The organism is Actinomadura sp. 6N118 (genome assembly GCF_044326415.1).
Taxonomy (GTDB): domain Bacteria; phylum Actinomycetota; class Actinomycetes; order Streptosporangiales; family Streptosporangiaceae; genus Spirillospora.
In genome coordinates, this window is the sequence record NZ_JBIRAZ010000001.1 from 1 (window position 1) to 57,222 (window position 57,222).

49 protein-coding genes (1 of these 49 only partly in view) are annotated in these 57,222 nt (G+C 69.5%); 27 read left to right on the top strand and 22 right to left on the bottom strand.

Features of this window, described 5'->3' with window-relative positions:
• The coding region (locus ACH34W_RS00005) for an RNA-guided endonuclease InsQ/TnpB family protein (RefSeq protein WP_395958522.1) at window positions 1-1,193 on the top strand (1,193 nt) is incomplete at its 5' end.
• 188 nt (window positions 1,194-1,381) lie between these two features.
• Here ACH34W_RS00005 and ACH34W_RS00010 read toward each other — a convergent pair.
• From ACH34W_RS00010 to ACH34W_RS00035, 6 genes are all read right to left on the bottom strand, one after another.
• Window positions 1,382-2,341 (bottom strand): polysaccharide lyase family protein, encoded by a 960-nt coding sequence (locus ACH34W_RS00010; protein ID WP_395958523.1) that lies wholly within the window; start codon window positions 2,339-2,341, stop codon window positions 1,382-1,384.
• A gap of 1 nt (window position 2,342) precedes the next feature.
• Window positions 2,343-3,932, bottom strand: a complete 1,590-nt coding sequence (locus tag ACH34W_RS00015; protein ID WP_395958524.1) for an alkaline phosphatase D family protein — start codon at window positions 3,930-3,932, stop codon at window positions 2,343-2,345.
• 91 nt (window positions 3,933-4,023) lie between these two features.
• Window positions 4,024-4,881, bottom strand: a complete 858-nt coding sequence (locus ACH34W_RS00020) for a carbohydrate ABC transporter permease (RefSeq protein ID WP_395958525.1) — start codon at window positions 4,879-4,881, stop codon at window positions 4,024-4,026.
• Window positions 4,878-5,906 carry a carbohydrate ABC transporter permease gene (locus tag ACH34W_RS00025; RefSeq protein WP_395958526.1) on the bottom strand — a complete coding sequence of 343 codons (1,029 nt, stop codon included), beginning with the start codon at window positions 5,904-5,906 and terminating at the stop codon, window positions 4,878-4,880. Before ACH34W_RS00025 ends, ACH34W_RS00020 begins: the two co-directional genes overlap by 4 nt.
• A gap of 40 nt (window positions 5,907-5,946) precedes the next feature.
• A complete protein-coding gene (locus ACH34W_RS00030; RefSeq protein ID WP_395958527.1) occupies window positions 5,947-7,242 on the bottom strand; it encodes an ABC transporter substrate-binding protein in 1,296 nt (431 codons plus the stop codon).
• Window positions 7,239-8,621, bottom strand: a complete 1,383-nt coding sequence (locus ACH34W_RS00035) for a Gfo/Idh/MocA family protein (RefSeq protein WP_395958528.1) — start codon at window positions 8,619-8,621, stop codon at window positions 7,239-7,241. Before ACH34W_RS00035 ends, ACH34W_RS00030 begins: the two co-directional genes overlap by 4 nt.
• Window positions 8,622-8,723: 102 nt before the next feature.
• On the opposite strand from ACH34W_RS00035, the gene ACH34W_RS00040 reads away from it, so the two are divergent.
• The 4 genes from ACH34W_RS00040 (at window position 8,724) to ACH34W_RS00055 (ending at window position 16,599) form a co-directional block, all read left to right on the top strand.
• On the top strand, window positions 8,724-9,893 hold the full coding sequence (locus ACH34W_RS00040) for an ROK family protein (protein ID WP_395958529.1): 1,170 nt from the start codon (window positions 8,724-8,726) through the stop codon (window positions 9,891-9,893).
• A 164-nt stretch (window positions 9,894-10,057) separates the two neighbouring features.
• The gene (locus tag ACH34W_RS00045; RefSeq protein ID WP_395958530.1) at window positions 10,058-13,810 is read left to right on the top strand and encodes a glycoside hydrolase family 2 TIM barrel-domain containing protein; all 3,753 of its coding nucleotides are present in this window, start codon (window positions 10,058-10,060) and stop codon (window positions 13,808-13,810) included.
• A 16-nt stretch (window positions 13,811-13,826) separates the two neighbouring features.
• Window positions 13,827-14,900, top strand: coding sequence for a PQQ-dependent sugar dehydrogenase (locus ACH34W_RS00050; protein WP_395958531.1), 1,074 nt, complete (start codon window positions 13,827-13,829; stop codon window positions 14,898-14,900).
• Between the two features lie 250 nt (window positions 14,901-15,150).
• The gene (locus ACH34W_RS00055; protein ID WP_395958532.1) at window positions 15,151-16,599 is read left to right on the top strand and encodes a sialidase family protein; all 1,449 of its coding nucleotides are present in this window, start codon (window positions 15,151-15,153) and stop codon (window positions 16,597-16,599) included.
• 106 nt (window positions 16,600-16,705) lie between these two features.
• Here the strand turns inward: ACH34W_RS00055 and ACH34W_RS00060 are convergent, their stop codons facing one another.
• From ACH34W_RS00060 to pdhA, 4 genes are all read right to left on the bottom strand, one after another.
• Entirely contained in the window at window positions 16,706-17,437 is a 732-nt protein-coding gene (locus ACH34W_RS00060; RefSeq protein ID WP_395958533.1) for a maleylpyruvate isomerase family mycothiol-dependent enzyme, read from the bottom strand.
• A 96-nt stretch (window positions 17,438-17,533) separates the two neighbouring features.
• Window positions 17,534-18,886: a dihydrolipoamide acetyltransferase family protein gene (locus tag ACH34W_RS00065; protein ID WP_395958534.1), complete on the bottom strand. Its 1,353-nt coding sequence runs from the start codon at window positions 18,884-18,886 to the stop codon at window positions 17,534-17,536.
• Window positions 18,883-19,899 carry an alpha-ketoacid dehydrogenase subunit beta gene (locus tag ACH34W_RS00070; protein ID WP_395958535.1) on the bottom strand — a complete coding sequence of 339 codons (1,017 nt, stop codon included), beginning with the start codon at window positions 19,897-19,899 and terminating at the stop codon, window positions 18,883-18,885. Before ACH34W_RS00070 ends, ACH34W_RS00065 begins: the two co-directional genes overlap by 4 nt.
• Window positions 19,900-19,911: 12 nt before the next feature.
• Window positions 19,912-20,997: a pyruvate dehydrogenase (acetyl-transferring) E1 component subunit alpha gene (gene pdhA / locus ACH34W_RS00075; protein ID WP_395958536.1), complete on the bottom strand. Its 1,086-nt coding sequence runs from the start codon at window positions 20,995-20,997 to the stop codon at window positions 19,912-19,914.
• Between the two features lie 144 nt (window positions 20,998-21,141).
• Here pdhA and ACH34W_RS00080 point away from each other — a divergent pair, with 144 nt between their 5' ends.
• Both ACH34W_RS00080 and ACH34W_RS00085 read left to right on the top strand, forming a co-directional pair.
• A complete protein-coding gene (locus tag ACH34W_RS00080; RefSeq protein ID WP_395958537.1) occupies window positions 21,142-21,786 on the top strand; it encodes a GntR family transcriptional regulator in 645 nt (214 codons plus the stop codon).
• A gap of 249 nt (window positions 21,787-22,035) precedes the next feature.
• Window positions 22,036-23,403 carry an immunoglobulin-like domain-containing protein gene (locus ACH34W_RS00085; RefSeq protein WP_395958538.1) on the top strand — a complete coding sequence of 456 codons (1,368 nt, stop codon included), beginning with the start codon at window positions 22,036-22,038 and terminating at the stop codon, window positions 23,401-23,403.
• Window positions 23,404-23,426: 23 nt separating this feature from the next.
• Here the strand turns inward: ACH34W_RS00085 and ACH34W_RS00090 are convergent, their stop codons facing one another.
• The 3 genes from ACH34W_RS00090 to ACH34W_RS00100 form a co-directional block, all read right to left on the bottom strand.
• A complete protein-coding gene (locus tag ACH34W_RS00090) occupies window positions 23,427-23,810 on the bottom strand; it encodes a PPOX class F420-dependent oxidoreductase (RefSeq protein WP_395958539.1) in 384 nt (127 codons plus the stop codon).
• Between the two features lie 275 nt (window positions 23,811-24,085).
• Entirely contained in the window at window positions 24,086-25,900 is a 1,815-nt protein-coding gene (locus ACH34W_RS00095) for a bifunctional metallophosphatase/5'-nucleotidase (RefSeq protein WP_395958540.1), read from the bottom strand.
• 166 nt (window positions 25,901-26,066) lie between these two features.
• Window positions 26,067-26,480, bottom strand: coding sequence for an ATP-binding protein (locus ACH34W_RS00100; RefSeq protein WP_395958541.1), 414 nt, complete (start codon window positions 26,478-26,480; stop codon window positions 26,067-26,069).
• Window positions 26,481-26,579: 99 nt separating this feature from the next.
• Between ACH34W_RS00100 and ACH34W_RS00105 the strand changes: the two genes are divergently transcribed.
• From ACH34W_RS00105 to ACH34W_RS00120, 4 genes are read left to right on the top strand one after another with little or no spacing between them, the layout of a single operon-like run.
• Window positions 26,580-27,389: a helix-turn-helix domain-containing protein gene (locus ACH34W_RS00105; RefSeq protein ID WP_395958542.1), complete on the top strand. Its 810-nt coding sequence runs from the start codon at window positions 26,580-26,582 to the stop codon at window positions 27,387-27,389.
• Window positions 27,386-27,586, top strand: a complete 201-nt coding sequence (locus tag ACH34W_RS00110) for a DUF397 domain-containing protein (protein WP_395958543.1) — start codon at window positions 27,386-27,388, stop codon at window positions 27,584-27,586. Before ACH34W_RS00105 ends, ACH34W_RS00110 begins: the two co-directional genes overlap by 4 nt.
• 59 nt (window positions 27,587-27,645) lie before the next feature.
• A complete protein-coding gene (locus ACH34W_RS00115; protein WP_395958544.1) occupies window positions 27,646-27,846 on the top strand; it encodes a DUF397 domain-containing protein in 201 nt (66 codons plus the stop codon).
• 59 nt (window positions 27,847-27,905) lie between these two features.
• Window positions 27,906-28,094 carry a DUF397 domain-containing protein gene (locus ACH34W_RS00120; RefSeq protein ID WP_395958545.1) on the top strand — a complete coding sequence of 63 codons (189 nt, stop codon included), beginning with the start codon at window positions 27,906-27,908 and terminating at the stop codon, window positions 28,092-28,094.
• Between the two features lie 65 nt (window positions 28,095-28,159).
• Here ACH34W_RS00120 and ACH34W_RS00125 read toward each other — a convergent pair whose 3' ends face one another.
• Both ACH34W_RS00125 and ACH34W_RS00130 read right to left on the bottom strand, forming a co-directional pair.
• Window positions 28,160-30,277, bottom strand: coding sequence for a HEAT repeat domain-containing protein (locus tag ACH34W_RS00125; RefSeq protein ID WP_395958546.1), 2,118 nt, complete (start codon window positions 30,275-30,277; stop codon window positions 28,160-28,162).
• Window positions 30,278-30,359: 82 nt separating this feature from the next.
• The gene (locus ACH34W_RS00130; RefSeq protein WP_395958547.1) at window positions 30,360-31,058 is read right to left on the bottom strand and encodes a GntR family transcriptional regulator; all 699 of its coding nucleotides are present in this window, start codon (window positions 31,056-31,058) and stop codon (window positions 30,360-30,362) included.
• A gap of 144 nt (window positions 31,059-31,202) precedes the next feature.
• Between ACH34W_RS00130 and ACH34W_RS00135 the strand changes: the two genes are divergently transcribed.
• From ACH34W_RS00135 to ACH34W_RS00150, 4 genes are read left to right on the top strand one after another with little or no spacing between them, the layout of a single operon-like run.
• Window positions 31,203-32,429 (top strand): NRAMP family divalent metal transporter, encoded by a 1,227-nt coding sequence (locus ACH34W_RS00135; protein ID WP_395958548.1) that lies wholly within the window; start codon window positions 31,203-31,205, stop codon window positions 32,427-32,429.
• A gap of 2 nt (window positions 32,430-32,431) precedes the next feature.
• On the top strand, window positions 32,432-33,199 hold the full coding sequence (locus ACH34W_RS00140; RefSeq protein ID WP_395958549.1) for a LamB/YcsF family protein: 768 nt from the start codon (window positions 32,432-32,434) through the stop codon (window positions 33,197-33,199).
• Between the two features lie 2 nt (window positions 33,200-33,201).
• Window positions 33,202-33,801 carry an allophanate hydrolase subunit 1 gene (locus ACH34W_RS00145; protein WP_395958550.1) on the top strand — a complete coding sequence of 200 codons (600 nt, stop codon included), beginning with the start codon at window positions 33,202-33,204 and terminating at the stop codon, window positions 33,799-33,801.
• Window positions 33,798-34,646 carry a biotin-dependent carboxyltransferase family protein gene (locus ACH34W_RS00150; RefSeq protein WP_395958551.1) on the top strand — a complete coding sequence of 283 codons (849 nt, stop codon included), beginning with the start codon at window positions 33,798-33,800 and terminating at the stop codon, window positions 34,644-34,646. The genes ACH34W_RS00145 and ACH34W_RS00150 overlap by 4 nt, the downstream gene beginning before the upstream one ends.
• Here the strand turns inward: ACH34W_RS00150 and ACH34W_RS00155 are convergent.
• Window positions 34,643-35,119 (bottom strand): nucleoside deaminase, encoded by a 477-nt coding sequence (locus ACH34W_RS00155; protein ID WP_395958552.1) that lies wholly within the window; start codon window positions 35,117-35,119, stop codon window positions 34,643-34,645. The genes ACH34W_RS00150 and ACH34W_RS00155 overlap by 4 nt on opposite strands.
• A gap of 133 nt (window positions 35,120-35,252) precedes the next feature.
• Entirely contained in the window at window positions 35,253-36,005 is a 753-nt protein-coding gene (locus ACH34W_RS00160) for a phosphatase PAP2 family protein (RefSeq protein ID WP_395958553.1), read from the bottom strand.
• A 188-nt stretch (window positions 36,006-36,193) separates the two neighbouring features.
• Here ACH34W_RS00160 and xylB point away from each other — a divergent pair, with 188 nt between their 5' ends.
• The 5 genes from xylB (at window position 36,194) to ACH34W_RS00185 (ending at window position 42,031) form a co-directional block, all read left to right on the top strand.
• Window positions 36,194-37,558: a xylulokinase gene (xylB, locus tag ACH34W_RS00165; protein ID WP_395958554.1), complete on the top strand. Its 1,365-nt coding sequence runs from the start codon at window positions 36,194-36,196 to the stop codon at window positions 37,556-37,558.
• A 10-nt stretch (window positions 37,559-37,568) separates the two neighbouring features.
• The gene (xylA, locus tag ACH34W_RS00170; protein WP_395958555.1) at window positions 37,569-38,726 is read left to right on the top strand and encodes a xylose isomerase; all 1,158 of its coding nucleotides are present in this window, start codon (window positions 37,569-37,571) and stop codon (window positions 38,724-38,726) included.
• A 94-nt stretch (window positions 38,727-38,820) separates the two neighbouring features.
• On the top strand, window positions 38,821-39,984 hold the full coding sequence (locus ACH34W_RS00175; RefSeq protein ID WP_395958556.1) for a Gfo/Idh/MocA family protein: 1,164 nt from the start codon (window positions 38,821-38,823) through the stop codon (window positions 39,982-39,984).
• Between the two features lie 38 nt (window positions 39,985-40,022).
• A complete protein-coding gene (locus tag ACH34W_RS00180) occupies window positions 40,023-41,198 on the top strand; it encodes a dihydrodipicolinate synthase family protein (protein ID WP_395958557.1) in 1,176 nt (391 codons plus the stop codon).
• Window positions 41,195-42,031: a sugar phosphate isomerase/epimerase family protein gene (locus tag ACH34W_RS00185; protein WP_395958558.1), complete on the top strand. Its 837-nt coding sequence runs from the start codon at window positions 41,195-41,197 to the stop codon at window positions 42,029-42,031. The genes ACH34W_RS00180 and ACH34W_RS00185 overlap by 4 nt, the downstream gene beginning before the upstream one ends.
• A gap of 9 nt (window positions 42,032-42,040) precedes the next feature.
• Here the strand turns inward: ACH34W_RS00185 and ACH34W_RS00190 are convergent, their stop codons facing one another.
• A complete protein-coding gene (locus ACH34W_RS00190) occupies window positions 42,041-43,045 on the bottom strand; it encodes a LacI family DNA-binding transcriptional regulator (RefSeq protein ID WP_395958559.1) in 1,005 nt (334 codons plus the stop codon).
• Between the two features lie 175 nt (window positions 43,046-43,220).
• On the opposite strand from ACH34W_RS00190, the gene ACH34W_RS00195 reads away from it, so the two are divergent.
• Both ACH34W_RS00195 and ACH34W_RS00200 read left to right on the top strand, forming a co-directional pair.
• Window positions 43,221-44,273, top strand: a complete 1,053-nt coding sequence (locus tag ACH34W_RS00195; RefSeq protein WP_395958560.1) for a lytic polysaccharide monooxygenase — start codon at window positions 43,221-43,223, stop codon at window positions 44,271-44,273.
• A 166-nt stretch (window positions 44,274-44,439) separates the two neighbouring features.
• Window positions 44,440-45,825 (top strand): cellulose binding domain-containing protein, encoded by a 1,386-nt coding sequence (locus ACH34W_RS00200; protein WP_395958561.1) that lies wholly within the window; start codon window positions 44,440-44,442, stop codon window positions 45,823-45,825.
• A 37-nt stretch (window positions 45,826-45,862) separates the two neighbouring features.
• Here ACH34W_RS00200 and ACH34W_RS00205 read toward each other — a convergent pair whose 3' ends face one another.
• Together ACH34W_RS00205 and ACH34W_RS00210 are read right to left on the bottom strand one after the other, a co-directional pair.
• Window positions 45,863-48,886, bottom strand: coding sequence for a glycosyl hydrolase (locus ACH34W_RS00205; protein ID WP_395958562.1), 3,024 nt, complete (start codon window positions 48,884-48,886; stop codon window positions 45,863-45,865).
• Between the two features lie 154 nt (window positions 48,887-49,040).
• On the bottom strand, window positions 49,041-49,943 hold the full coding sequence (locus ACH34W_RS00210; RefSeq protein WP_395958563.1) for a pectate lyase: 903 nt from the start codon (window positions 49,941-49,943) through the stop codon (window positions 49,041-49,043).
• A 149-nt stretch (window positions 49,944-50,092) separates the two neighbouring features.
• On the opposite strand from ACH34W_RS00210, the gene ACH34W_RS00215 reads away from it, so the two are divergent.
• Window positions 50,093-51,154 (top strand): SGNH/GDSL hydrolase family protein, encoded by a 1,062-nt coding sequence (locus ACH34W_RS00215; RefSeq protein WP_395958564.1) that lies wholly within the window; start codon window positions 50,093-50,095, stop codon window positions 51,152-51,154.
• A 7-nt stretch (window positions 51,155-51,161) separates the two neighbouring features.
• Here ACH34W_RS00215 and ACH34W_RS00220 read toward each other — a convergent pair whose 3' ends face one another.
• Window positions 51,162-52,016 carry a hypothetical protein gene (locus tag ACH34W_RS00220; protein ID WP_395958565.1) on the bottom strand — a complete coding sequence of 285 codons (855 nt, stop codon included), beginning with the start codon at window positions 52,014-52,016 and terminating at the stop codon, window positions 51,162-51,164.
• Window positions 52,016-52,582, bottom strand: coding sequence for a SigE family RNA polymerase sigma factor (locus ACH34W_RS00225; protein WP_395958566.1), 567 nt, complete (start codon window positions 52,580-52,582; stop codon window positions 52,016-52,018). The genes ACH34W_RS00220 and ACH34W_RS00225 overlap by 1 nt, the downstream gene beginning before the upstream one ends.
• A 453-nt stretch (window positions 52,583-53,035) precedes the next feature.
• Here ACH34W_RS00225 and ACH34W_RS00230 point away from each other — a divergent pair, with 453 nt between their 5' ends.
• The 4 genes in view from ACH34W_RS00230 to yicI are tightly spaced (at most 5 nt apart) and all read left to right on the top strand, a layout consistent with a single transcriptional unit that may run on beyond the window.
• Complete coding sequence (locus ACH34W_RS00230; protein WP_395958567.1) at window positions 53,036-54,325, top strand: extracellular solute-binding protein; 1,290 nt, start codon at window positions 53,036-53,038, stop codon at window positions 54,323-54,325.
• A gap of 5 nt (window positions 54,326-54,330) precedes the next feature.
• Window positions 54,331-55,257, top strand: a complete 927-nt coding sequence (locus ACH34W_RS00235; RefSeq protein WP_395958568.1) for a carbohydrate ABC transporter permease — start codon at window positions 54,331-54,333, stop codon at window positions 55,255-55,257.
• On the top strand, window positions 55,254-56,135 hold the full coding sequence (locus ACH34W_RS00240) for a carbohydrate ABC transporter permease (RefSeq protein ID WP_395958569.1): 882 nt from the start codon (window positions 55,254-55,256) through the stop codon (window positions 56,133-56,135). Before ACH34W_RS00235 ends, ACH34W_RS00240 begins: the two co-directional genes overlap by 4 nt.
• Window positions 56,136-57,222: the start of an alpha-xylosidase gene (yicI, locus tag ACH34W_RS00245; RefSeq protein ID WP_395958570.1), read on the top strand. Its footprint extends 1,283 nt past the window's final position; 1,087 of the gene's 2,370 nt are visible here — the first part of the coding sequence; the start codon lies at window positions 56,136-56,138; the stop codon falls past the right edge of the window. It abuts the gene before it with no gap.

Here is a 57,222-nt window from a genome sequence, read left to right on the forward strand (position 1 = left end):
ACGCCGGACGTGCCTGGTTCCGCCCCGAATACACCACCGGCCGCACCACCGGCCGCTCCGCCGATCAGGACGCCGATCCAGATGGTGGCGGTGTGTTCACCGCCACGCCTGAGGACCTGGCGCTGGCCCGCCGGCTGGCCGAGCAGGCGCTGCGGACCGATCACCCGTTCCCGAACCTGTCACGGGTCCGCACGATGCTGTTCGACGGCCCGATCGCCCAGCGTGAGACCCCCGCCGACGCGACCGGCGTTGATGGTTGTTTCGCGTGGTGGCTGCGTGTCTCGCGTCTGCCAGGTGCTGGTGGCCCGGTTCGCATCCCTTTGCAGTCCAGCGAGTATTTCGACGCGCAGCCTGGGGAGTTGTCGAGCGTGGTGCAGGTGACCGTCGCTGACGGTGGTGAGGTCACGATCCGGTTGATCAAGACTTCCGGTAAGTCCGAGCCTCGCGCCGAAGGGAGCGTGGTGGGCCTGGACTGGGGATTGTGCAGTCTGCTCACCACCAGCGACGGCCAACGGCTCGGGCAGGCCCTGTACGCGTGGCTGCGGGCCCGCGACGCCGAACTGGCCACCTTGCAGGCGCGCCTGTCGCAGCAAGGTATCCGGTTCCGCGACAGCAAACGCTGGCGCAACCTCACCAAGCGAATCCGCCGCTACGTGGACAACGAGGTCGGCCGGATCATCAACCGGCTCACCGAACGCGACATCGCCGAGCTGGTCGTGGAGGACCTGGACTTCCGCGGCAAGGGCCTGTCGGCGACGCTGCGGCGGATCGTGTCGCGGGCCGGGCGGGCCGTGCTCAAACGACGGCTGGCCGCCCTGGCCGAGGACCACGGCATCGCCGTCACCGTCGTCAACCCGGCCCACACCTCCCGCCAATGCTCGGGCTGCGGATACACCGACGCCCGCAACCGCCGCTCGCAGAACCTGTTCCGATGCGGGTTCTGCGGCAAGACCCTGCATGCCGACATCAACGCCGCCCGAGCGATCGCAGCACGACGTTCGTGCCCGAGCGGGCTGACGAAGATGACCAGGGATGCGGTTCTGGCGTACCTCGACCACCGATTCACCCAACACTGGGGAACCGGCCCGGCCGAACACCGCCAGCGACACCAACGCGCGCCCACAGTCGCGCTGCCCCGGACAACACAACCTGGCCGGGGTCCGAGTGGAATCCCATCAGACACCACGAAATGAAGAACTGTGCGGACCTGGTGACCAGGTGCTCGACCTGGCCCGCCGGCGCACGACCCGGACGTTCACTCCTCAGGAACGCCGCCTCTACCTCGGGCGCTCCTGAGAACCGTTCAGGTGCGCTTTAACTGGATGATGGCCGCGGTCGTTGACCGCGGCCATCACAAGGAACGGTCGACAGGGACGGCCGATCAGCGGGTGAAGATTCCTAGGGCGTCGTAGACGTGCCAGGAGCCGATCTTCTTGTCGATGGTCAGCACGTTCTCACCGGTCTTGAAGGCGGAGGCCGGGAGGGCGAGCTCCACATAGGACGGCTTGAGGGTGGTGCCGGGGACGGTGGCGTCGCCCTCCAGAGAGCCCCGGCTGGCGCCCCGTTCCAGCTGCACTTCGCTGATCTGCGTGCCGTTGACCGCGAGAGTGACCGCGCCGGCGAGGGAGGCGTGCGTGTCCAGCAGCCAGATCGCCAGCCAGGTTTCGGCGGCCGGGACGGCGTCCAGGGCGAAGCGGAAGGTGGCCCGGCTGGGCTTGTTGCCGGCCCAGGCGTCGGACGGGCCGGGCTGGATGTAGGACCAGTCGTTCTCGGGCTTGCTCGTGCCGAACGTGTAGTCCACACCGTTCGGGAACTTGGTGCTGTACTGCGCCGACAGGTTGGGGGCGAGCGCCATTTCCAGGCTCTTGTGGTCGAAGGACCCCACGGTCGCGATCGGCTTGCCGGAGACGATGACCGATTCGGTGCTGTGGCCGGAGACCTCGGCCGAGGGGCGGCTGCGGTTGCCCGCGGCGTCCACCACCACGATCCGGTAGCGCCAGTCCTGGCGGTTGCCGCCCATGCGGTCGTGGGGGAACGAGGAGTAGACGGTCTTGGCGATGAGCGTGTCAGGGCCGATCTTGAACCCCGCCGTCTTCGAGCCGTAGACGGCGTAGTGGTCGACGAACGGCCTGTACGGGTCGCTCTCCCAGCTCAGCCGGATCCGGCCGATCTCGCTCTTGGCCCGGAGCCTGCGGACGGGCGGGGGACCGCCGGACGCGGCGGAGGCCTCGGCGGGGAGGACGGCGAGAGGTGCTGCGGCGACGGCGGTGGCGGCGAGACCGAGGGCGGTACGGCGTGCAAGGGGCCGGTTCTTTTCAGCGTTCCCTGTCATCTCAGTCATCTCACACCTCTCGCGTCAGGCCGGGCTTGCCGGCCTCGGTGACGAAGCGGGCCGCGGTCGTGACCGGGCCACCGGGACGGGTGACGAATTCGACGCGGCGGAAATCCGAGGTGAGCGTCGTCGGCGTCATGTGGCCGGTCACGTAGCCGCGGCGCGCGTTGTAGTACTTGACGTGCGGGTTGGCCAGCCACAGCTTGGCGAAGCTGTCGGTCTCGGCGCCGTCGCCGTCGGAGCCGACCGAGCTGCAGACCAGTTCGGTGCCGATGGCGGGGGAGTCGGGGTTCTTCCAGTCGGCCTTGAGCTCGGCGGCGACGGCGCGGTGGATGTCGCCCGACAGCACCACCGGGTTGGCGATCTTGTGCTTGCGGAAGGCGTTCCACAGGCGGTCGCGGTTGGCCGGGAAGCCGTCCCATATGTCGTTGCTGTAGAGCTGTCCCGGGCCGGTGTCGCGGTCGATCTCGGCCATGACGACGCCGGTGGCGAGGATGTTCCAGGTGGCGTTCGACCTGCCCAGGCCGTCGTACAGCCACTTCTCCTGCCTCGCGCCCAGCATCGTGCGCTTGGGGTCGTGCCGCTCGGGCGAGTTGTCGATCACGGCGCCCGCCGGATAGATGTCGCGGTACTGCCGGTTGTCGAGCATGTCGATCTGGGCGAGGCGGCCCCACCTGAAGCGCTGGTAGAGCGCGAGGTCGGGGCCGTGCGGCTTGACCGTGCTGCGCAGCGGGAGGTTCTCGTAGAACGCGCGGTACGCGACGGCGCGGCGGCGCAGGAAGTCGGCGGGCGGGATCCCGGTCTCCGACCACTCGTCGGCGTAGTTGTTCTGGACCTCGTGGTCGTCAGTGGTGAACACCCACGGCGCGGCGGCGTGGGCGGCCTGCAGGTGCGCGTCGGTCTTGAAGAGGGAGTAGCGCAGCCGGTACTGCTCCAGCGTCACGATCTCGGTGCCGTGTTCGGGGCCCAGCGGCAGCGGCTCCTGGCGCCACCAGTTGGTCTTGGTGATGCCGTACTCGTAGATGTAGTCGCCCAGGAAGAAGATCAGGTCGAGATCCTGCTTGGCCATGTCCTCGTACGCGGTGAAGTGCCCGTGGTACCAGGCGGCGCACGACGCCGAGCCGAAGCGCAGCTCGGCGGGCATGGAGCGGGGGTCCGGCGCGGTCCGGGTGCGGCCGGTCGGGCTGACCTCGTTGCCGGCGCGGAAGCGGTAGAAGTACTCGCGGCCGGGCCGCAGCCCGTGCACTTCGGCGTGCACCGAGTGGGCGAGCTCCGGGGTGGCGAGGGCCTGGCCCCGCTTGACGACCTTCGTGAACGCCTCGTCCTCGGCGACCTCGTACCGCACGGTGTAGGAGCGGAGCGGCATCCCGCCGTGGCCGTCGGCCTCGATCGGCTTGGGTGCGAGACGGGTCCACAGGACGAAGCCGTCGGGCCACGGGTCGCCGGAGGCGACGCCGAGGCCGAACGGATCGGCCGGAATCTTGCCGCCGACGTTCTCGTCGGCGGCGGCATGACCGGTGCCGAGCGCGAACGCCGCGGTGCTGACGCCGGTGATCGCCAGGAACGAGCGGCGCCCAGGGGCGGGCAGGGGTGATCTCATGCGCGGTACTCCAGAGGGGATTGGGCCCGATGGTGAGCAGACTGGAGGGAACGACGGAACGGGAGGTGAAACCGGACTCAACGAAAGATGATCACTTGAGGCCGCCGGAGGTGAGCCCGGCGACGATGCGGCGCTGGAAGACGAGGACGACGGCCACCAGCGGCACGGTCACGATGACCCCGGCCGCCATCTGGGTGCCGAACGGCTGGTCGAAGCCGTGCTGGCCGGTGAACTGGGCCACGATCACGTTGGCGGTCTTGGTGGACTGCTCGTTGACCATGCTCACCGCGATCATGTACTCGTTCCACGCCACCACGAACGTGATGATCGCGGTGGTGAAGACGCCCGGCGCGGCCAGCGGCAGGATGACGCGCCGGAACGCCTGGCCCGCCGTGCACCCGTCCACCATCGCCGCCTGCTCCAGTTCGAACGGAAGCTGACGGAAGAAGACGGTCAGGTTCCACACCGCCAGCGGCAGCGCGAACGACAGGTTGGGCACGACCATCGCCTGGTAGGTGTTGATCCAGCCGATGTCGGTGAACAACCTCAGCAGCGGGACGATGAGCAGGCTGACCGGGAACATCGAGGTCGACACGATCAGCGCCAGCACCAGCCGCTTGAAGCGGAACTCCAGCCGAGCCAGCGCGTACGCGGCCGACACGCCCACGATCAGCGTCAGCACGGTGGTCAGCCCCGCCACGATGAGGCTGTTGCCGAGCGCTCGGACGAAGCCGTTGCCGCTGTCGAACACCGCCCGGTAGTTCTCCAGCGACCACGGTTGCGGCAGCGGGGACATGTCGAGGATGTCGTTGGTGCGGCGGAGGCTGGAGACGATCATCCAGTAGAAGGGCGCCAGGCAGAACACCACCACGGCGATCATCGTCAGCGGGTCGGTGAGCCGCTTCAGCCCGCCCTGCCCTTGCCTGCTGCTCATTTCGCGGCTGCTCATTTTCCGGTGCCCCTTCCGATCATGTCGGCGCCCAGCAGCCGGACGAAGACGTACGCGGCGAGGATGATGTAGAGGAACAGGGCGATCGCGGAGGCCGCCGCGGGGCCGAAGCGCAGGTTCATCGCCTCGTCCCAGGCCAGCTGGGACAGCGTCTCCACCGACGGTTTGCGGGTGCCGATGAGGACCTGCGGCACGTCGAACATGCGGAGCGAGTCCAACATCCGGAACATCACCGCGACCAGGAGTGCCGGCTTGACCATCGGCAGCGTGATGTTCCAGAGCCGCTGCCACGCGTTCGCCCCGTCCACCCGCGCCGCCTCGTACACCTCCTGCGGGATGATCTGCAGCCCCGCCAGGACGAGCAGCGCGACGAACGGCGAGGTCTTCCACGTGTCGGCCAGGATCACCGCGTACTTGGCCGGTGCGCCGTCGGCCGTCCAGAGCACCTCACGGCCGAGCACCGCGTTGGCCACGCCGTCCGCCGAGAAGATCCACCGCCACAGCAGCGCGGAGATGGCCGTGGGGATCGCCCATGGCACCAGCACGCTCGCCCGGAACAGCGCCCTGCCTCGGAACGCCCGGTGCATCAGCAGCGCCATGCCGAGCCCGAGGAGGGTTTCGAGCACGACGGTGGTGACGGTGAAGAACGAGGTGTTCCACAGCGCGTTCAGGAACCGGTCGCCGGTCTCACCCCGGAACAGGTCGGCGTAGTTCCTCAACCCGCTGAACCGGGTGCCTTCGACCACCAGGCCGTCCGCGTCGAGTTCCTCGCTGGTGGTGTGCAGCGAGTCCCAGACGGCCACCGCGATCGGGAACGCGATCACGACGCCGAGCACCGCGAGGGTCGGCGACAGCAGAGCGGCGGCCAGCCGCCCTTGGCTGTCCGCTCGGCGGGACCGTCCCCTGCCGGACCGTCCCCTGCCGGGCCGCCCGCGGCCGGTGGGAGCCGGTCCGGCAGGGGACGCCGCTGGTGGCGACCCGGCGGGTGTGGGGCCGGGTCCGGCACCGGTGCTCGTGTGGGTCAACGTGACTCCTGTGATCCGCGCGGGGTCAGTCGATGCGGGGTCAGTCGGTCAGCCCGGACAGCGCCGTCTGCAGGTCGGCCGAGGCCTGGTCGACGGTCTTCTTGCCGGTGATGGCGGCGGTGACGTTGTCCTGGATCGCCGCGCTGACCTCGCTGTACTTCACCGCGACCGGGCGCGGCTTGGCGGCTTCGAGGCTCTTCTTCAGGACGGGGAGGTACGGGTAGAGCTTGATCATCGCGGGGTCGTCGTACAGCGCCGTGCGCGACAGCGGGAAGGACTGCTCCTTGCCGTACTCGCGCTGGGTCTCCAGGCTCACGATGAAGGTGATGAAGTCACGCGCGGTGGCCTGGTTCTTGGAGAAGGCCGACACCGACAGGTTGTTGCCGCCGAGCGTCCCCGACCCCGGGCCGTCCTTGCCCGGCAGCGGAACGACGTCGAACTTGCCGTTCACCTTGGACGAGCCGTCCTTGGCCGAGGCCATCGCGTACACGTACGCCCAGTTGCGGTGGAAGACGAGCTTGCCGTCCTGGAACGCGCGGCGGCCCTCCTCCTCCTTGAGCGTCACGCCCTTGGACGGGATGGTGCCCTGCTTGAAGCCGTCCACCAGGAACTGCAGCCCCGCCTTGGCCAGCAGGCTCGTCACCTGCGGCTTGCCGGAGGCGTCGAAGACCTGGCCGCCCGCGGACTGGACCGCCTCGGAGAAGTTGACGGTGAGGCCCTCGTACTTGTCGTACTGGCCCGCGAGGCAATCGACTCCCTTGCCCTCGGAGGTCTTCTTCACCTTGGCGCAGGCGTCGGTCAGCTCGGCCCAGTTCTTGGGCGGGCTCTTCACCCCGGCGGCCTTCAGCAGATCGGTCCGGTAGTAGAGGATGCCGGTGCCGGTGAGCCACGGCGCCGCGTACAGCTTGCCGCGGTACTTGCCCGTCTCCAGCGCGGCCGGCACGAACGTGGACGGGTCGAGCTTGGACTCGTCCAGCGGCAGGACCCAGCGGCGCGCCGCGAACTCGGCCGTCCAGACCGCGTCCAGCCGGATCACGTCGTACGCGGCGGACTTGATCTGCGCGTTCTGGACCAGCTGCTGCCGGGTCTGGTCGCCGTCCTCCGGCAGTTCGATGATCCGGACCTTCTCGTTCGGGTGGGCGGTGTTCCACTTGGTGACGAGCTTCTGGATCGTGCCGGTCAGGTCCTTGCCGGTGGCGAACGTGATCGGGCCGCGCCCCTCGTTCGTCGCGGTGGACGACGAGCCCTTGTCGTCGCTCCCGGATCCACACGCGCTGAGGGCCAGCGCCAGGGCGATCGCAGCAGCCGCGGTCCCGGTGAGGGTCTTGGTGTTCATTGGGCCGTGCCTTTCGCTATGTCAACTACCGTGCCGGAATGACGTGCGCGTTCGGCCGCCCAGACCACCCGGTGGGCGGCCAGGCTCTCCTGCGCGTCGGAGGGCAGAAGGGAGGGGTCCCCGGTGGCGATCGCCGCGATGAACGCGTCCGCCAGGGCGTCGTCGGCGTCGTCGTGGCGGCCGTCCGGTGAGCGGTGGTGGTCCGCCGTCTCGAAGATCTCCTCCTCGCCGGTGACGAAGTCGCGCAAGGTCAGCCGCGCGCCGTCGCCCTCGATGAAGCCCGCCGTGCCGAAGATCCGGGTCTGGCGCTGCACGTACGGGGAGAACGCCGTCATGGTGAACGCGCCCGTCGCCCCGGAGGGGAACTCCATGTTGACGACCTGGTGATCGACCACGTCGTTGTCACCGGCGTACACGCACCGCCCGTACGGCCCTTCGCGCAGCGCGGTGCGCACCCCGGCCTCGGTGTGGTCGGTGGTCACCACGCTCAGCGGCCACGCCCGCAGGTCGGGGTCGTCCAGGCAGGACAGGTAGAGCCGTTTGGCCGAGTAGGGGCAGGCCGGCTCGACCTTGCAGTCCAGGCACCGGTCGGCGGCGCCGGCCGGCCGGTTCTCCGGCCGGAAGTGCGAGAGCCTGCCGAACGAGGAGACCCGGGCCGGGACCTCGCCCATCACATGGATGATCCAGTCGATGTCGTGGCATGACTTGGTCATCAGCATCGGGCCGGATTCGTCCTCGCGCCGCCAGTTGCCGCGCACGTACGAGTGGGCGTGGTGCCACCAGCCGACCGGCTCCAGATGCTGGATGCTGATCGGGGTGCCGATCCGCCCCGCCGCGATCAATTCCCTGATCACGGCCGTGTAGGGCGTATAACGGAGCACGTGACAGACCGCGAGCGTGGAGCCGTTCCGCCGGGCGGCCGCCACGATCGCGGCGGCGTCCGCCTCGTTGGTGGCCATCGGCTTCTCCAGCAGGATGTGGTAGCCGAGATCGGCGAATCGGATCGCCGGCTCGGCATGCTCGGCGTCCTGCGTCGCGATGATCACTCCGTCCGCCAGCCGTCCGGCGGCGGCGAGGTCGCGCCAGTCGGCGAACACCCGTTCCGGCGGGATGCGGTGCTCGGCGGCGAACCGCTCGCGCCGCGCCGGGTCCGGCTCGGCCACCGCGACCACGGTCGCGCTGTGCCTGCCCGAGGGGGGACGACCCCCCACACCCCCCGCCGCGGCTCCGCCGCGCTCTGTGCTGCCCGAGGGGGAACGGCCCCCCGCGCCCCCCGGAGCGGCTTCGCCGCGATGCGCGGTGGCCAGGGCGCGGCGCGCGTACGTGGCGCCCCGGATCCCGGCCCCCGCCACGGCGAGCGTGACCCCCGATGCTTCCATCGCGTCGTGCCTCCTGACCTGCGCAGGCACTTACGAAAGTTCTTTTCGTAAGTAGGTTGCGCAATAATGTCCTCGTACCCCCGATCCATGTCAAGAGGTGCCGTGTCCGAAGTTCCACTCCATGGGGGAGACCCGTCGGTCCTCCGGCGGCTCAACTCCGTGGCCACGCTGCGCGCCCTGCGCGGCGGCGGCGAGCCCACGCTGTCCGAGCTGGCCAAACAGGTCGGGCTGTCGCGGCCCACCACCGAGGGCGTGCTCGGCGAGCTGGTGGAACGCGGGCTGGTCGAGGAGGTGGCGCCGCGTTCGGGCGCCGGCCTGGGCCGACCCGCGCGGCGCTACCGGTTCCGCGCCGAAGCCGGCTACGCGCTCGGCATGGAGATCGAGTCGCACCGGACCCGCATCTTCGTCGCCGACCTGGACGGCGAGGTCGTCGGCGGCCACAGTGCGGATCTGGGTGTGGGCTGGGAGCCGCCCGAACGGCTCGCGGCGGTCCGCACCGCGGTGAAGACCTGCCTGGCCAGAGCCGGGATCGAACGCTCGTCGCTGTGGGCGGTGGCCGCCGGGACCCCGGGCGTGATCGCCCCGGACGGCACCGTGGCGATCTGCACGGTCGTGCCCGGCTGGCAGGGGCTGCACCTCGCGCGCGAGCTCGGCCGGTCGTTCTCCTGCCCGGTGTACGTGGAGAACGACGCCAACCTGGCCACCGTCGCCGAACGCTGGCGCGGCGTGGCCAAGGACGTCGATGACGTCATCTATGTGCTGGCCCAGCTGCACACCGGAATGGGCGCGATCATCAACGGACGCCTGCACCGGGGCCACTGGGGCGCGGCAGGTGAGGTCGGCATGCTGCCTGAGCTGGGCCTGCGCGACACCACGGCCGCACTGTCCGGCGCGATGTGGCCCCCTGGCGCGGGCTCCGGCGGGGGCCGGGACGCCGGTGCCGAACGGGTGCTCGACGCGGCCATGCGCGGCGACCCCGAGGCGGTCGCGCTGGTGGAACGGCTCGCCGCCCGCATGGCGCGCGGCATCGCCGCCATGGCGCTCGCGCTGGACCCGGAGATGATCGTCGTCGGTGGCGAGCTCACCCACGCAGGGGACCGGCTCGTCGAGGAACTGCGGCGGCACGTCCGCCCGCTGTGCCTCGGCCCCACCCGGATCGAGGCCTCGACGCTGGGCGACGAGGCGGTCGGGCTCGGGGCCGTGCGCCTCGCCCTGGACCAGATCGACGAACGGCTCTTCAGCATCGACGCGGCCCCGATCGACACGACCTGAATCGACACAACCCCAATCGACCCGACCCCATAGGATCAAGGCCCCACATCGTTGACTGCGACGCTTTGTCGATCTAGCGTCCCAGGAGTACTTCTTCACCACATCAGTCGGATTCTGTGCCGGGTGCAGTCAGGGGGCGCGCCCACCACCTAGGAGGCGCAGTAATGGCGCTACGTCCCCCCTCCCGCTCCCTGACCGTCTGCCTGGCGTTTCTCGTCGCCGTGGCATTGCTCCCCTGGCCGCACTCCGCCTCCGCAGCGCCGTGGTCTGGTGTGACCTCCGCTCCGCCGTCCGACGTCTACACCTACCTCGACGACCCGCAGATGGTGGCGGAGGGGCAGGAGCCCGCGCACGCCATGCTCCGGCCGAGCGAGCGGCGATGGTCGCGGACGCTGGACGGGGAATGGCGGCTCCAGATGGCCGAACGACCCGGTGAGGTGCCCGCCGGGTTCTACCGCAAGGGCTACGACACCTCTCGCTGGCCCAAGGCGAAGGTCCCGCACACCTGGCAGAGCGACCGCATCGACCACCCGGTCTTCCGCAACATCCCGACCGAGGTCTGGCCGGACAATCCGCCGAAGACTCCGCGCGACATCAACCCGACCGGTGCCTACGTCAAGCGCCTGGACGTGCCGGAGGGCTGGGGCGACCGGCGCACGGTCCTCCGCTTCGAGGGCGTGACCAGCGCCTACTTCGTCTGGGTGAACGGGGAGTACGTCGGCTACGACCAGGGCGGCTACACGCCCGCCGAATTCGACGTGAGCGCCCACGTGCGCGAGGGCGCCAACACCGTCGCGGTGCAGGTCCACCGGTGGAGTGCCGGCTCGTACCTCGAAGACGTCGACCAGTGGCGCTACAGCGGCATCTTCCGTTCGGTGTGGGCGTACTCGACCCCCAAGACGTTCGTGCGCGACGCGTACATCACGACCGATCTGGACGCCTCGTACCGCGACGCCACCCTCAACGCCGATCTGACCCTGGCCAGCGCGCAGGGCGCCAAGGGCGAGCACACGGTCCGTGCCACCCTGCTCGACCCGCGTGGCAAGCCGGTGCGGCGCTTCGCGGGCAAGGTCGACGTCACCGGCGACACGGCGAGCCTGCGGCTGTCCACGCCGGTCGCGAATCCGGCCAAGTGGTCGGACGAGACCCCGAACCTCTACCGGCTGGCCCTCGAACTGGTCGCCCCCGGCGGCCGCGTCACCCAGACCACGAGCGAGACCGTCGGCTTCCGCGAGATCGAGATCAGGGACCGGCAGCTGCTCGCCAACGGGAAGCGCATCCTGATCAAGGGCGTCAACCGCGCCGAGACCGACCCCGACACCGGACGGCACCAGACCAGGGCGCGGCAGGAGTCCGACGTCGCGCTGATGAAGCGGCTCAACGTCAACGCGGTCCGCACCTCGCACTACCCGTCCGACCCGTACCTCTACGAGCTGGCCGACCGCCGCGGGCTGTGGGTCGACGACGAGGTCGACATCGAGACCCACAACCTGGAGAACTGCGGGCTCCCCGCGGGCCATCCGCGCGACTGCCTCGCCGACCGGCCGGAATGGCAGAAGGCGTTCCTCGAACGGTTCCAGGCGATGGTCGCGCGCGACAAGAACCACCCCAGCGTCTTCCTGTGGGACACCGGCAACGAGGCGGGCCTCGGCATCGCGCACACCAAGATGGCCGAATGGGCGCGGGCCGCCGACCCGACCCGGCCGCTCTACCACCAGTCGAACTCGCCGGACGGCGACGCCCCGTTCGCCCACGTCTGGGGGCCGCGCTACCCGACTCCGGCGCGCCTGGCGGCGCAGGCCCTGACGACCTCGAAGCCGATCATCATGGGGGAGTACGCCCACGCGATGGGCAACAGTCTCGGCAACTTCCGTGAGTTCTGGGAGGTCGTCCGCAAGTACCCGCAGGTGCAGGGCGGCTTCATCTGGGACTGGGCCGAGGCCAACATGCGGCATCCGATCATCACCACCCCGGACTCCTCACCCAGCAAGATCAAGAGCTGGTTGCAGGGCCTGCCGAAGACGGTCGAGGGTCACCGTGGCAAGGCGCTTTACTTCTCCGGGCTGGACGACTTCGTGGAGGTGTACCGGGACCGGCGGCTCGACATCACCGGCAACCAGGTCACGCTGGACTCGTGGGTGAAGCCCGCGAAGCCCTGGACGGGCGACTTCACGATCGTCACCAAGGGCGACAAGCAGTACGGCCTCAAGATGTCGAACGAGACGACGCTGGAGTTCTTCATCTACAGCGGCGGCACCTGGCGGACCGTGCGGGCGCCGGTGCCCGCCAACTGGCACGACACATGGCACCGGGTCACCGGGGTCTATGACGGCAGCGCCGTGCGGCTCTACGTGGACGGCAAGGAGGCCGCGAACGTCCCGTACAGCGGCACCATCGCCTGGTCGTCTGGAGACGTCAACGTGGGCCGCAACGCCGAGATCATGCAGGACAACTACACCGGCCGCATGGCCCACGGCTCGATCGACGACGTCCGGATCTACGGCCGCGCGCTGACCCCCGCCGAGCTCGGCGCCGGCGCCGACCCCACCAAGGACGCGGCCCTGGCGCTCGACTTCGACGACTTCGACAAGAAGGGCTCCTTCCTGTCCAACGGCCAGAGTCTGTCCGGCGTGGACGGCCTGGTCGGCTCGGACCGCTACCTCCAGCCTGAGCTGGCGCAGTTGTCCTGGGTGCAGTCACCGATCCGCGTCACCCGTACGGGCGAGCAGGTCTCCGTCGCCAGCGAGCGTTCGTTCGACGGAACCGGCGACCTCAAGTTGCGCTGGCGCTACACCGAAGGCCGGCGCACACTGCGGTCAGGTGGCCTGCCGCTCAAGCTCGCCCCGGGGGGCTCGGCGCCGGTGCCGGTGCCGCCGCCTCCCGCGAATCCGTCCGGCAACGAACGATGGCTCACGGTCGAGGCGGTGCTGGCGAAGCGGACCTGGTACGGCCCGGCCGGGCACGTGGTCGGCTTCGGGCAGTTCCCGGCAGGCGGGACGGCGGTGCCGGGGATTCGGACGCCGTCGAACGGGAAGGTGGAGACGACGCAGAACGGCAAGGAGATCGTCGTGTCCGGCCGCGACTTCCGGTACGTGTTCGACCGGGCCAAGGGCACGCTCAGCTCGATGCGCCACAAGGGCGTCGAGCTCCTCCGCACGGGTCCGGAGCTGGACGTGTGGCGCCCGCCGATCAGCAACGAGACCTACACCTGGGGCCGTGCCGAGGGCGAGGACTGGCGCCTCGTCGGCCTCGACCGGCTCGTCACCAGCCCCACCTCGATCACCGTCACCCCGGGCGAGAAGGCCACGATCGGGATCACCAGCAGGGTGTCGGCGCCCGGTTACGCCGACGCGTGGCTCGACCAGACCACGACGTACGAGGTGGACGGCGCAGGGCAGATCGAGCTCAGCCACCGGGTCAGCCCGCAAGGACGTGTCCGAGTCGTTCCGTACCTGGCGCGGGTGGGGTTCACGCTGAAGATGCCCGACACGTTCAAACGTTTCTCGTGGTACGGACGCGGGCCCGTCGAGAACTACAACGACCGCAAGGACGGCACCCGCATGGGCGTCTGGTCGTCTTCCGTGGACGACCAGTACGTCTCGTACTACCAGCCGCAGGATTACGGCAACCATGATGACGTTCGCTGGGCCTCGCTCACGAACACCCGCGGCAATGGTCTCCTCGTAGGCGGGGACCTGGAGGTCAGCGTCACCCCGTACGACGACCTCGACCGCGCCCTCTATCCGTTCGCCCGCGTTCGCAATCCCGGGTGGAACACCTTCCACGTCAATCACGCCGTCACCGGCGTCGGGGACACTCCCAACCCCGTACGCCCCGAATATCAGGTCCGGCAGGACCGCGACCACACCTACTCGGTCGTGATCCGGCCGGTGACCCAGGAGTCCGCCCCCCGCTGAAGATTCGAGGACCGATATGAGGCTCCGCGCGCTCATCCTCGGAGTTGCCCTGTCCGCCACGCCCCTGTCCATTTCAACTCTGTCCGCCACCTCGGCCGCTGTGGCCGCCGAGCCCGAATTCGACTTCACCAAACCCGACGTGGTCGGCACCGGCCTCGTCATCCCCTGGGGCCTGGCGTTCCTGCCGGACGGCAGCGCCCTGGTGTCCGAACGCACGAGCGCCCGCATCCTCCGTCTGGCCCCCGGCTCCGCACCCACAGAGGTGGCCCGTCTCACCGGTGTCCAGCCGGCGGGCGAAGGCGGCCTCCTAGGCCTGGCAGTCAGTCCGACCTACGCCCAGGACGGCTACGTCTACGCCTACTACACAGCCGCGAACGACAACCGGATCGTCCGCTTCAAGCTCGCGGCCACACCCACCCAAGAGGTCGTCCGTTCCGGCATCCCCAAGGCGTCCATCCACAACGGCGGGCGCATCCACTTCGGTCCCGACGGGATGCTCTACGCCGGAACGGGCGACGCGGCGCAGACCGCCAACGCCCAGAACCCTTCTAGCCTCGGCGGGAAGATCCTCCGGATGCGCCCCGACGGCTCCGCGCCGCCGGACAACCCCAACCCGTCCTCCGTCGTCTACACGCTCGGGCACCGCAACGTCCAAGGCTTCGGCTGGGGCGGTGGCCATATGTACGCCACGGAATTCGGCCAGAACACTTGGGACGAGGTCAACCACATCACGGCCGGCGCCAACTACGGCTGGCCCAACGTGGAAGGCAACGGCGGCGAGCCCACTTACCGCGATCCCATCGTCACCTGGACCACCGCCCAGTCCTCACCCAGTGGGGGCACTGTCGCAGGCGACACGTTCTACGCCGCCGCCCTGCGCGGCACCCGCCTGTGGCAAGTCCCCCTGAACGGCACCGGCGGAACGTCCGGTTCACCCACCGCAGCGCTCTCCGGCACCTACGGCCGCCTACGCGAGGTAGCCGTAGGCCCCGACGGCCATCTCTGGATCACCACCAGCAACCGCGATGGCCGGGGTACCCCCGCCTCTGCCGACGACCGAGTGATCCGCTTCCCCAAGGTCGCCCGTTAGAGGGCGTCGTCACGCAGGACGGCGAGCGCCTGCGCGCCGTGCGGCCCGGCCGCCTCCAGCCCGGAGGCGGCCGGACGTGTCTCCACACCCGGCGAACGTTCGTGATCACCGTAATGATCAAGAGTGAGGGCGGATTTGATCTTGGGGCGGTAGCGTCGGTTGTGCCGTTGGGCGCCCGCTGGGAACACGTTGTCCGGCCGGGCGGCAGCGTGCCCTGTGGAGACACCCCCCGAGGATGAGGAAGACACCCTTGAAACGACGTTCCAGGTCAATGGTGGTCGCGGTGGCCGCCGTGTTCGCCTGCACCGTTGCGGCGCAGTCCGCCCTGGCGGATGGTGCTGACCGCGCCGGTGTGGTGCGGGTATCGGGTACCAGTGCGCTGCCGGCGGGTTGCGGGCTGCCCGAGGGCAACGGCTATGTGCTGAACCCGAATACCGAGGTTCAGCCCTGGCTGGCAGCCGATCCGAAGCGGCCGGGGCGTCTCGTCGCGGTCTACCAGCAGGACCGGTGGAACCGGTACGGCGGCAACGGGACCGGCGCCGCCGTGTCCAACGACGGCGGCGCGACCTGGCGTCCCTCGGCGGAGCAGCCCGCGTTCTCCCGGTGCGACGGCGGGACCGCGGCCAACGGCGGGGACTACGACGTCGCGACGGACCACTGGGTCACGGTCACGCCGTCCGGTACGGCGGTGGCCGCGTCGCTCTCGTTGTCGCGCACCGGTGAGACGACGGGGATCCTCGTGTCGCGGTCCGGCGACGGCGGCGAGCACTGGGACGACCCGGTGACCCTGGCGCGCGACAACGACCCGAACCTCTTCAACGACCGCCCGGCGGTCACCGCCGACCCGTACCACCCGGGTGTGGTCTACGCGGTGTGGGACCGGGTCGAGACCCAGCCGAGCGGAGCCTGGACCCAGCCGGTCTACCTGGCGAAGTCGGCCGACGACGGGCGCACCTGGACCACCAAGAAGGTGTACGACTTCCCCGCCAACAGCGGTGTCATCGGTACCGAGCTGGTGCCGATGGCCGACGGGACGTTGCTGATCGGTATGCACCACGAGACCGACACCACCGCTGCCACCCAGGTCATCCGCTCGACCGACGGTGGCGCCACGTGGTCGGCGCCGACTCTGAACGTGACGGCCCCGTTCGCCGTCGGCGTCAAGATCCCGGACCCCGACAACTCGGGCGACCCTGTGCGCAACGCCTCGCTGCCGCTGCTGGCGGCCAAACCGAAGAGCAAGGTGGTGAACGCGGTCTGGCAGAGCCAGGACGCCGACGGCACCTTCCACGTCGCGTACGCGCGGTCCACCGACGCCGGGAAGACCTGGTCCAGCCCGGTTCGCGTGGACAAGACGCCCACCGGTTCGGCCGCGGTCCCGGCGATCGCCGTGTCCCCCAGCGGCACCGTGGCGGTCACCTACTACGACTTCCGCAACAACACCTCCGCCGCCACGCTGCCCACCGACTTCTGGGCCGTGACCTGCGCGCAGAACTGCACGAAGCCCGGATCGTGGCGCGAACGGCACATCGAAGGCCCGTTCGACGCCCGGACAGTGCCGGCGACGAGCTCCGGCCGGATGGTCGGTGACTACACCGGCCTGGTCTCGACCGGCTCGGGCTTCGTGGCCGTGTACGGCGCGGCCACCGGCGACACCACCAACCCGGTAGACCTGCACAGCGCGACCTTCTCCCACTGACACGGGCTGGAGATGAGCACCTCCAGCCCGGGTCTGACCGACAACTGACTGACTCGGGGTCCTGTACGGGATCTGTCGGGGTTATTCGCTTCCCGCGAGTCGACCGTTAGACGGCGTAGTTGCGCAGGACGGCGAGTGCCTGCTCGCCGTGCGGCCCGGCCGCCTTCAATCCGGAGGCGGCCGGGGCGAGGCGGCGGGCGCCGACGCGGCAGAAGTCGCCGGCGGGCCCGGTGATGGTGGAAGGCGCGTCGGGGTCGCCGAACGACCAAGTCTCGCCGCCGGGGGAGGTGAGCTCGACCCGGACGGGACCACCCTCGATCCCCTCGGCGTCGAACGCGTAGGGCAGCGTGCGGTGGCCGAGCCAGGCGATATGACGCAGGCGATCCGTGTCGGGATAGGGGATGCCGAGCGCGTCGGTGATGTCGTGGGCGTGGGTCCAGCGCTCGGCGATGCGGGTGGTGGCCAGCGCGGCCGCGGATATGCGGTTGGTGATCCAGCGCAGCCGTGTGCCTGGCGGAAGCCCGGCCAGCGCGTCCGGAAGGCCGGAGGCGGCGGTGCGCCAGCGGGCCAGGATCTCGGCGGGGGAGGCGTCGCGCTGGGCGGCGACGATATCGGCTGCCCCGGCGTCGACCTCGCCGGGCCGGATGGCGCTGAAGATCGCCTCGTCGCCCGCGATCGACGCGGCGGCGAGCTCGTCGGTCTGGGCCAGATGCAGGACGACGTCGGCCACCGTCCACCCTTCGGCCGCGGACGGGTGCGACCATTGCTCGGGCGAGAGCGCGGCGAGAACGGCGTCGAGCGCTTCGTACTCGCTTCGGAGATCCGCGAAGACGTCCATCACAGGGCCGACGTTACCGAATCAGATTCTATTTTGGAATGCGTTGTGCCCGCCGCCCTGCACCGGCGGCGGGCACACACGCCTTCGTCCTCGTCGTCAGGCGACGATGAGGAGCGGCTGCTCCAGGAGCTCGACCAGCCGGGCCAGGAACTTGGCGCCGGTCGCGCCGTCGATGGCGCGGTGGTCGAACGAGGCCGTCACCGCCATGCGCTTGCCCGGGACGATCTGGCCGTCGCGGACGACCGGCTCGTCACGGACGGCGCCCACGGCGAGGATGGCCGACTCCGGCGGGTTGATGACCGCCGAGAAGGAGTCGATGCCGAACATGCCGAGGTTGCTGACGCTGAACGTGCCGCCGCTCATCTCGTTCGCGCCGAGTTTGCCATCGCGCGCCTTGGCGGCCAGCGCCCGGGTCTCCGCGCCGATCTCCGCCACGCCCTTGCGATCGGTGTCGCGGATGACCGGGACCAGCAGGCCGTCGTCCACGGCGACCGCGACGCCGACGTGCACCCGCTTGTGGAAGAGCAGGTTGTCCTCGGTGAACGAGACGTTGATCTCCGGGTGCTCGCGCAGCGCGGTGGCGCAGGCCTTGACGATCAGGTCGTTCACGCTGATCTTCGCGGGTGCGAGCGCCTCGTTCAGCGTCGCCCGGAACGCCACCAGCGCCTCGGCGTCCACGTCGCGGGTCAGGTAGAAGTGCGGCGCGTTCCGCTTGCTCTCGGTGAGCCTGCGGGCGGCGACCTTGCGGAACCGGTTGAGCGGGACAGCCTCGGTGTCCTCGTCCATCTTCGGCGTGACCGTCTTAGCCGGGGCCGCCGCCGGGGCCGCCGGGGGCGCCGGGGCCTGGGCCGGAGCGGGTGCGGCGGCGGGGACGTCGCGGATCGCGGCCTCGATGTCGGCGCGGACGATACGGCCGCCGGGGCCCGTGCCGGTGATCGTCGTCAGGTCGAGGTCGTGGTCGCGGGCCAGCCTGCGCGCCAGCGGAGACGACGGCGGGCGGGAAGTGGGGGCCTTGGCCGAGCCGTTCTGCGCCGGGGTGGCCGCCGCCGGAGTGGCCGCCGCCGGAGTGGCCGCGGCCGGGGCGGTCGCGGTCGGGGCGGCCGGGGCCGTCGGGGCCGGAGCCGCGGCGGCGGGTGCGGCGCCCGGCTCAGGGTCGGGAGTCGTGACAGGAGCCGGAGCCGGGGCGGGCGCGGGAGCTGCGGCCGTGGCGGCGCCCTTGGGGGCGATGACGGCGATCGGCGCGCCGATCGCGGCGGTCTCACCCTCGGCGACGAGGATCTTTTCGAGCACGCCGGCCTCGTACGCCTCGTACTCCATGACCGCCTTGTCGGTCTCGATGTCGACGATGACGTCGCCGACGGCGACCTCGTCACCTGGCTGCTTCTGCCAGGAACTGATGACGCCCTCCTCCATCGTGTCGGAGAGGCGGGGCATGAGGATCTCTGTCATCGGACGGTCTCCTGCAGACGGCGGCCACGCGCGCGGAGAGTGTCGCGCACGGCGGTGATCAGTGAATCGGCGGAGGGCAGCGCGGCCAGCTCCAGCGGCTTGGAGTAGGGGAGCGGCACCTCGGCCATGGCCACGCGGCGCACGGGGGCGTCGAGCCAGTCGAACGCGCCCTCCTGGATGCTGGCGGCGATCTCGGCGCCGATGCCGTACGTCAGCCAGTCGTCCTCGGCGACCACGGCGCAGCCGGTGCGGCGGACGGAGTCGACGACGGTCTGCCGGTCGAGCGGGCGCAGGCTGCGCAGGTCGACGACCTCGGCGGAGATGCCCTCGGCGGCCAGCGTCTCGGCCACCTCGGCGGCGACGTGCGCCATGCGGGAGTACGCGACGATCGTGATGTCGGTGCCCGGGCGGGTGACGGCGGCCTGGCCGATGACGGCGGGCTCGATGTCGGGGATGTCGGCGGGCAGCTCGCCCTTGGTGTTGTAGAGCGCGAGGTTCTCCAGGAACAGCACCGGGTCGTCGTCGCGGATCGCGGCCTTGAGCATGGCGGACGCCTCGGCGGGCGTGCTCGGCGCCAGGACCTTCAGGCCGGGGATGAACGAGTAGAACAGCTCGACGTTCTGCGAGTGCGTGGCGCCCAGCTGCTGGCCGCCGCCGCCCGGAGTTCGGATGACCATGGGCACGCTGGCCTGGCCGCCGAACATCCCGTAGATCTTCGCCGCGTGGTTGACGATCTGGTCGAGCGCCAGCAGCGAGAAGTTGATCGTCATGATCTCCACGACCGGGCGCAGGCCCAGCATGGCCGCCCCGATCGCCGCACCCACGAAGCCCTCCTCGGCGATCGGGGTGTCGCGCACACGGCGCGGTCCGAACTCCTTGAGCAGGCCTTCGGTGATCTTGTACGAGCCCTCGAAGACGCCGATCTCCTCGCCCAGGAGGAAGACGTTCTCGTCGCGGAGCATCTCGGCGCGCAGGGTCTCCCGGAGGGCCTGGCGGTAACTCGTCGTTGCCATGGTCAGCCCTCCTCAGGCCTGGAATACCGGGTCGGCGGGCAGGCGGCGCAGCTCGCCCTCGACCGGCGTCGCGTAGGTGTAGTCGAAGAGCGTCGACACGTCCGGGTGCGGGCTCTGGTCGGCGAACGCGGCGGCGTCCTCGACCTCGGCGGTCACCTCGGCGTCGAGCTTCTCGCGGTCCTCATGGCTGAGGATCCCGGTCTCCTCCAGCTCTAGCGCCATGCGGGCAAGTGGATCGGCGGCCTTCAGGGCCTCCTTCTCCTCCTTGGACCTATAGCGCGCGGGGTCCACGACCGAGTGACCCTTCAGCCGAAGACTCGTAGCCTCCAGCAGGTAGGGCTTGCTCTCCTTGCGAGCCCGCTCCACAGCAACCGTGGCGGCTTCGTGCACCGCGACGACATCATTGCCGTCCACCCTGGCGCTCTCCATGCGGTAAGCCGAGCCCCGCCGCCAGAGCTCGGGCTCAGCCGCGGAGTTCTCCACCGTGGTACCCATGCCGAGCCCGTTGTTGATGATCACGAAAACGACCGGCAGATCCCAAAGCGCAGCCATGTTGAGCGACTCATGGAACGCGCCGATGGCGGCCGTTCCCTCGCCCATATGGCACATGACCACTTCGTCGCCGCCCTTGTACGAAACCGCCAGAGCAGCCCCGGTGGCCAAAGGCAATTGCCCGCCGACGATCCCGTACCCGCCCAGCAGCCGGGCCTCGGCGTCGAACATGTGCATCGACCCGCCCCAGCCCTTGGAGACACCGGTCGAACGCCCGTACAGCTCCGCCATCACCCGGCGCGCCTCGATGCCCTTGGACAAGGCATAGCCGTGCTCGCGGTAGTTGGTGAAGAGATAATCCGTAGGCCGCAGCGCCGACATCAGCCCCACGACGGTCGCCTCTTCACCCAGATTCAGGTGGCAGTAGCCGCCGATCTTGGCCTCGGTATAGGCGCGCGCCGCGCGTTCCTCGAAACGGCGGATCAGCAACATCTGCCGGTAGTAGGCGATGAGGGTCGCGGCGTCAGCGCCCTTCGCGGTCGCCCGCCCGGCCGGGGTGCGGGCCTTGCGGGTCCGTGTCGGCCTGGCCTTGGTGGTCTCAGCCATCGCGTTCTTCTTCCGTGCGAGGGATGCGTGGCGCGGGGTCGCCGCCCACTAACCGATCATCATTGATCAATGATCGATCATTTCTGAGTCTACCAAGCCGCGTCAAGGTTCACTTACGACCACCGCCTGACCGGCACCTCTACGATGGTCAGCGTGAACGCCGCGACCGACGACGCTCCTCTGCTGCGCGCAGGACTCTCCCACCAAATCCGTGAGTTCATCGTGGAAGGGATCTCCACGGGCCGCTGGGCCCCCGGCGAGCGCATCGTCGAACGCCGCATCGCGACCGAGCTCGGCGTCAGCCAGGGCCCGGTCCGGGAGGCCCTCCGCCAGCTCGAGGCCCTCCGGCTGATCGAGTCACTGCCCAACCGCGGCGCCCGCGTCCGCGCGTTCACCGAGAAGGACCTGGCCGAGATCTTCCCGGTCCGCGCAGGCCTCGAACGCACCGCCGCGGAACTGGCGCTCCCACGTATCGCCGCGTGCATCGACGCCCTGGAAGAGCAGAACGCACGCCTCGCCGAGGCCGCCGAGACCGAAGACCTCCAGGCCCAGATGCGCCTGTCCATCGACTTCCACCGCGAGATCGTCGAAGCTTCGGGCAACCGCCTGCTCAGCTCAGTCTGGGAGTCCCTGGGCATCGAGCTCTGGACAACGCTCTCCCTGCGCATCCACAGAACCGAGATTTACTCCAAGTCCGCCGAGCACGCCCAACTCATCGAGGCCTTCCGCCGTCGCGACCCCGCCGCCCCCCAACTGCTCCACGATCACGTCATGAATTACGCCCCGTGATCGGCACGTTGTCGGCGCGTCTCGTGCGCTACCGCAGCGCAGCGTAATTGCCTCCGTTAGCAACCGCAGGATCGGCCCGCAGCTCATCCATGCGCTTGACGAGCCGTGCTCCACGGGGATGATCGCGAAGTGGCCCGTGGTCGGCGCTTTCGGATGCGGCCCGTCCCTTGACCGCTCCCATGAGCCCTTGTACGGTTTGGCCGATTTCAAGATCACTGTCCGATATTCGGGGTCGTCGAGAGGACCGAAGTGAGTCGCATCCGCGCCCGCTCCAGAGCCTGGCTGCTGTGCCTCTCGGTGCTGTCCGTGGCCCTGCTGACAGCGCCCGTGGCGGTCGCCGAAACGCCCCGGGCCATCTCCGGCGCCAACCTCGACGAGCGGCTGGACGAAGCCGCCAAAGCGCTCACGGTCTGGGACGCCCACGACGTCCGCGGCAACATCACCCTGCCGGGCAGGGGCCTCCATGGCGCCCGGATCTCCTGGAAGTCCACCGATCCCTCGACCGTCACCCGGACCGGCGAGGTGCGTCGACCCGCCCATGGGAAGCGCCCCGCCACCGCGACCCTCACAGCGACCGTCAAGCTCGGGCACCACCAGACCATGCGGCGCTTCGACCTCACGGTGCGCCCGCTGCCTAAGAAACGGCCACTGAAGGGTTACTTCTTTCCTTACTTCGCCGGGGAGAAATACGCCGACGGCGAGCAGATCTACTTCGCCGCCAGCCGCGGCAACGACCCGCTGCGCTGGGACGACCTGAACGGCGGCAAGCCGGTCATGGCCTCGACCCAGGGCGAGAAGGGCGTACGCGACCCGTTCATCATCCGTTCCCCCGAGGGCGACAAGTTCTACCTCATCGCCACCGACCTGAAGATCCACGGTGGCCAGGGGTGGGACCATGCGACGAGGCACGGCAGCAAGTACATCGAGGTCTGGGATTCCACCGACCTGGTCCATTGGTCCGAGCAGCGCCACGTGCGGGTTTCCGACGACATCGCCGGCATGACCTGGGCACCGGAGGCGACCTACGACAAGAGGCTCGGCGCCTACGTCGTCTACTGGGCGTCGAACCTCTACAGCGCCGACGACCCGGACCACCAGGGCACCGTCAACACCCGCCTGATGTACGCGACGACCCGAGACTTCCGCACCTTCTCCAAGCCTCGCGTGTGGAAGGACACCGGCGCGAACAGCATCGACGCCACCGTCGTCCGCGACGGGGACTACTACTACCGCATCAGCACGGACGACGGCGTCATCGGCTCCTGCACCGCCGACCTCGTCCTTGAGCGCTCCAAGTCCCTGACCGCGGTCGACCTGCCGGGCACCAGGCCCCGAAACTGGCAGCTGGTGGACGACTGCATCAGGACCGACTTCGGTCTGGGCTGGCTGGAGGGCCCGACGGTCTTCAAGTCGAACACCGAAGACCGCTGGTACGCCTTCATGGACGAGTCGTCCGGCCGCGGATACATCCCGTTCACGACCCGCGAACTGGACAAGCCCAGCTGGAGCATTCCGGACGACTACGACCTGCCCTCCCGCCCCCGCCACGGCACGGTCCTACCGATCACCAAGGCCGAACTCAACCGCGTCCGAGCCGCCTTCCCACCCGCCAACTGAACGCCCCACTTTCTCGGATGGACTCAGCCGACACCGGCGGTCTGTCGCTCGGGCTCGATCACGGCCACGACACGCTCTTGGCCTCGTGGGTAGGGCGTACCGGTGTACTTCGTGGCCAGCTGGTCGATGATCTTCCACCCCTCATCGCCCTCGATCCATTCGACGACCCGGCCACGGATGACGACGGGCTCGAACGGGTTGTCGACGGGCGCGATGGACAGCGCCATCCGAGGGTCGCGGCGCAGGTTGCGGGCCTTGAGCATGCCCGGACCGGTGAAGAAGACGATTCGGTCGCCGAGGGTGCCGACGTACACGGGAGTGTTATGGGGCGAGCCGTCAGGGAGGACGGTGGCGAGGTGAGCGATCGAGGTGCCGTCGAGTACGCGGCGTACATTCGGGTCAAGCATAGGTCTGCTCCTTCAGCGGGGGGTGTCGGCGCGCCACGGCGAACTCGGGTAGATCAGGCACGCGTGCGACATTAGGAGCGGTGTGACGACGGGGTCTTGAACGAATCGCGCAGAGTCAGACTCGTAGCGGCCTGCCACGGGTGGCAAGGAAGGCCCAGGCGCTGGTCCACCAGGCCGTCGAACATCGTCGGAAGGGGCGGCGCGGTCCCTGGCCGGAACCGCACGCCCACGATGGTGGTCCGCGCCGGAATGACCTCGATCTCCCTCGCAGCGTCCTAGCCGACTGGTGTCGCCCGGTTCAGCGCTGGTGGGCTTACCGGGGATTTCCTCTCCAGGTAGCGCCAGAGGGCGTCGCCGCCGTTGTAGAGGCTGCGGTCCTGCTTCTTCGCCTCGAACAGGGCCGTGAAGCCGGGGGTGGCGTTCTTGGCGAAAAAGTTGTTCGCCAGGGTGGCGATCCGGTAGGTGGCGTGTGGCTTGACCGGCCGGTTGCCGATCCGGATGGAGCCGGGAGCGATCCGCCGGCCGACCGGCTGCGTCGAGTCGTAGGTGTAGCGAACGTTGCCGGAGACGGCCATCTGCCGGTATTTGACCGACCCATCGGCGGCCTGCTGCCACTGGCTCTCCAGCAGCGTGTCGAGTTGCGCGCCGGTGATGTTGCCGCGGACCAGGCCGACGCCGATGCCGCTGTCGTAGACGGTGCCCAGGGCGACTTCGGAGAAGAGCACCCGGCCCGGGGCGTCGGCCGGGTTGGCCGGGTCGGCGGTGTGCCGGATGTCGCGGCGGAGGATGCCCGGCATCGCGACCGCGAGGTCGGCCCGACCGTCCCGGTTGGCCGCCCAGTGGAAGGCGTCGGCGGTCACGTTGTACATGGTCGACTCGGCGCTGTCGTTCGGCGCCCGGGTCAGGTCGGCGGTGACCGTCGCCACCGGGGTGTTGCCCCGGGGCACCATCTGCCGCCGCCAGTAGTCGGCGATCCGCAGCGTCTGCGGGTCGGGCGGAACGTCCTTGGTGTTGGCGTGGTTGACCGAGGTGGTCCGGTCCCGCAGTACCTCACCGGTGCGCCGGTCGAGCTGGAGGTTCATCTCGTTGATCAGCCGGCCGTGGTTGGCCGCCTCGACCACGGGGCGAGGGTTGCCGGCCGGATCGGGAAGCATGCAGTTGACCAGGGCGTGCCAGTGCCCGGTGACGATCGCGTCGACGTCCGGGGTGATCCGGGAGTTGAAGTCCACCACGGGGCCGGACGGGTCGACGCACTCGTTGTAGCCCGCTCCCGACTTCTGGGAGAAGCCCTCGTGCATGACCGCCACGATGGCACGTACGCCCCGCTTACGCAGGAGCGCGGCGTACTTGTTGACCGCCTCGGACTCGTCGAGGAAGTCGAAGCCCTTCGGCGTGTAGGACATCTGCTCCTGCGAGGTCAGCGCGGTGGTGGCGAACACGAAGCCGACCGGGATCCTGCCGCCGCGCCCGTCGTTGACGTACTCCACGTGGTACGGCGGCAGCGCCGGCTTCCTGGTGCGCTCGTGCACCAGGTTGCCGGAGTAGTAGCCGTAGTCAGCGCCACGGAATCGCCGGCCGGTCGAGTCGGTGAAGCACAGGTCGTTGTCGGGACGCCCCTCGCAGGTGCCGTCGATCATGTGGCGCAGGAACGCGTAGCCCCGGTCCATCTCGTGGTTGCCGGCCGTTGAGAAGTCCAGCCCGATCGAGTTCAGATACTCGATGGTCGGCTCGTTCCAGAACCAGCCGGTCTCGTTCGGCCAGCCGGTGAAGTCGTCTCCGGCGGAGAACAGGATCGAGTTCCGCTTGCCGTCGCGGAGCCGCTTGAGGTGGGAGGTCAGGTACGCACCGCCACCGACCTGCTGCGCGGGCTCCCCGGACCGCGCCCCGGGCACCGTGGTGGTGTACTCACCGAAGTAGCCGTGCAGATCGGTGATCGACAGCAACTGCACCGGCACCGGCCTGGTGGTCGGCGGTGTCGCATCCGCCGCCGAGGGGGCCGCGAGGGACAGGGTGAGCCCGGCGGTGACCGCCGCGACCAGGGCGGAAGACCTCCGGCGCAGGGCCATACCGGTTCGCAGTGCGTCGTACATTCAGCATGGCTCCTGAGCTCGCCGAAGTGGATCTTGCTCCGGCAGCTTGCCGATCATCGCCGAACGCCCGGTGAACGACAGACAGGGGCGACCTGACCAACCGATTACGGACGTCCTCAGGCCGGGAAGCTCCACGACCACGTCATGAACTACGCCCTCTGACCGTTCAGGCAGGCATAAGGGCCCAGACGACCTTTCCTTTGCGGGTGGCTGAGGGACGAACGCCGGTGTCTTTGGCGTAGGCGGTGATGATGGTCAGGCCACGGCCGTCTTCTGCGTCTAGTGGTGGGTCGCGGTGTTGGGGGAGTTCGGGGGAGGGGTCCCAGCACTCCAGGAGCGGGGCACCTTGATGAGTGGCGATGCGGGCTCGGATCTCGCCGCCACGAGCTGCGTTGACGGCGTTGTTCACGATCTCGCTCATGACGAGCATTGAGTCTTCGACGAGCGGCCGAGGGTAGCCCCATGTGGTGAGTGCGTAACGGACCAACTCGCGGATGAGGACCGCCGACGAGGGTTCGGCGAGCAGGGTCATACGGATCTCGGGGTCATCGTTCGCTGGTTCCGTTGCGTGATCGTTCATCGCCGCCGTCCTGAGATTCGTGAACTCGACCTCAGGATCGTCGTTAGCGAGTTAGCTTGCAGTGGATTGGAATCCACGCGATACACCTGTAGGTGAGCGATGAGTGTCAGAGAGTCGATCGACCCGAAATCCTCACTCTGGGCCTGGCTCGCCTTTGACCTGTGGTTTTATCGCTCCCAGCGAGGTCTGTCATTGGCTCAGACGGCACTGATCGTCAAGGTTGCCCGGGGGACTGTATCCAACTGGGAAGCTGGGCGACTGCGTCCCAGCGACGAGCACATGAGGCGCCTCGATAAGGCTTGGGACACCGGCGGGCATTTCGAGCGTCTGCTTTGGTATGCGCGTACGGGCCATGACCCTGACTGGTTCCGGCAGTACCTTCAGTACGAGGCTGGAGCCTCGATCATCAAGGTGCACAGCGGCAAGACGGTTCCGGCACTGTTGCAGACCGAGGAATACATGCGTGTGCTCCTCACGCGAACTGGTCAGCAGGATGTCGAACAGGAAGTGCAGGCAAGGCTTAAGCGTCAGGAGATCCTTGCCAGGCAACAACCTCCGTACCTGTGGATCCTTCTGGATCAGGAGGTTCTGGAGTGTCAGGTCGGCGACTCCGAGGTGATGCGGGCCCAGCTACAACGCTTGCTGGACAGTGCGGAGTCGCTGCGCACCTCCGTTCGCGTGATCCCAAGGTCATCGGGGTGGCACCCTGGGCACGATGGGGCGTTCCAGGTCCTGAAGGTAGGTTCCAGGGAGATCGCGTACGCCGGGGCCCAGATCGGAGGGCGTCTGATCGAGGCCGGTGACGAAGCGACAATCCTCGCGATACGGTTCGATGAGGTGGGGGCGCTCGCCCTTCCGAGGGGCCCCTCACTCGAGACGATCGAGAGAGCGATGGGGGCTTTCGAGTGACCCGATGGCGTAAGAGCTCCTACAGCGGCGGCGGCAGCGACAACGCCTGCGTCCAAGTGGCTCGGTTGCTGGGCGCGGTCGGCGTAAGGGACTCCAAGGATCCTGAAAGCGGGCGGCTGGAGCTTTCGAACGGATCCTTCGGCGCGCTGATGGCGCAGATCAAGCGTGGAGAGTTTGACCGGCCTGCAGATTGGTGATGTCACCTCTCGCGGGCCGTTGCCCCGAAAGACGTCGAGCAGGCGATGAGGTCTTTTGCATGACCGAGTGGCGTAAGAGTTCTCGTAGTGGTGGACTCAATGATGACGCCTGCGTCGAAGTAGCCCGGTTGCCGGAAGCGATCGGCGTGAGGGATTCCAAGGATCCTGGAGGCGGTCAGTTGGAGCTCGGGAACAGATCTTTCGGCACGCTGATGACGCAGATCAAGCGCGGAGAGCTTGATCGGCCTGCAGATTGGTGATGTCACCTCTCGCGGGCCGTTGCCCCGAAAGACGTCAAGCAGGCGATGAGGTCTTTTGCATGACCGAATGGCGTAAGAGCTCTCACAGTGGCAGCGGTAACGACGACGTCTGCGTCGAGGTGGCCCGGTTGCCGGAAGCGATCGGCGTGAGGGATTCCAAGGATCCTGGAGGCGGTCAGTTGGAGCTGGGAAGTAGATCGTTCGCTGCGCTGGTGCAATTGGGCAAACGCGGGAAGCTTGATCTGTAGAGGTCGGTGGGCTGGTCGCGCGTTGATCCGGCAGTGGGCAGGTCAGCGCGTGGGCGTGGTCCGGCTCACTCCTTGACCGCGCTGAGCATGTCCCGCACCCGTGTGACCTCCCACGGAGGGTCTTCGACAGGCCAGTTCGCATTGAGTTTCTCAAGTAGGGCGCGATGGTCCTCTATGACCTCTTCCGCCATCAGGCCCCATGCCGCTGCGGCCTGCACTTCTAGCTCGGGGCAGCGCGTTGCTCGCACGAGTGCGTCCACGGAGTTGGTCCCTGGCGACACGTCCAGCAATTCCAGTGCCCTGACGCGGTCATGCAATGGCACGTTCTCGTCGCACGCGACATTCCCAAGCGCCTCGATGAGCCGTGAGTCGGCTTCCTCAGCGTCCTTGAACTCCACCGCATCGAGGGCCTGGGAGCGGATCAGGTCGCTCGCGGCGGTCTCCACCACCTCCGCCACGAGAGACGGCTCCGCGGCGACGCGCAGCGCTGCCAGGGCGCTGAGGTGCAGGGCATCGGGCCCGTAGTGGCTGCTGAGTTCGGCCGGTGAAGGTGGTTGCCGCAGCATGTCGCGGATGCGGTCCAGGATGAGTGCGCTCTCCGGTTCACGGGCTTCCTCTCCGCCCCGCTTCACGGCGCCGTCGGGACTCCACCAGTGGTCGAGGGCGATGCCCACGGCCGCCTGGTCGTCACTTTCGAGCAGCGTGCGAAGCGCCTGGTGATACGACTCGTCCGCTGTGGGAGCTCTCAGTCTGTTGTGGGCACGATGCAGGTCCGGGTCCGCCAGCCGGTGGCCTTCCCAATGGACGCTGTGCGGCTTGCCGAAGATCAGCTCAATGGGGTCCTCGCCCCAGGGGCGCTGGGGAGGCCGGTCGCCCCAGCTCTCGGCGACCTCCTCCAGGATGGCGCGATGCCGATCCAGGCCACCCGTTCTGACCAGGTAGAAGGACGCGTGGGCCTGCACCTTGGGCTCACCCTCGCGGAGCGCTCGGAGGAGAATGTCGTCCGCGTCCGCACCGAGGCTTTCGGCCAGGATGCGGATCGCTGTCTCCTTCGTACCGACGGAGGGGTCGAAGATCAGGTCGCCCAGGGCGGCGATGAGTTTCTTGTTCCTTTCCTCGGCCAGCATGCCGTAGGCCATCCAGATGGCCTCGTTGCGCACCGCGTCCGAGTCGGTGCGGGTGAGAACGTCCAGCAGGAGGTCGGCGTCGGCGGGCTCGGCGTGCCGTGGCCCGATCATGTTCAGGGCGCTCACCTCGGCGGGTGACATCGGCCGCCGGAGCACGTCACGGGCGCGGGCCAGAACCTCGGGCAGGTAGGCCTCGGCACGTTCCTCGTCCTCCAGGACGTAACGCAGCCCCTCCGAGGACTCGTAATGGTCGAGCGCGATGCCCACGGCGACCGGGTCCTCGCTGCGGAGCAGGGTGGCGAAGGCTTTCAGGCATCCCTCGTCGGTGAGCGGGAACCTCAGCTCGTCATGGGCCTTCCGGAGTACCGGGTCGTTCAGTTCGGTGTCTTTCCAGTAGGTGCTGTGGAACCCTTCGAGCGCTTCGCGTGTGTGCTTGGCCTCCCAACCCGCGTCCTCCGGCCAGGACTCCGCGAGCCGCCTGACACGGTCGCGGTGAACGCGGAGCCGCAGGGGCGTCGCGAGACAAGCCGTCGCGTGCACCTGGAGTTCCCGTTCGGATGACTCACTGAGACGGACGAGGAGATCCTCGACCTCGGGAAGATCGAGACCCTCCAGGGGGTGCAGGGCGTCCTTGCGATCCCGCACGTCCAGGTCCTCATCCAGCACCATGGCGGTGATGAGCGTTAGTAGCCGCCGGTTCGGCTCTTCGCCCTCCGCGAGGGCGGTGCCGGCCGCGAGAAGCGCCATCTCCCGCACTCCGGCGTCCGGGGCGCCTTCGAGGACGTCGGCGATCAAATCCGCGTCCTCCTCTTCGGCGAGGTGCAACATCGCGGTGAGAGCGCTCGCGTGGCTGTGGCCGGACGGAGGTTGCCCGAGGAGGTCTCGGGCGGCGAAGAGCACCTCGTTGGACAGCGGCCAGTAGGGGTTGTCCACACCCCACCTGGTGTCCGCCTGCGCCGACTGGTAATCGTCCAGAGCCTCGCGGACGATGTCGATGTCGTCGCTCCCCAGCCGGGCGCTGAACTCGCCGAGGTGGGACTTCTCGTCGTCGCTCACGAGACCTCCTTCGTGATCATCGCCTCAGGCTGGCAGAGCCGTCCGTGCTCTGTCTCCGCGATTTGCGATCACGCCGGGTTGGTCAGGGCACGCGATGGTACGTCTGGAGGAGCTGGGCTTGGGCGGTGCTGAGGTAGTCGTTCAGCTCATGTTCGGCGGCTTCTAGTTCGCCGCCTTGCACCAGGGTCACCAGCGTTCGGTTGCGTTCCAGATAGGGAGCGTGGAACTCGCGCGGTGAGGTCATCTGGTGGAACGCCAGGCGCAGTTCGGCCAGCAGGTGGCGCACCATCTCGTCCACGCGGGAGCTGCCGCACAGCGCGGCGATCGCCTTGTGGAACTGGATGTCGGCGGTGCCGACTTCTGGCCAGTCGCCGGCCGCGGCGGCCTGTTCGCCTGCGGTGACCGCCGCGTCCAGGCGTGCGAGTGCCTCGGGTGTGGCGGCGGGCGCGTTGCGCAGGCCTTCGCACTCCAGGATCCGGCGGGCGCGGTAGATGTCGGTGACGTCTTCGGGGGTGAGTGTGCGCACGAAGACGCCTCGGTTGAATTCGTGAACGAGCAGGCGTTCCTTGACGAGCATGCGGAACGCCTCGCGCAGGGTATTGCGTGAGACGCCGGCCGCCTTGCCCAGCTCTTCTTCGGGGAGGCGTGCGCCCGGCTTGAGGAGGCCTGCGGTGATCTGGTCGCGGAGCAGATCCGCCATGCGCGCCGCCGTGCTCGACCGGTCAAGGTCGTCCCGGGCCGCCGCGATCCTGCTCAGCCATGCCTCCGGCGCCGCCGTCATCGTTCCCCCTCCATGCCGCCCCCGACATGCCGCACCGTCAGCGTAGCCCCGTTCGGCCGAAAATGTATCAACAAGGGGATTGAAGGATTGTTGAACAATCTCTACCCTGGGCGAAAGGCCGCGACTCTCCCCCAAGGAGCAGCCATGACGGACGGAATCACTAAGGAACAGGTCAAGCCACCTACGGCCGCGCCGCGCGCTGCGCTGCTCGGCGCCATGTTCCTGATGGCCACCAGCGCCATCGGCCCGGGATTCATCACCCAGACGACCGTCTTCACCGCCAAGCTGGGCGCCGCCATGGCGTTCGCGATCCTGGTGTCGGTGCTCGTCGACATCGCCATCCAGATGAACGTGTGGCGGGTGGTCGGTGTGTCCGGCCGCCGTGCCCAGGACCTCGGCAACAGCGTGGCGCCCGGGGCCGGCTACCTGCTCGCCGCGCTCGACGTCTTCGGCGGCATCGTCTTCAACATCGGCAACGTGGCCGGGTGCGCGCTCGGGCTGAACGCGCTGCTCGGGCTGGACTTCAAGATCGGCGGGGCGATCTCGGCCGCGTTCGCGATCGCGGTGTTCCTGATCCGGCGCGCCGGGGTCGCCATGGACCGGATCGTGATCGGGCTCGGCATCCTCATGATCGTCATGACGCTCTACGTCGTGTTCGTGTCCGGACCGCCCCTCGGCGACGCGCTCACCCAGACCGTCGCTCCCGAGCAGGTCGACTTCCTGGTCATCACCACGCTCATCGGCGGCACCGTCGGGGGCTACATCGTCTACGCCGGCGCGCACCGCATGATCGAGTCCGGAGTCCAGGGCGCGGAGCACGTCAAGGAGATCACCCGCAGCTCGATCAACGGCATCCTGATCACCGCGCTCATGCGCGTGCTGCTCTTCCTGGCCGTGCTCGGCGTCGTCGCCGGGGGCGTGAAGCTGGCCGCGGACAACCCCGCGCCGTCGGCGTTCGAGCACGCGGGCGGCGAGGCAGGGCTCCGCGTCTTCGGCCTCATCATGTGGTCCGCCGCCATCACCTCGGTGATCGGAGCGTCCTATACCTCCGTCACGTTCCTGGTGTCGTTCTCCTCCTGGATCGAACGCAACCGCAACTGGCTGGTGGTCGCGTTCATCGTGGTGTCCACCGCCATCTACCTGGCCATCGGCAAGACGCCCGTCAACCTGCTGATCCTCGCCGGTGCGCTGAACGGCCTCATCCTGCCCGTCGGCCTGGGCGTGATCCTGTGGGTGGCGGCCCGGCGCCGCGACCTCCTGCACGGCTACCGCTACCCCACCTGGCTGCTCGCCCTCGGCGTCGCCGCCTGGTGCGTCTCGCTCTACGTGGGCTGGGAAGCCCTCTCCGCCATCGACGACCTCTGGAACTGACCATGCGCATCGACCTGAACGCCGACCTCGGCGAGGCCTTCGGCCGCTGGGAACTCGGTGACGACGACGCCCTGCTGGACGTGGTGAGCAGCGCCAACGTGGCGTGCGGCTTCCACGCGGGCGACCCGACCGTGCTCCGGCGCACCTGCAACCTGGCGGCCCGGCGCGGGGTGGCGATCGGCGCCCACACGGGCTACCGCGACCTCGCGGGCTTCGGGCGGCGCTTCGTGGACGTGCCGCCGGCGGAGCTCGCGAACGACGTGCTCTACCAGCTCGGCGCCCTCCGGCAGTTCGCCGACGTCGCGGGCACGAGGGTGAGCTACATCAAGCCGCACGGCGCGCTCTACAACGCCATCGTGCACGACGAGCGGCAGGCCGAGGCCGTGGTGGACGCGGTGCTCGACTTCGATCCCGCGCTCACCGTGCTCGGGCTGCCCGGCTCGGCGTGGCTTCGCCTCGCGGCCGAGGCGGGCCTGCCGGTGATGCATGAGGTCTTCGCCGACCGTGCGTACACACCCGAGGGCAGGCTGGTCTCCCGCCGGGAACCTGGCGCGGTGCTGCACGACCCCGTCGAGGTGGCCGAACGCTGCGTGCGCATGGCCACCGAGGGCGAGATCGTCGCGATCGACGGCTCCGTGCTGCCGGTCCGGGCAGACTCCATCTGCGTGCACGGCGACACCCAGGGCGCGGTCGAACTGGCCCGAGCCGTACGCACCGGGCTGAACGAGGCGGGCGTCACCGTCGCCGCGTTCGCCATGTCACCGGTCTGAGAATGCGGATCCTGCCCAACGGAGACGCAGCCCTCCTTGTCGAACTGCCGGACCTCGACGAGATGCTCGCCCTCTACGCGGCGCTCGCCGCCGAGCCGCCGCCCGGCGTTGTGGACCTCGTCCCGGCCGCCCGCACGGTCACGCTCCTGCTAGCCCCGGGTGCGGACAGGGCGGCCATCGCCACCGCGGTCCGCGCGGCCCGCGGACGTCCCTCGGGGGCGGCGTCCGCGGGCACGATCGAGATCCCGGTCCTCTACGACGGCGAGGATCTCCATGACGTGGCCGAGCTGACCGGCCGCACGCCCGACGACGTCATCTCGGCCCACGTCACCACCCCGTGGCGCGTGGCGTTCACCGGATTCGCACCGGGCTTCGGTTACCTCATCGGAGGTGACCTGAACGTGCCACGCCGCCGCACCCCGCGTGTCCGCGTCCCCGCCGGGTCGGTCGCCCTCGCGGGTGAGTTCACGGGTGTCTACCCCGTGGACTCGCCCGGCGGCTGGCAGCTGATCGGCCGTACCGACGCCGTGCTCTGGGACCTGGACCGTGACCCGCCCGCCCTGCTCCGTCCAGGCACGCAGGTGCGCTTCGTGTCCGCATGACCCTCGAAGTGATCGCGCCGGGTCCGTTCACCACGATCCAGGATCTCGGCCGCCCCGGCCGTGCCGCCCTCGGCGTCGGCGCCTCAGGCGCGGCCGACCCCACCGCTCTCCGCCTGGCCAACCGGGCCCTGGGCAACCCCGAAGAATCAGCCGCCCTGGAGGTGACCCTCGGCGGTCTCACACTCCACTCTCACATCGCCGTCTACGCGGTCGTGACTGGCGCCCCGGCCCCCATCACCGTGAACGGCCGCGCCGAACCCTCGTACGCCCCGTTCTTCATCCCGAAGGGCGCGGAAGTCCGCCTCGCCACACCGCCCACCGGCCTGCGCAGCTATCTGGCCGTACGCGGCGGCATCGAGACACCACCCGTCCTCGGCTCCCGTTCCACCGACACCCTCGCCAGACTCGGCACCTCGCTCACCCCGGGAACGATCCTGCCCGTAGGCCCGCCGCCCACCACCTCATTGACCATCGACGTGCTGCCCGTCCGGCCACCGCCCGCCGGAGACCTCCATCTCCGCGTCCTCCTCGGCCCACGCGCAGACTGGTTCACCGAGGACGCCCTCCGCACGCTGCTCTCCGAGCCCTACGAGGTGACCACCCAGATCGATCGCGTAGGCATGCGCCTGAACGGCCCACCCCTGGCCCGCGCCCGCACGGACGAGCTTCCCAGCGAGGGCATGGTCACGGGCGCCCTCCAGGTCCCGCCCTCCGGCACGCCCGTCCTCTTCCTCGCCGATCACCCGCTCACCGGCGGCTACCCGGTCATAGCCGTCGTGGCCACCGCCGACATCGGCCGCGCAGCCCAAGCCCGCCCCGGCCAGAAGCTCCGTTTCCACACCTAACGCGCGAAGCACTCGCGATGCATGGCCCGCAACTGCTCCGCGAACTCCTCGACCGGCCCCTCCACCACAACATGCGGCGCGACTTCCTGCACCGGCAGCGGCCGTACAGGCGGAGCACCAACACCGATCTCCGCAAGCCACCCCACCAGCTGCGCCGACGACGCCGCGTACACGATCCGCCCCAGCCCGACCCACCCGTGCGCCGCCGCGCACATCGGGCAGTGCTCACCCGACGTGAAGACCGTCGCCTGCGCGCGTTCCTCAGGCGTCATGTTCGCCGCCGCCCACCGCGCCAACTCGAACTCCGGGTGCCGCGTACGATCCCCGTCCGCGACCCGGTTGCGGTCCTCCGCCAGCCGCTCGCCCGCCCCGGAGACCAGCACCGACCCGAACGGCTCGTCACCAGCGGCAAGCGCCTCCCCAGCCAGCTCGACCGCCCGCCGCAAATGCCCCATCTCAACCTCAGAGATCATGCAATTCAGGCTAGCCCTCAGCCCACCGATGGCCACGTCGAGTGGAACGCCTTCGCCGACGCCATTCTTGGCATCGGCGATGGCTTCGTAATAGCCCGGCTGGTTGGTGGCGACCACTCCCGGTGGGTGGCCATCAGGCGGCGAGGGTGTAGGTGTCTTGGGTTGCTGCGGTGCGGGTGCGGCGGGCTTGGATGAGGGTGAGGGTCAGCATCGCGGCGGCCAGGAGGGCGGCGGCTACCAGGCCGTCGAGCCAGTAGTGGTTGGCGGTGATGACGACCACGAAGACGGTGATGGGGGCGTGCATCGCGATGAGCCAGCGCCAGCGGCTGGACGAGACGCGCAGGACGGCGAGGGAGACCAGGAGGGCCCAGCCGACGTGCAGGGACGGCATGGCGGCGTACTGGTTGGCGATGCCGTCGGCGGCTGCGGGGTAGGCGGAGGGGCCGACGGTGAGCATGGTGTCCGTCATGTTGAGGCCGGCGAGGCGGGGCGGGGCCAGCGGGAAGAGGACGTGGACGGCCATGCCTGCGGCGGTGAGGATCACGAGTTCGGTGCGGATCCGCTTGTAGTGGGCGCGGTGGCGGGTCCACAGCCAGATGAGGAGGGCCGCGGTGCCGGGGAAGTGCACGCCGACGTAGTAGAGGTTGGAGAGGAACGCGGTGTGCTCCCAGTGGAGGACCAGCTTTTGGAGGGTCTGTTCGTTGGGGAGATGCAGTGTGCGTTCGAGGTCCCAGAGCCAGGTGGCGTTCGTCATGGCTTGTGCCACGCCGGTCTCCACAAGCTGGCGGCCCCATTTGTATGCGGCGAACAGCACGAGCAGCAGCGTCACCTCGGTGAGGAGGGGGTGCACAAACCGGGTGGATCGCGGGATCGTCATGTTCGCCATGTCTTTCGTCCTCCGTGTTCAGCCGATGAACACAACCTTGATCGAACCAGGCGCCTCGGACATTGGGCCCAGCCCGCCTGATGGAGGAGGCTGGGGCCAGGACCGGGGGTGGGGGTAGCTCCACCCCCTGTTGTGTCGTAGGTCACGGCACGACTAGGGTCGAAGCGCTTCGACAGATCGGAGATGTCATGCTCGTCGCCGGGGTCGACTCGTCCACGCAGTCGACGAAGGTCGTGCTCTGCCAGGCAGAGGACGGTGTGGTCGTCGCGCAGGCGTCGGCGCCGCATCCGGACGGCACCGAATGCGATCCCCGGCACTGGTGGGATGCGCTCGGCCAGGCCAGGGAACTGCTCGAACGCGCGGACGCGGTCGCCGTGGCCGCGCAGCAGCACGGGATGGTCGCGCTGGACGACGGCGGGGCAGTAGTGAGGCCCGCTCTGCTGTGGAACGACACCCGGTCGGCGCCGCAAGCTTCCGCTTTGAGGGAGGAGTTCGGCGGACCTCGGGCGTGGGCCGAACGGGTCGGCAGCGTGCCGGTCGCCTCGTTCACCGTGACCAAGCTGCGCTGGATGGCAGAGAACGAGCCGGAGAACGCGCGGCGCACGGCGGCGGTGCTCCTTCCGCACGACTGGCTGACCTGGAGGCTCGGCGCGGCCGAGTACGTCACCGACCGGGGTGATGCCTCCGGGACGGGGTACTGGTCGCCCGGGGGGTATCTGCCGGAGCTGGTGCGTGGAGCCCTGGGACACGAGCCTCAGCTGCCGCGGGTCGCGGCGCCCGGCGAGGCGGTGGGTGAGACCGAGTGGGGTGCCTTGCTCGCGCCGGGTACAGGGGACAACATGGGTGCGGCGCTGGGGCTGGGCTTGCGGGGTGGGGACGTGGTGGTCTCGATCGGGACTTCGGGGACGGCCTTCGCGGTCGCCGAGAAGCCCGCCGCCGACCCTGGCGGCTTCGTGGCCGGTTTCGCTGACGCGACCGGGCGCTTCCTGCCGCTGGTGTGCACCCTCAATGCCGCGCGGGTGTTGTCGTCGGCCGCCGAGCTGATCGGTACGGATCTCGACGGGCTTTCCGTGGCGGCGCTGGCGGCCGAGCCCGGGGCGGGCGGGCTGACGATGTTGCCGTATCTGGACGGCGAACGGACTCCCGATCGGCCCGATGCGACGGGTGTGCTGGCCGGGCTGACCACGGCGAACGCGACGCGGGAGAACCTCGCGCGGGCCGCGGTCGAGGCGTTGTTGTGCTCACTGGCCGATGCCGTCGATCATCTTGTCGCCCAGGGCATACGGCCGCGCCGCACGTTGCTGATCGGCGGCGGCGCCCGTTCGGAGGCGGTCCGCACGCTGGCCCCCGCGATCTTCGGCACGCCCGTCATCGTGCCCGAGCCCGCCGAGTACGTGGCGCTCGGCGCCGCCCGGCAGGCCGCCTGGGCACTGGCCGGAACGGCGGAGCCGCCGGACTGGCCGGAGGCACCCTCGACCCATCACACCGCCGGCCCGGCGGACGCATCCGACGTCCGGGTCCGGTACGCCGCGTTGCGCGACACACCTATCTAAGGAGAAGCCCGTGAACGACTACACCCCACGGCCGGAGGACAAGTTCTCGTTCGGCATCTGGACGGTGGGCTGGCAGGGGGTCGACGTGTTCGGTCCCGGCACCCGCGCGCCGATGCCCGCCGAACGGGCGGTGCGCAAGCTGGCCGAGCTCGGCGCGTACGGCGTCAACTTCCACGACAACGACGTCTTCGCCTTCGAGGCGTCGGCGGCCGAACGCGACGAACGCATCGGGGCCTTCCGCAAGGCGCTGGAGGAGACCGGGCTGGCCGTCACCACGGCCACCACCAACCTCTTCTCGCATCCGATCTTCAAGGACGGCGCGTTCACCTCCAACGACCGCGACGTCCGGCGCTTCGCGTTGCGCAAGGTGATGGACAACCTCGACCTGGCCGCCGAGCTGGGCGCGGAGATCTATGTGTGCTGGGGCGGCAGGGAGGGCGCCGAGACCGGCGCCGCGAAGGACATCCGGGTTGCTCTGGACCGTTACAAAGAGGCCTTCGACGTCCTCGGGCAGTACGTCGCCGACCAGGGATACGCCCTGCGGTTCGCGATCGAGCCCAAGCCCAACGAGCCGCGCGGCGACATCCTGCTGCCCACGGTCGGCCACGCGCTGGCGTTCATCGAACGTCTCGAACGGCCCGAGCTCGTCGGCGTCAACCCCGAGGTCGGGCATGAGGAGATGGCGGGGCTCAACTACGCGCACGGCCTCGCCCAGGCGTTGTGGCAGGGCAAGCTCTTCCACATCGACCTCAACGGCCAGAACGGCCCGCGCTACGACCAGGACCTCCGCTTCGGCGCGGGCAACGCCCGTGGCGCGTTCTGGGTGGTCGACCTCATCGACGGCAGCGACTACGACGGGCCGGTCCACTTCGACTTCAAGCCGCCGCGCACCGAGGACGACGAGGGCGTTTGGGAGTCGGCGCGGGGCTGCATGCGCAACTGGCTGATCCTGCGGGAGAAGGTCCGGGCGTTCCGTGCCGATCCCGAGGTCGCCGACGCGCTGCGCGCCGCGCGGGTGGACGAGCTGACCACCCCGACCCTCGGTGACGGGGAGAGCTGGCGGGAGGTCCGCGACTTCACCCCGGACGTGGACGCTCTGGCCGCCAGGGGAGCCGCCTTCGAACGTCTCGACCAGCTCGCTCTGGAGCACCTCTACGGCGTGCGCTGAGCCCGCGAGCTTGTGAGTAAGCGCTTTCTCTCCTAGGCTTCGGTAGGAGGGAAAGCGCTTACCACGCTTCGGCGCACGATCCGCGGGAGAAACGATGTCTGCACGTACCATCGGCGTGGTCATGAACGGCGTGACCGGCCGCATGGGCCACCGCCAGCACCTGGTCCGCTCGGTCCTGGCGATCAACTCGGCGGGCGGCGTCGCCCTCGCGGGCGGCGGGCGGGTGCTGCTGAAGCCCGTGCTCGTCGGCCGGAACGAGGCGAAGCTGCGGGAACTGGCCGCCGCCCATGACATCGCCGACTGGACGACCGACCTCGGCGCGGCGCTCGCCGACCCGGCCAACGAGATCTACTTCGACGCGCAGGTCACCTCCGCCCGCGTCGGCGCCGTCGTCCAGGCGATCGAGGCCGGCAAGCACGTCTACGCGGAGAAGCCGACGGCCGAGTCGCTGGAGGACGCGATCACCCTGACCAAGGTGGCGCGGGCGGCCGGCGTGAAGAACGGCGTCGTGCAGGACAAGCTCTTCCTCCCCGGGCTGCGCAAACTGCGGCGCCTGGTCGAGGGCGGGTTCTTCGGCGAGATCCTGTCGGTGCGGGGGGAGTTCGGCTACTGGGTGTTCGAGGGCGACTGGCAGGACGCCCAGCGGCCGAGCTGGAACTACCGGGCGGCCGACGGCGGCGGCATCGTGCTGGACATGTTCCCGCACTGGCACTACGTCATGGAGAACCTCTTCGGCACCGTGGAAGCCGTGACCGCCCGCGCGGTGACCCACGTGCCGCGGCGGTGGGACGAGGCCGGTGAGCCCTACGAGGCCACCGCCGACGACGCGGCGTACGGCATCTTCGAGCTGGCCGGCGGCATCATCGCGCAGATCAACTCCTCGTGGACCACGCGGGTGTTCCGGGACGAGCTGGTGGAGTTCCAGGTCGACGGCACCGAGGGCAGCGCGGTCGCGGGCCTGCGCCGCTGCCGCGTCCAGCACCGCGCCGCCACCCCCAAGCCGGTCTGGAACCCTGACCTGCCCGCCACCGAACCGTTCCGCGGCCAGTGGCAGGAGGTGCCCGACAACGCCGAGTTCGACAACGGGTTCAAGGCACAGTGGGAGATGTTCATCCGGCACGTCGTGGAGGACGCGCCCTTCCCGTACGACTTCGCCGCGGGCGCGCGCGGCGTGCAGCTCGCCGAGGCGGGACTGCTCTCGTCCACCGAGGGGCGCCGCGTGGAGCTCTCCCCGATCGACTTCGGTACGGAGGCATGATGATCTCACGTGAACACCGTCGTCCACGGAGCGCCGCAGTGACGGCGTCGTCGGGGAAGGGGCGTGGGCTCCGGCTCCCCACGGCCGCGGGCGGCCTGGAGGACTACGTGACCGCCGAGCCGCGCGTCTGGGAGCACCAGGGCACGCAGCCGTCGCGGCGCATCGCCTACGCGGCCGCGCACGTCGTGGCCGACCCGCGTGCCGACAACGGCCCCGGCACGCCCGCCACCGTCGACTGGGACGCCACGCTGCGGTTCCGGCGGCACCTGTGGTCGTACGGGCTGCGCGTCGCCGACGCCATGGACACCGCTCAGCGCAACATGGGACTGGACTGGCCGGCCACCCAGGAGTTGATCCGGCGGAGCGCGGCGGAGGCCAAGCACTTCGGGGATCCGGCCGAGCTGGTCTCCTGCGGGGCGGGCACCGACCACGCCCCCGAAGCCGGCACCCTCGACGCCGTCACCGCCGCGTACGAGGAACAGCTCGCCACGGTCCGGAACGCGGGCGCCGGAGTGATCATCATGGCCAGCCGGCAGCTGGCCCGGGTCGCCCGCGGGCCCGAGGACTACCAGGAGGTGTACGGGCGGCTGCTCCGGCAGGCCGACCGGCCGGTGATCCTGCACTGGCTGGGGGAGATGTTCGACCCCAACCTCGCCGGTTACTGGGGTTCCGCGGACCTGGACGAGGCGTGCGAGCACTTCCTCACCCTGGCGCGCGAGCACGCGGACAAGATCGATGGCGTGAAGGTGTCGTTGCTGGACGCCGACCGGGAGGTGCGGCTCCGGGCCGCGCTGCCCACCGGGGTCCGGCTCTACACCGGCGACGACTTCAATTATCCCGACCTCATCGCGGGCGGCAGCGACGCGTTGCTCGGCATCTTCGACGCGATCGCCCCCGCGGCCGCCGTGGCGCTGCGCGCGCTCGACGTGGGCCGCACCGACCTCTACGAGGAGGCCTTCGGCCCGACCGTGCCGCTGGCTCGGAAGATCTTCGAGGCGCCGACGTACCACTACAAGACCGGCATCGTGTTCCTGGCCTGGCTGAACGGTCACCAGGACGCGTTCACGATGGTCAACGGAGCGCAGAGCGCCCGGTCGATCACGCACCTCGCCGAGGTGTTCCGGCTCGCCGACGCCGCTGGTCTCCTGGCCGACCCGGAGCTCGCGGTGGCACGCATGAGCGCCCTGCTCCTGACGTACGGGGTGGACCAATGAACAGGCTGTCGCTCAACCAGTGGACTACCCGCCGCTGGTCGGTGCCGGAGGCGGTGGAGGGGTGCCGCAAGCACGGCATCGAGGCGATCGGGCTCTGGCGGGAGCCCGTCGCCGAGTACGGGCTGGCCGAAACCGTCCGGCTCGTCCAGGACGCGGGCCTGCGGGTGTCGTCGCTGTGCCGTGGGGGTTTCTTCACAGGCGGAACCTGGTTGCGCGACAACCGCGCGGCGATCGACGAGGCGGCGGAGCTGGGCGCGGCGTGCCTGGTGCTCGTGGTGGGCGGGCTGCCCGGCGTGGTTCCGGGCGAGCCACCTGGGCTCCGCACGTCACGGGACCTCGCCGCCGCCCGCACCCACGTCGCCGAGGCACTGGAGTCGCTGGTGCCGTACGCGGAGGAACGCGGTGTACGGCTCGCGCTGGAGCCCCTGCACCCCATGTACTGCGCGGACCGGGCGGTGCTGTCCACGTTGAAGCAGGCGCTGGACCTCGCCGAGCCCTACCCGGCCGAACGGGTCGGGGTCGTCGTGGACACGTTCCACGTCTGGTGGGATCCCGAGGTCTTCGACCAGATCGCCCGGGCGGGCGACCGGATCGCGAGCTACCAGGTCTGCGACCAGCTCACCCCGCTGCCCGCGGACGTGCTGCTCGCCCGCGCCATGATGGGCGACGGCGTCATCGACTTCGCGCCGTTGACCGCGGCGGTGGCCGCCGCGGGCTACACCGGCGACATCGAGGTCGAGATCTTCAACGCCGACGTCTGGGCCGCCGATCCCGACGGGGTGGTGGAGACCATGAAGCGCCGCTACAGCGAGCTCGTCCTGCCCCAGGACTGAGAACAGGCCTCAGAGCCGCCGGGTGCTGGCGCGCAGCACGACCTCACCCTCGATGCGCTCGGTGGCCGGGCCGCCCTTGTCGCCGAGCGCGAGCTCCAGTGCCCGCTCGCCCATCTCGGTCAGCGGCAGGCGGACCGTGGTCAGCGCCGGCACCTGGTCGCGCAGGGTGGCGATGTCGTCGAAGCCGGCGACCGACAGGGCACCCGGGACGTCCACGCCCCGCTCGCGCAGCGCGGCCAGGGCGCCGACCGCCATCACGTCGTTGACCGCGAAGGCGCAGGTGACGTCATCCAGGCCGGCGTCGACGAGCGCGTTGGCGGCGGCGTACCCGCCGTCCCGGTCGAAGCCGCCGGGGACCACGCGCGGCGCCGGGATGCCGAGCTCGGCGAGCGTGTCGGCGAACCCTCCCACCCGGTCAGTGGCGGTGAGCAGCTCCGGCGGGCCGCCGAGGACGGCGAAAGACCGATGCCCGAGGCCGGCGAGCGCGCGCGCCAGCGCCGCCGCGCCCTCGCGATTGGCCGGGGCCACCGTGTTGACGCCGAGCAGGTCCTGCCCGATGCACGAGACGCGCCCGCCGCCCTCGCGATAGCGGTCGAGTTCGGTGCAGAGCCGCCCGGTGACGGCCTCGTCGGAGGTACGGGACCCCGCCAGCACGATCGCCCGGACCCGCTGGGTGCGCAGGGTGGAGACCAGCTGCATCTCCCGCCGGGGGTCGCGGTGCGTGGCACCGATCATCACGGTCAGGCCGTGCCGGTCGGCGGCCCGCATCGCCCCTTCGGCCAGGGAGGCGAAGTAGGGGTCGGTGAGGGCGTGCACGATCAGCCCGATGACATTGCTGGAGCCGCGGGCCAGGGTCTGCGCGGTGACATCGGCCTCGTAGCCGAGCTCCGCGGCGGACGCCTCGACCCGTTGCCGCAACTCGGCACCGACTTGCCGGTTGCTGCCGTTCAGTACGCGTGAGGCGGTGGCGAGGGATACCCCCGCGTGCCGCGCCACGTCCTCGAGCGTGATCACTGGTCCCCCCGGCCCCTTGGAAGGCGCTTTCACCGTCATGGTGCCGTAATGGCCGGTCACGGCTCAACTCGTGACCCCGGCCGGTGAAAGTACTGAAAGGCCCGTTCACACCCGGGAGCGCCGGGTTTACCGTCCGGGCGAGAGATCGATTCAGGGGCCGTGGACAGAGGAGGACATGGTGAGACTGCGGCGACGGACCGCGTGCGCCGTCGGACTGGCGGCCCTGCTCGGGCTCGGGCTGAGCGCCCCCCCGGCATCAGCGCACGGTGCGATGATGATGCCCGGCGGCCGGACGTACCTGTGCTGGAAGGACGGACTCAGCCCGACGGGTGAGATCAAGCCCAACAACCCGGCGTGCAAGGCGGCGGTGGCGCAGAGCGGCACCACGTCCCTCTACAACTGGTTCGCCGTGCTGCGCTCGGACGGCGCAGGACGCACGCGCGGGTTCATCCCGGACGGCAAGCTGTGCAGCGGCGACGCGAAGGTCTACGACTTCGGCGGGTACGACCTGGCCCGCGACGACTGGCCGCTGACCCACCTGACCTCCGGCAAGGAGATCCAGGTCCGGTACAACAAGTGGGCGGCCCACCCCGGCTCGTTCCGCCTCTACATCACCAAGGACAGCTGGAGCCCGACTCGCCCGCTGTCCTGGGACGACCTGGAAGACCAGCCCTTCGACACCGTCACCGACCCCCCGAGCGTCGGCTCGCCCGGCAACGAGGCCGCCCACTACTACTGGAACGCCCGGCTGCCGTCGGGCAAGAGCGGACGGCACCTCATCTACTCGGTGTGGCAGCGTTCCGACAGCGCGGAGACCTTCTACAACTGCTCCGACGTCGTTTTCGACGGAGGGAACGGCGAAGTGACCGGCGTCGGCCCCGGCACCGGCCCGACGCCCACCACGACGCCCACGCAGCAGCCCGGCGCGGTGTGCACGGCGGAACAGCGGACGATCAGTTCCTGGAGCGGCGGCACCCAGGGAGAGGTGAAGGTGACCAACACCGGCACCGTCCCGTTCGGCGGCTGGGCCGTGCACTGGACGTTCGCCGGAGGCGAGACCGTCGACTCCCTCTGGAGCGGCGCCCATACGCAGACCGGGGCTGACGTGGAGGTCAAGAACGCCACGTGGAACGGCGCTCTCCCGGTCGGCGGCTCCACCACGTTCGGCTACGTGGCCAGGTCCTCGGGTGCAGCCAGCGCGATCACTCCCCACTGCATGACGTCCTGAACTGCAGGACGTCCTGACCCGTTGACGGCTGCCCGTTTCCGAGGGCACGCGGCGCCTCCCGCGTGCCCTCGGTCTCGCCTGGAGATCGGAGATCGGCGAACAGCAGAGTGATCGGAGATCGGCGAACAGCGGATGAGCCCCGGCGCGCCGGGCATAAGGTCCCCGTATGGTGAGCTCCGGCGATTCCCTCGGCACGCGCTACCGGCTGGTCGCACCCCTCGGCCACGGAGGCATGGCGACCGTCTGGCGCGCGCTCGACGTCGTGCTGGACCGCGCCGTCGCGGTCAAGATTCCGCGCGAAGACTGGCCGGACGAGTTCAAGCGGCGTTTCCGCGAGGAGGCGAAGGCCGCCGCACGGCTGAATCATCCCAACATCACCGGTGTGCACGACTACGGCGAGGAAGACCAGCCGTACGTGGTGATGGAGCTGCTCGAAGGGGAAAGCCTCTCCGCCCGGCTGGCGGAGGAGGCGCTGCCCTGGCAGGAGGTCGCAGGCATCGGCGCTCAGATCGCCGACGCACTGGCGGCGGCGCACGCGCTCGAGGTGGTGCATCGCGACGTCAAGCCCGCGAACGTCTTCCTCACGCCGACCGGAGTCAAGATCCTCGACTTCGGCATCGCCTTCGTCTCGGCGAAATCGGCGGCGGAGGCGGACGGCCTTCTTCTCGGCACGCCCGGCTATATCGCCCCCGAACTGCACGCCGGGGAGGAGCCTGCCTCGAGTGCGGACGTCTACTCCCTCGGCGTGACCCTGCTGGCGGCGCTCGCCGGCCGGCCGGCGGTGAGCGCCGAGGATCTCCCTGCGCTGGACGTCCCCGAGCCGATGGCCCGGCTCCTCCGGCGCTGCCTGGAAGAGACGCCGGAGGAGCGTCCGTCCGCAGCCGAGGTCGCGGCCGATCTCCGGCGTGCCGCCGGGCTGCCCGACGTCGTCGTTCCCGGCCGGCGCCCCGTTCCGGTGAACGGTGGTGACCCGGCCCCATCGCCGGTCAAGACGACCAAGATCCTTGACGAGCCCGCGCCCGCGTTCGCGCCCATGCCGGGGCCGGGCGCCGAGCCAGCCTCCGAACGAGGCGTGCCTCACGGGCGGGCACTACTGATCGCCGCAGCCGTCATCGTCGCGCTGGGCCCGCTCGCCCTGCTGATCGGTCAGCTCCCAGGCACAGGCGGCGACGGCTCCTCTACGGTGCCTCCAGCGGCCTCCCGGACGCCCCAGGCGGCCGCACCACCACAGTGCGCGGTGGCCTACTCGGTCAACGGGCAGTGGCCGGGCGGCTTCCAGGTCGAGGTGCGGATCACCAACATCGGCGGCTCGGCCATCGAGGGCTGGCGGCTCGCGTGGGCGTTCTCCGGCGACCAGCGGATCACCCAGCTCTGGAACGGGGGACGGGAGCAGGTGGGCAACGAGGTGACGGTGACCGCCGCCGACTGGAACCGGACCATCCAGCCGCGCGGGACGGCCCAGTTCGGCTTCCTTGGCCAGGACGACGACGGCGCCCACCGTAAGCCCACGAGATTCACGCTGAACGGCACCGAGTGCCGCGGGACAGCGTGACCGTGTGATCGCGTGACGACCCCCTCCACCTGGCGGCTCAGCGGATGCTGATCGCCCGTTCGCCGTACGGGACGAGCCGTACGGGACCCGTCAGGCCGTACGGCTGACGGGCAGCGCCGCCGTAGACGCCGGGGTCGGACACGCGGAGCCGGTTGTTGAGGGTGGTCGCCACCTCGATCTCGATCGTGTTGGTGCCGCGCCGCAGGTAGGGGCCGACATCGACGACGGGCGCGAAGAGGTTCACGGGTGGCAGTCGCCGTCCGTTGACCGTGACCCGGCAAGTGTCGAACACCTCACCCAGTTCCAGGTAGGCGCCGGACCAGGCCGCGTCCAGATCGACGGTCGTGATGTAGCGCCCGAGGCCCGAGACGTCGGCCAGCTCCGGGATGTCCGGCCAGGGTTTGAGACCGTCCAGCGCCAGATCGTGGTGGACGATCTCGGTCTCGGATGCGGTGGCGCCGGGACGGAAGTCCTCCACCTTGAGCCTCCAGCGGGCCGGGGTCAGCGGCGCGGGCAGCGGGCCGATCGTGGTGCGGACGGTCCGGCCGGTCGAGAAGCTCGTCGTGAACGTCCCGGCGGTGGTGGACCGGATCACCGGGCGTGCTCCCGCGTACCGGATCTCGGGGGCGTCCGTCGCGGTGGCGTGGGGGACGGCGGGAGCGGTGCGGCCGGGACGCGCCAGCACGATGATCGTCGCCTCGGCGGGACGCAGGGCGACGCGGAGGGTGACCCGGTCGCCGTCGGCCCGGTACACGGCGACGCGTTCCATCTCGCCGGTCCAGGGATCCAGCCGGTGGGGCACCGCCCGGCGGTCGGTCCGGGTCAGCGTGACGTCGTGGTCGATGGCCGCGACCGGCGGCTTGACCGTTTCGGCGTGCTTGCCGTTGACCAGGTAGTAGTGGTCCGCGTGGTGCTGGTCCGAACCGCGTACGACCCGGTGCGCGTTGAGCAGGGTCGAGCTCGCCGCGTACTTGACGTCGGGTGTGACTCCGAGCGCGGCGAGGGCCCCGGGCACGTCGGCCTCGGCCGCCACCCGGCGCACGGTGGGCCGGGCGAACAGCTCGGCGAGGACGGCTCGCAGCCGCTCGTTCTCGCCGTCCGCGGGCACGCCGGGAACGGTGGCGGCGGACCAGTCGCCGAGGAAGACCAGCGGCAACCCCGCCTTGGTGAGCTGGAGGAGCCGCCGCGCGGTGGCCAGCGGGAGGGTGCGTTCCATCCCGGTGAACCGGTCACCCTCGATGAAGATCGCCTTGTACGCGGGCCCACGGGGTGCCAGGCGCCCCCCGGAGACGGTCGCGCTGGGCAGATCGAGCAGCGGCGCGCTGATGAACTGGTGGGTCCAGCCGAGCGGGATGCCGGCCGCGGTCACCCAGGCCGCGCCGATGCCGGTCTTGGTGTAACCCTTCTGCCGGAAGACCGCGATGTCGATGCGATTCCGCCCGGTCTGCATGGTCTGGTGGACACGGCCCAGGTACGCGGCGATGTCAGGGGCGTGCCGCCAGGTCGGCTGGCGCGGCCCCCACGACTCGGAGTAGCCGACGGTGCCGTTGTACGGGGTGAACGCGGCGAAGCCGGGCCACGCGACGTCCGGCGCGGTCGCGTAGGAGAAGCCGTGCAGGACGGTCTGGTTGAGCCCGGCGGCGTAGGCACCGCCCATGGTGCGCAGCAGCTTCTTCCACGTGGTGTTGTACGCCCCGCCCTGGTATGCCCCCGCCTCGCAGGACAGGACGGTGCGTCCCGCCATGTCACGGCCGCCGGCGAGCGCACGGTAGTCGTCGAGGTTCCGGAAACCGAGTGACTCGCCTTCGGGGACATCGACGATCGAGGCGCTCTCGATCGCGTCGGTCTCCAGGCCGTACGGCTGGGCGCGCATTTCCAGGCCGAGGGAGTGGGCCCACTTCGTCAGGGCCCTGAAGTGGTGCTCGTTGAACAGATCGGAGACGGTCAGCCAGAAGTCGTGCCGGACCTGTGCGGTGATCTTCGCCTCGTAGGCGTACACGGCGTTCTCGTTCTTGCGCACGATCACCGGGAGAAAGGGCCACAGCGCGTAGCCGCGGCGCTTTTCGAACTCGGCGGGAAGGCCGGGCGTCCAGTTGAGGGCCTTGGTCTCCAGTTCGATGGAGTCCTCGAAGAGCGCCCCGCCCGCCTGCCGGAGCAGACGGCGGATCTTCGGGGTGAGCAGCCTGGACTCCCAGAAGTCCGTCACGGCCTTCGTCCCCGCCGCGCTGAAGTGGTCGACCACCACACAGTCAGGGGCGGAGTGCGGTCCGGACTCCGGCCGCTGCCCGCTGCCGCGCCGCCAGTACGACAGCAGGAGCCAGTCGCCGCCGGGCGTGCCGCCCGGACCACCGTCGGCCGGTGCGGTCCACTCGATCGCGCCGTCCCGGACCCGTGACGTGAGGTCCTGCCACGAGGTGCGGGAGAGCCCCGTCTCCTTGCGGGTGGAGTTCGCGGTGTCGATCCGTACCGCGTGCACGGCCTCCAGCCGCCGGGCGGTCACACCGGTCGCGGGCGCGCTGACGGGCTCGGGCACCGGGCCGCTGTAGGCCTGGCCTGCGGTGACGGTCACGGTCCCGTACGCGAGCTCGTGGATCGCCGCCGGGCTGTCGGGTGTGAGGGTGGGGACGGCGGCGGGCCAGGCCGGGCCGATCGTCAGGTCGACCGTGATGCCGCGCCGCTTCGCCTGGTCCAGCGCCGCCTCGACGCCGGCGTTCCAGGCCGGTCCGCCCCAGCCGTGGCCCGCCGGGTCGAGGACGGACTTGTCGCGGATGCTGTGGTGCACGGCCACGATCTCCGCACCGCCGAACCCGGCGTCGGCGATCTGGTCGATCTCCCGCCGGATCTCGCGCGGGTCGACCAGCCCGTCCGGCCACCACCAGCGGAAACGAGGCCGGAAGGCGGTACCTGGCCGAGTGAGGCCGGTGGGCGCGAACGTCCGCGCCCCGGCCTGCGTCCCGGCCTGGGCCGGAAGGGCCTGCCCCGGAAGGGCGGGGGCCAGCAGCGCCCCCGCCCCCGCGGCTGTGCCGATCTGCAGAACCCGTCTGCGGCTGAGGTCGGTCAAGGCGTACCTCCACGAGCTCTGATGTCACCGACATCGTGAAAACGTTTTAACTCCTGCTCGCGGAGGACCTTAGATGTGAGCCAGAGCACGCGTCAAGAGCTCCCTGGTCACTGCCAGGGAGCTCTTGACACGTTTTAATCGATCTAGCAAGGCCTCACTTGTAGGTGATGGCCGAGGCGGAGTAGCGGCAGTGCTTGCCGTCCGCACCACTGCCGGTCTTCTTCGGCTCCTTGCCGGAGCTGTTGCCGGTGAACCGGTCGCAGATCGAGATCTTCTTCTTGGCGGCGCCGTAGATGGTGATGCCGCGCAGCGTGGCGGTGTCGCCGTAGTTGGTGTTGACGCCGACGATGGCCTTGCCGGGCGCCCGCACGGTGATCTGGTCGAGCACGATGGTGCGCTTGTACTGCTTGGAGCAGTTGCCGCAGGAACGGACGAGCTTGCCGAAGTTCTGCACCTGGAACTTGGTGACCGTCAGCTTGCCTGCGCCGTTGAACTGGAACACCTTGTCGGAGGCCTTGCGGGCGCCCCCGCCCCGGACGAGGTAGGTGGCCGAGGCGGACTTGCCCTTGAAGCTGGCCGCGTCCTCGCCCACGTCCTCCCACCAGACGTTCTGGAGGGTGCAGGTGCCCAGGCAGTGCACGCCGTCCGCGGCCGGGGCGCCAATGATCACGTTCTTCAGCACGGCGCCGTTGGCGAGCTTGAACAGGGGGTCCTGGCCCTCGTCCTGGCCGCCGCCGCCCAGCTTGCCAGTGCCGTAGAAGCGCTTGAGGCCGCCGTTGTAGGTGCCCTTGACCGGAATCGTGGCACCGACGGGCCGTGGCCCCTTCGCCTTCGGCCACGATCTCGGCACGGCCGCCACCTTTGGCGCGGCGACCACCTTTGGTGCGGCGGCCACCTTCGGCGTGGCGGCCACCTTCGCCTCGGGCGCCTTCGCCTGGGCTGCCTTGGTCGCGGTCGTCTGCCGGGGCGCGTCGGCCCCGCAGCCCGCAGTCGCGAGGGCCAGCCCGGCCGCGAGGGCGGTCACGATCCACCGGCCCGCCGCTCGTTTGGTCGCCATGCGTTTCCTTCCGTTCGTTCCGGGGTTATGTGGCCCTAGTCGTTCTGGTGGGGGCGGAAGGTTGCCGTCTGAATGAGATTGAAAGCATTGGTTGACGCAGGTCCGGTCGAACTCTAGCGTGAGGTAAGCGCTTTCCGGAGGGAGGTCACATGACCGGTCATGTCCTGGCGGACGGGATCGTCCGCGTCGAGGGCGCTGTGGACGTCGAACGCCGCTCTTTGACTGTCGAACAGGGTGACGGATTCGTGCGGCCGTGGCGGTTGCCGGTCGACGACCTGGCCCTGCACCATCCGGATCTGGTCGGCATGGCGGCAGGCCCGTGCGGCGTGCGGCTGTGCTTCCGTACGGCGGCCACCCGCCTCGCCGTGGACGTCGAGCCCGTGCCGCCGCCGGACTGCGATCCCACGCTCATGGTCTGGTACGACCTGGTGGTGGACGGCGAGCTGTACACCACGCACGCGGGCGGCCTCGAACGCGAGTCCCTGGAGTTCGAAGGGCTGCCGGACGGCACCAAGGACATCGAGCTGTGGCTGCCGCACGTGCCGGGAGTCAGGATCGGCGCGGTCCACGGTCTGGACGGAGCCATCGAGCCACCTGGTCCAGACGAGCGGCCCCGCTGGATCGTCTATGGCAGCAGCATCACGCACGGGCTGGAGGCGACGCCGTCGTGCACCTGGCCCGCGGTCGCGGCGCGGCTGCTCGGCCGCCACCTCACCAACCTGGGGTACGCGGGGCAGTGCCATCTGGATCCGCTGGTGGCCCGTATGATCGCGGAGCTTCCGGCCGACCACATCACGCTCAAGGTCGGCATCAACATCCACAACAAGGCGTCCTTGCGGGAACGCACCTTCGCCCCGCTCGTGCACGGCTTCCTCGCCACGCTCCGCGACCACCGGCCGGACATCCCGATCACCGTGGTGTCGCCGATCATCAGCCCGGAGCGGGAGACCACCGCCCACACCCGTGCCGATCGCCCGGACGGCGTCTTCGAGGCCGAGGGCGATCTCACCCTGCAGATGATCCGCGATCTGCTCGCGGAGGCAGTGGCGCTGCGCCGGGCCCGGGGTGACCGTTCCCTCGCCTACCTGGACGGGCGTGAACTGCTGGGCAAGGACGACGCCGGCCGCCTGCCCGACGGGCTGCACCCGGACGCGCTCGGTCTGCGGCTGATGGGCGAGCGCTACGCCGCCCTGGCCGGTGATCGGAAATGACGAGCGATCAGAAATGACCCGAGAGCCGCGCTTCCTTGTCTCCCGCCGTGGCGGTCACGGTGAAGGTGTCCTTGCGGGGGTCGTGACCGGCTCCCCGGTTGTACTGGGCTGCCAGGGTGTGCGTGCCCACCGGCACCGACCGGCCCGCGCGCAGCGTCCACCGGTAGACGACGTCGTCTCCGGCGTTCTCAGTGGAGATCTCGAAGTCGCCGGCGGGGAGGGTCAGCCACGAGCCGGTGGGGGACACCTTCCCGGTCCGGGCGATCCGGATCGTCACGGCGAGCCGGTCCAGCGGCTGCCGGACGTTCAGGACGATGTTGTGCTGCGCCCAGTAGGCCGAGCTGTTCGGGTCGAGCGACGCCGTGGCCGCCACGGCGCCATCGGACGTGACCGGTGCGCGGGTCGACTTGGAAGTGGGGCTGGAGGCAGGTGACGACGAGGATGAGGTGGCCGTGCCGCCCGGTCCGGGGCGCGGGTCGCCGCCGCCATCCGTGGGCTTGGCGGCACCCGGTGATGACGGTTCAGCCCGGGGCGTGCCGGTGCCTTCCGCCACCGGTACGACAGGGGTCCCGTCCGGACCGGTGACCCGCATGGCGACGGCGGACCCGATCGCCGCCGCAGTGGCGACCGCCGCTGCGGCCACCCGCAGGCCGACCCTGCGGCGCCGCCGGATGCCGCCGCCGTGCGGTTGGGCCATGGCGGACTCCACGCGCGCCCAGATGACCTCCTCGCTGGGATCGTGCCGTTCAGATTCAGAACGCAGCACGTCCCGCCATCGGTCGAAGCTCCCGGGCGTGGGCTCGTTCTCCGGCGTGGGACCGTTCCCCGGCGTGGGCTCGTGCTCCCCGTCGCGCCCCCGCATCACGTGTCCTCCTTCGGTTGCTCGTCCCCCTGCGCGGCGCGGGTGATGATTTCCTCGACCGCGTCGCCGTGCCCCCGCAACAGCTTCTCCAATTCGGCGACTCCCCGCGAGGTCTGGCTCTTCACGGTCCCCACGGAAATGCCCAGAACACGGGCGGTCTCCTGCTCTGACAGGTCGAAGGCCAGCCGCAGCACGACACAGGCCCGCTTGCGCTCGGGCAGCCGCTGGAGCGCGGCCCGGACATCGACCACGGCGGAGACGTCGGGGCCGTAGGTGTGCTCGTCGGTCGACGCGCCGAGGAGGGAGAACTTGTCGCGCTCACGCACCAGAGTGCGGATCCGGGAGCTGGAGAGGTTGACGACCATCCGCCGTACGTAGGCGAGCGGCTGGTCGGCGTCTCGCACGCGGTCCCACCGGTGCCAGGCGGCCGCAAGCGCGTCGGCGGCCAGATCGTCGGCGGCGTCGGGGTCGCCGAGCATGAGGTAGGCGAGCCGGGCCAGTTCACGGTGGTGCTGTTTGAAGAAACGGTGGAACTCCGCACGGTCGGCCTCGTCCCGCGACCTCAATGGGAGCGCTCCCCGTTCTGTTGCGGCCCCACTGTCACTGCCTTCACTGGGATTACCTCGGGTGCTGGTCCGCACCGGAGGACGAGGGTAACAGCGAGCATCGGATGTGTCGTCAGAAACGGGGCCGAAGTCCCATCTTTCACCCGGGACCTGGCCGTCTAGGGACGATCCGCCCAGAGTATGAGTGCTCGCCATGCCGGATAGTCGCCCCGGGGTTCCGAAAAGGTTGCCGTGGTGGACGGGCGATGCCATGGGAGCGTTCCCACTCAGTCCGCGCTGGTCGGACGGTGTTTCCGCAGGTGATCATCACTTCCCTATTGTGCGCTGGATCACCCCCGGTCTACGATCCTGGCAATCGAAGCGCTTCGACAATCCCTGCCGGGGGTTCGGGGAGCGCGGCGCCGGGGACACGACCACCCCAAGAAGGAAGTCCCATGTTGCAGAGGAATCCCCATGTTCAGAGGTAAGGGCACAGCCCTGCTCGCGGTGCTCACCGCGGGGGCGATGGCGCTGACCGCCTGTGGCGGAGGCGACGACGACAGCGGTTCGGGCGGCAAGGAGCTGCGGCTCTGGCACTACGAGGCCCCCGACAGCGCCATGGGCGTGGCCTGGGCACAGGCCATCAAGGAGTTCGAGGCCACCCACCCGGGCGTGAAGGTGAAGTTCGAGGAGAAGGGCTTCGAGCAGATCCAGAAGACGGCGCCCATGGTCCTCAACTCCAAGGACGCACCCGACGTGCTGGAGTACAACAAGGGCAACGCCACCGCCGGGCTCCTGTCCAAGCAGGGCCTGCTCACCGACATCTCCTCCGAGGTGACCAAGCGCGGCTGGGACAAGCTGCTGAGCCCCAACGTGGCGGTGACGTCCAAGTACGACGCCAAGGGCACCATGGGCGGCGACAAGTGGTTCGGCATCCCCAACTACGCCGAATACCTGCTCGTCTACTACAACGAGGACCTGTTCAAGAAGAACGGCATCAAGGTCCCCACCACCTACGCGGAGTTCACGTCCGCGCTGGACAAGTTCGTCGCCAAGGGCGTCACCCCGCTGACCAACTCGGGCGCGGAGTACATGGCGCACCAGTACCTCTACCAGCTGGCGCTGACCAAGGCCGACCGTCCCTGGGTGGACAGCTTCGAGCGCTACACCGCGAAGGCGAACCTCAAGGACCCCGCTTGGACGTACGGGGCGACCACGTTCGCCGACTGGGTGAAGAAGGGCTACATCGCCAAGAACTCCGTCAGCACCAAGGTGGAGGACGCCGGCACCGCGTTCATGAGCGGCAAGTTCCCCATCATGTTCTCGGGGAGCTGGTGGTTCGGCCGGGTCCAGAAGGACGCCAAGTTCACCTGGTCCACCTCCAACTGGCCCGAGGCGAAGATGAGCCCCGGATCGGGCGGCAACCTCTGGGTCGTCCCCAAGGGTTCCAAGAACAAGGACCTCGCCTATGACTTCATCGACATCACGATGAAGAAGGGCATCCAGAACGCGCTCGGCAACGCCGGCGGCATCCCGGTCGCGGCCGACCCTGCGGCGATCACCGACGCCAAGACCAAGAAGCTGATCGAGGGCTTCACCACCCTCGCGAACAACGACGGGCTGGCGTACTACTCCGACTGGCCGGTCACCGGCTTCTACGACAAGTGGGTGTCGGAGACGCAGAAGCTCATGAACGGCAGCGCCACGCCCGACAAGGTGCTGGGCACGCTGCAGCAGACCTACGACAGCGGTCTTCCCAAGTGACCACTGTGACGACGAAGGCAGCAGCCCGGACGGGTCGGGGACGGCGGGAACGGCTGGCCTACCTGCCGTACCTGATCCCCGGGCTGCTGCTCTTCACCGGTGTCATCGGGGTGCCGTTCCTGATGAACATCTACACGAGCCTCACCGAGTGGCAGGGCGTCGGCACGCCCAAGTGGATCGGCCTGGACAACTACTCGGAGCTGTTCAAGGACGGCGAGTTCTGGGCCTCGTTCCGGCACAACGCCCTGATCATCGTCGGCATGGCGATCATCCCGACCGCCCTCGGGCTCGTGCTGGCCGCCCTGCTGACCGATCTGATCGACCGTCACTTCGGCTCGCGCGTGGCCAGCGTGCTGCGGGCCTGCATCTACATGCCGCAGGTGTTGCCGATCGTCATCGGCGGCATCGTCTGGAGCTGGCTGCTGGCCCCCGAAAACGGCGCTGTCAACGAGCTGCTGAAAGCGGTGGGCCTGGGATCCCTGGCCCATGACTGGCTCGGCGACCCGAACACCGCGCTCTACAGCGTGATGGGGGTCCTGGTCTGGATCCAGGTCGGCTTCCCGCTGGTGGTCTTCATGTCGGGGCTGCAGCGGGTCGAGCCCTCGCTCTACGAGGCCGCCGAGATCGACGGAGCCTCCTGGGCGCGGCGCTTCTGGCACGTGACGGTGCCGCAGATCCGGCCGGAGATCTTCGTGGTGCTGCTGTGGACCACCATCGCCGCCCTGAAGGTGTTCGGGCCGATCTACGTCCTCACCAAGGGCGGCCCGGGCGGGGCGACCAACGTTCCGTCGTACTACTCGTACACGAACTTCTTCGACAAGACCGACGTCGGTTACGGCTCGGCGATCGCCACCGTGCTGACCCTGATCATCGTCGCGCTCACGGTGGTGTTCCTGCGCTTCCAGGGCCGTGATCTGGAGGAGGAACGGTGACCGCGATCACCGCCAAGCGAACCTCGGAACGGGCCGCGCGCCCGCGCCGGCGGCGGCGCCGCGGACCATCGGCCTACGCGGTCCTGGTCGGGCTGGCGGCGCTGGCCGGGATCATGCTGATCCCGTTCGTGGTGGTCGTCTTCAACGCCCTGAAGACGCCCGAGGAGTACACCGAGAGCGGGCCGCTGGCACCGCCCGGCGGCCTCCACTTCGACAGCATCACCGATTTCTGGGAACGGGTCGGCTTCGGCCAGGTCCTGCTCAACAGCGCGCTGATCAGCGGGTCGGTCGCGATCCTCGCGGTGCTGCTGTCGGTGTTCAACGCCTACGCCCTCGGCATCGGCCGGGTGAAGGGCCGCATGTGGGTGCTCGCGCTGCTGCTGCTGGCCAACACGCTGCCGCAGGAGGCGCTGGTCTACCCCCTGTACTACCTGGCCAAGCAGGTCGACCTGTACGACACCCGGATCGCTGTGATCATCGTCTTCACGGTCATCCAGAGCGCCTTCGGCACCTATCTGCTGTCCTCGGTGCTCGGCACGTTCCCGAAGCCCCTCCTGGAGGCCGCGCGCATCGACGGTGCGAGCCGCTGGCAGATCCTGTGGCGCATCGTCGTGCCGAGCGTGCGGCCGACGCTGGCGGTGCTGATGGTGTTCTTCTTCATCTGGACGTGGAACGAGTTCCTCATCCCCCTGGTCTTCCTGGTCTCGCAGGACAACCAGACGGTCTCGGTGGCACTGGGCGTGCTCCAGGGGCAGCGGATGATGGACGCCACGATGTCGAGCGCGGCGTCGCTGCTCGGGCTCATTCCGACCGTCGTCTTCTTCCTGATCTTCCAGCGCACCCTGGCGCGCGGACTCACTGCGGGAGCGATCAAGTAAATGAAGTTCAGCGACGGCTACTGGATGATGCGCGAGGGCGTGCACGCCGTGTACCCGGCCGAGGCGTTCGACTGCGTGACCGGGCCCGGCTCGTTCACCGTGCACGCGCCGGCCGAGCGGATCCGCCACCGCGGCGACCTGCTCAAGGGCCCGGTCGTCACGGTCTCGTGCGCGTCTCCCATGCCCGACGTCATCGGCGTCACCATCACGCACTTCGCGGGTGAGCGGCAGCTCCGGCCGGAGTTCGAACTCCTCGCCGACGGCGCGAGCGGGGCGACCGCCGAGCTGGACGACGACGCGGTGACACTGACCTCGGGCGCGCTGTCCGTCCGGGTCAACCGCGGCGAGGACTGGCGGGTCGACTTCCTGGCCGAGGGGCGCCGGCTCACCGGCAGCGGGTTCAAGGGGATGGCCGTCATCGACACCGACCCCGTTGACGGCACAGCCCGCCACTACGTGCGCGAGCAGCTCGACCTCGGCGTGGACCACCACGTGTACGGGCTGGGCGAGCGGTTCGGACCGCTGGTCAAGAACGGGCAGGTCGTGGACGCCTGGAACGCCGACGGCGGCACCAACAGCGACCAGGCCTACAAGAACGTCCCGTTCTTCCTCACCGACGGCGGGTACGGCGTGTTCGTCGACCATCCGGGGCGGGTGTCGTTCGAGGTGGCCTCCGAGGTGGTGACCCGCACGCAGTTCAGCGTCGAGGGGCAGTCACTCCGGTACTTCTTCATCTACGGGCCGACACCCAAGGAGATCCTGCGCAAGTACACCGCGCTGACGGGCCGCCCGGCGCGCCTGCCGGACTGGTCGTACGGGCTGTGGTTGTCGACCTCGTTCACCACGTCGTATGACGAGGAGACGGTCTCGTCGTTCATCGACGGGATGGCCGAACGCGACCTTCCGCTGAGCGTCTTCCACTTCGACTGCTTCTGGATGCGCGAGTACAACTGGTGTGACTTCGAGTGGGATCCGCGGGTGTTCCCCGACCCGCCCGGGATGCTGCGCCGGCTGAAGGACCGCGGCCTGCGGATCTGCCTGTGGATCAATCCGTACATCGGGCAGCGCTCGCCGTTGTTCGCCGAGG

Coding starts and splice junctions, on each gene's coding strand:
- ACH34W_RS00010 (WP_395958523.1), bottom strand. CDS start 2,341: ATGACTGAGATGACAGGGAACGCTGAAAAGAACCGGCCCCTTGCACGC.
- ACH34W_RS00015 (WP_395958524.1), bottom strand. CDS start 3,932: ATGAGATCACCCCTGCCCGCCCCTGGGCGCCGCTCGTTCCTGGCGATC.
- ACH34W_RS00020 (WP_395958525.1), bottom strand. CDS start 4,881: ATGAGCAGCCGCGAAATGAGCAGCAGGCAAGGGCAGGGCGGGCTGAAG.
- ACH34W_RS00030 (WP_395958527.1), bottom strand. CDS start 7,242: ATGAACACCAAGACCCTCACCGGGACCGCGGCTGCTGCGATCGCCCTG.
- ACH34W_RS00035 (WP_395958528.1), bottom strand. CDS start 8,621: ATGGAAGCATCGGGGGTCACGCTCGCCGTGGCGGGGGCCGGGATCCGG.
- ACH34W_RS00045 (WP_395958530.1), top strand. CDS start 10,058: ATGGCGCTACGTCCCCCCTCCCGCTCCCTGACCGTCTGCCTGGCGTTT.
- ACH34W_RS00050 (WP_395958531.1), top strand. CDS start 13,827: ATGAGGCTCCGCGCGCTCATCCTCGGAGTTGCCCTGTCCGCCACGCCC.
- ACH34W_RS00060 (WP_395958533.1), bottom strand. CDS start 17,437: ATGGACGTCTTCGCGGATCTCCGAAGCGAGTACGAAGCGCTCGACGCC.
- ACH34W_RS00065 (WP_395958534.1), bottom strand. CDS start 18,886: ATGACAGAGATCCTCATGCCCCGCCTCTCCGACACGATGGAGGAGGGC.
- ACH34W_RS00070 (WP_395958535.1), bottom strand. CDS start 19,899: ATGGCAACGACGAGTTACCGCCAGGCCCTCCGGGAGACCCTGCGCGCC.
- pdhA (WP_395958536.1), bottom strand. CDS start 20,997: ATGGCTGAGACCACCAAGGCCAGGCCGACACGGACCCGCAAGGCCCGC.
- ACH34W_RS00080 (WP_395958537.1), top strand. CDS start 21,142: ATGGTCAGCGTGAACGCCGCGACCGACGACGCTCCTCTGCTGCGCGCA.
- ACH34W_RS00090 (WP_395958539.1), bottom strand. CDS start 23,810: ATGCTTGACCCGAATGTACGCCGCGTACTCGACGGCACCTCGATCGCT.
- ACH34W_RS00095 (WP_395958540.1), bottom strand. CDS start 25,900: ATGTACGACGCACTGCGAACCGGTATGGCCCTGCGCCGGAGGTCTTCC.
- ACH34W_RS00100 (WP_395958541.1), bottom strand. CDS start 26,480: ATGAACGATCACGCAACGGAACCAGCGAACGATGACCCCGAGATCCGT.
- ACH34W_RS00105 (WP_395958542.1), top strand. CDS start 26,580: ATGAGTGTCAGAGAGTCGATCGACCCGAAATCCTCACTCTGGGCCTGG.
- ACH34W_RS00115 (WP_395958544.1), top strand. CDS start 27,646: ATGACCGAGTGGCGTAAGAGTTCTCGTAGTGGTGGACTCAATGATGAC.
- ACH34W_RS00120 (WP_395958545.1), top strand. CDS start 27,906: ATGACCGAATGGCGTAAGAGCTCTCACAGTGGCAGCGGTAACGACGAC.
- ACH34W_RS00130 (WP_395958547.1), bottom strand. CDS start 31,058: ATGACGGCGGCGCCGGAGGCATGGCTGAGCAGGATCGCGGCGGCCCGG.
- ACH34W_RS00135 (WP_395958548.1), top strand. CDS start 31,203: ATGACGGACGGAATCACTAAGGAACAGGTCAAGCCACCTACGGCCGCG.
- ACH34W_RS00140 (WP_395958549.1), top strand. CDS start 32,432: ATGCGCATCGACCTGAACGCCGACCTCGGCGAGGCCTTCGGCCGCTGG.
- ACH34W_RS00145 (WP_395958550.1), top strand. CDS start 33,202: ATGCGGATCCTGCCCAACGGAGACGCAGCCCTCCTTGTCGAACTGCCG.
- ACH34W_RS00150 (WP_395958551.1), top strand. CDS start 33,798: ATGACCCTCGAAGTGATCGCGCCGGGTCCGTTCACCACGATCCAGGAT.
- ACH34W_RS00155 (WP_395958552.1), bottom strand. CDS start 35,119: ATGATCTCTGAGGTTGAGATGGGGCATTTGCGGCGGGCGGTCGAGCTG.
- ACH34W_RS00160 (WP_395958553.1), bottom strand. CDS start 36,005: ATGGCGAACATGACGATCCCGCGATCCACCCGGTTTGTGCACCCCCTC.
- xylB (WP_395958554.1), top strand. CDS start 36,194: ATGCTCGTCGCCGGGGTCGACTCGTCCACGCAGTCGACGAAGGTCGTG.
- ACH34W_RS00175 (WP_395958556.1), top strand. CDS start 38,821: ATGTCTGCACGTACCATCGGCGTGGTCATGAACGGCGTGACCGGCCGC.
- ACH34W_RS00185 (WP_395958558.1), top strand. CDS start 41,195: ATGAACAGGCTGTCGCTCAACCAGTGGACTACCCGCCGCTGGTCGGTG.
- ACH34W_RS00195 (WP_395958560.1), top strand. CDS start 43,221: ATGGTGAGACTGCGGCGACGGACCGCGTGCGCCGTCGGACTGGCGGCC.
- ACH34W_RS00200 (WP_395958561.1), top strand. CDS start 44,440: ATGGTGAGCTCCGGCGATTCCCTCGGCACGCGCTACCGGCTGGTCGCA.
- ACH34W_RS00210 (WP_395958563.1), bottom strand. CDS start 49,943: ATGGCGACCAAACGAGCGGCGGGCCGGTGGATCGTGACCGCCCTCGCG.
- ACH34W_RS00215 (WP_395958564.1), top strand. CDS start 50,093: ATGACCGGTCATGTCCTGGCGGACGGGATCGTCCGCGTCGAGGGCGCT.
- ACH34W_RS00220 (WP_395958565.1), bottom strand. CDS start 52,016: ATGCGGGGGCGCGACGGGGAGCACGAGCCCACGCCGGGGAACGGTCCC.
- ACH34W_RS00230 (WP_395958567.1), top strand. CDS start 53,036: ATGTTCAGAGGTAAGGGCACAGCCCTGCTCGCGGTGCTCACCGCGGGG.